The sequence below is a fragment of the Pseudomonas saxonica genome (genome assembly GCF_007858365.1).
Lineage (GTDB): Bacteria > Pseudomonadota > Gammaproteobacteria > Pseudomonadales > Pseudomonadaceae > Aquipseudomonas > Aquipseudomonas saxonica.
Genome location: NZ_VFIO01000008.1, coordinates 57,672 through 113,058 on the forward strand (window position 1 = coordinate 57,672; position 55,387 = coordinate 113,058).

The 55,387-nt window shown below is 55.5% G+C and carries 61 protein-coding genes and 1 tRNA gene (2 of these 62 only partly in view); 42 read left to right on the forward strand and 20 right to left on the reverse strand.

What is annotated here, in order from left to right; genetic code table 11:
• Positions 1–491: the 3' portion of a mechanosensitive ion channel family protein gene (locus FJD38_RS18205; protein ID WP_122783109.1), read on the forward strand. Its footprint begins 352 nt before the window's first position; 491 of the gene's 843 nt are visible here — the last part of the coding sequence; the start codon falls outside the window, past its left edge; it ends in the stop codon at positions 489–491.
• A 246-nt stretch (positions 492–737) separates the two neighbouring features.
• Here the strand turns inward: FJD38_RS18205 and FJD38_RS18210 are convergent, their stop codons facing one another.
• Entirely contained in the window at positions 738–2,012 is a 1,275-nt protein-coding gene (locus FJD38_RS18210; protein ID WP_122783110.1) for an OprD family porin, read from the reverse strand.
• Between the two features lie 755 nt (positions 2,013–2,767).
• Here FJD38_RS18210 and FJD38_RS18215 point away from each other — a divergent pair.
• Complete coding sequence (locus FJD38_RS18215; protein WP_146386745.1) at positions 2,768–3,187, forward strand: HIT domain-containing protein; 420 nt, start codon at positions 2,768–2,770, stop codon at positions 3,185–3,187.
• Positions 3,184–3,390 (forward strand): SlyX family protein, encoded by a 207-nt coding sequence (locus tag FJD38_RS18220; RefSeq protein WP_122783112.1) that lies wholly within the window; start codon positions 3,184–3,186, stop codon positions 3,388–3,390. Before FJD38_RS18215 ends, FJD38_RS18220 begins: the two co-directional genes overlap by 4 nt.
• A gap of 67 nt (positions 3,391–3,457) precedes the next feature.
• On the opposite strand, the gene FJD38_RS25020 is transcribed toward FJD38_RS18220, so the two are convergent.
• Complete coding sequence (locus FJD38_RS25020; protein WP_122783113.1) at positions 3,458–4,060, reverse strand: cold-shock protein; 603 nt, start codon at positions 4,058–4,060, stop codon at positions 3,458–3,460.
• Between the two features lie 765 nt (positions 4,061–4,825).
• On the opposite strand from FJD38_RS25020, the gene FJD38_RS18230 reads away from it, so the two are divergent.
• The 17 genes from FJD38_RS18230 (at position 4,826) to FJD38_RS18310 (ending at position 17,991) form a co-directional block, all read left to right on the forward strand.
• A complete protein-coding gene (locus tag FJD38_RS18230) occupies positions 4,826–5,188 on the forward strand; it encodes a ribbon-helix-helix domain-containing protein (RefSeq protein WP_122783114.1) in 363 nt (120 codons plus the stop codon).
• A gap of 184 nt (positions 5,189–5,372) precedes the next feature.
• The gene (locus FJD38_RS18235; protein WP_003441220.1) at positions 5,373–5,594 is read left to right on the forward strand and encodes an FmdB family zinc ribbon protein; all 222 of its coding nucleotides are present in this window, start codon (positions 5,373–5,375) and stop codon (positions 5,592–5,594) included.
• Positions 5,595–5,703: 109 nt separating this feature from the next.
• Positions 5,704–7,479 carry an aspartate--tRNA ligase gene (aspS, locus tag FJD38_RS18240; protein ID WP_146386747.1) on the forward strand — a complete coding sequence of 592 codons (1,776 nt, stop codon included), beginning with the start codon at positions 5,704–5,706 and terminating at the stop codon, positions 7,477–7,479.
• 116 nt (positions 7,480–7,595) lie between these two features.
• Entirely contained in the window at positions 7,596–8,342 is a 747-nt protein-coding gene (locus FJD38_RS18245) for a YebC/PmpR family DNA-binding transcriptional regulator (RefSeq protein ID WP_122783116.1), read from the forward strand.
• Between the two features lie 135 nt (positions 8,343–8,477).
• Entirely contained in the window at positions 8,478–9,002 is a 525-nt protein-coding gene (gene ruvC, locus FJD38_RS18250) for a crossover junction endodeoxyribonuclease RuvC (protein ID WP_003441230.1), read from the forward strand.
• 109 nt (positions 9,003–9,111) lie between these two features.
• Positions 9,112–9,720, forward strand: coding sequence for a Holliday junction branch migration protein RuvA (ruvA, locus tag FJD38_RS18255; protein WP_122783117.1), 609 nt, complete (start codon positions 9,112–9,114; stop codon positions 9,718–9,720).
• Positions 9,721–10,779 (forward strand): Holliday junction branch migration DNA helicase RuvB, encoded by a 1,059-nt coding sequence (ruvB, locus tag FJD38_RS18260; protein WP_122783118.1) that lies wholly within the window; start codon positions 9,721–9,723, stop codon positions 10,777–10,779.
• A gap of 137 nt (positions 10,780–10,916) precedes the next feature.
• The gene (ybgC, locus tag FJD38_RS18265) at positions 10,917–11,384 is read left to right on the forward strand and encodes a tol-pal system-associated acyl-CoA thioesterase (protein ID WP_122783119.1); all 468 of its coding nucleotides are present in this window, start codon (positions 10,917–10,919) and stop codon (positions 11,382–11,384) included.
• Positions 11,374–12,069 carry a protein TolQ gene (gene tolQ / locus FJD38_RS18270; RefSeq protein WP_122783120.1) on the forward strand — a complete coding sequence of 232 codons (696 nt, stop codon included), beginning with the start codon at positions 11,374–11,376 and terminating at the stop codon, positions 12,067–12,069. Before ybgC ends, tolQ begins: the two co-directional genes overlap by 11 nt.
• 23 nt (positions 12,070–12,092) lie before the next feature.
• The gene (gene tolR / locus FJD38_RS18275) at positions 12,093–12,545 is read left to right on the forward strand and encodes a protein TolR (protein WP_167654288.1); all 453 of its coding nucleotides are present in this window, start codon (positions 12,093–12,095) and stop codon (positions 12,543–12,545) included.
• Positions 12,545–13,657, forward strand: coding sequence for a cell envelope integrity protein TolA (tolA, locus tag FJD38_RS18280; RefSeq protein ID WP_146386749.1), 1,113 nt, complete (start codon positions 12,545–12,547; stop codon positions 13,655–13,657). The genes tolR and tolA overlap by 1 nt, the downstream gene beginning before the upstream one ends.
• Before the next feature lie 47 nt (positions 13,658–13,704).
• Positions 13,705–14,955, forward strand: a complete 1,251-nt coding sequence (tolB, locus tag FJD38_RS18285) for a Tol-Pal system beta propeller repeat protein TolB (RefSeq protein WP_240891870.1) — start codon at positions 13,705–13,707, stop codon at positions 14,953–14,955.
• Between the two features lie 55 nt (positions 14,956–15,010).
• Positions 15,011–15,511 carry a peptidoglycan-associated lipoprotein Pal gene (pal, locus tag FJD38_RS18290; protein ID WP_003441254.1) on the forward strand — a complete coding sequence of 167 codons (501 nt, stop codon included), beginning with the start codon at positions 15,011–15,013 and terminating at the stop codon, positions 15,509–15,511.
• A gap of 6 nt (positions 15,512–15,517) precedes the next feature.
• Positions 15,518–16,336 (forward strand): tol-pal system protein YbgF, encoded by an 819-nt coding sequence (gene ybgF, locus FJD38_RS18295; protein WP_122783124.1) that lies wholly within the window; start codon positions 15,518–15,520, stop codon positions 16,334–16,336.
• 163 nt (positions 16,337–16,499) lie between these two features.
• A complete protein-coding gene (gene queE, locus FJD38_RS18300) occupies positions 16,500–17,147 on the forward strand; it encodes a 7-carboxy-7-deazaguanine synthase QueE (protein ID WP_146386751.1) in 648 nt (215 codons plus the stop codon).
• 1 nt (position 17,148) lies between these two features.
• Positions 17,149–17,841 (forward strand): 7-cyano-7-deazaguanine synthase QueC, encoded by a 693-nt coding sequence (gene queC, locus FJD38_RS18305; RefSeq protein ID WP_122783126.1) that lies wholly within the window; start codon positions 17,149–17,151, stop codon positions 17,839–17,841.
• 74 nt (positions 17,842–17,915) lie between these two features.
• Positions 17,916–17,991: transfer RNA gene (locus FJD38_RS18310), tRNA-Lys, on the forward strand.
• A gap of 327 nt (positions 17,992–18,318) precedes the next feature.
• Here FJD38_RS18310 and FJD38_RS18315 read toward each other — a convergent pair.
• Together FJD38_RS18315 and FJD38_RS18320 are read right to left on the reverse strand one after the other, a co-directional pair.
• Complete coding sequence (locus tag FJD38_RS18315) at positions 18,319–19,011, reverse strand: RES family NAD+ phosphorylase (RefSeq protein WP_146386753.1); 693 nt, start codon at positions 19,009–19,011, stop codon at positions 18,319–18,321.
• Entirely contained in the window at positions 19,005–19,409 is a 405-nt protein-coding gene (locus tag FJD38_RS18320; protein WP_146386755.1) for an antitoxin Xre-like helix-turn-helix domain-containing protein, read from the reverse strand. The genes FJD38_RS18315 and FJD38_RS18320 overlap by 7 nt, the downstream gene beginning before the upstream one ends.
• Before the next feature lie 336 nt (positions 19,410–19,745).
• On the opposite strand from FJD38_RS18320, the gene FJD38_RS18325 reads away from it, so the two are divergent.
• Positions 19,746–20,945 carry a T3SS effector HopA1 family protein gene (locus tag FJD38_RS18325; RefSeq protein WP_146386757.1) on the forward strand — a complete coding sequence of 400 codons (1,200 nt, stop codon included), beginning with the start codon at positions 19,746–19,748 and terminating at the stop codon, positions 20,943–20,945.
• A 216-nt stretch (positions 20,946–21,161) separates the two neighbouring features.
• Here FJD38_RS18325 and FJD38_RS18330 read toward each other — a convergent pair whose 3' ends face one another.
• From FJD38_RS18330 to FJD38_RS18350, 4 genes are all read right to left on the reverse strand, one after another.
• Positions 21,162–21,434, reverse strand: coding sequence for a DUF3077 domain-containing protein (locus FJD38_RS18330; RefSeq protein WP_122783189.1), 273 nt, complete (start codon positions 21,432–21,434; stop codon positions 21,162–21,164).
• A gap of 581 nt (positions 21,435–22,015) precedes the next feature.
• The gene (locus FJD38_RS18340) at positions 22,016–22,447 is read right to left on the reverse strand and encodes a carboxymuconolactone decarboxylase family protein (protein WP_146386759.1); all 432 of its coding nucleotides are present in this window, start codon (positions 22,445–22,447) and stop codon (positions 22,016–22,018) included.
• Between the two features lie 27 nt (positions 22,448–22,474).
• On the reverse strand, positions 22,475–23,095 hold the full coding sequence (locus FJD38_RS18345; protein WP_122783131.1) for an FMN-dependent NADH-azoreductase: 621 nt from the start codon (positions 23,093–23,095) through the stop codon (positions 22,475–22,477).
• Positions 23,092–23,538 carry a GNAT family N-acetyltransferase gene (locus FJD38_RS18350; RefSeq protein WP_146386761.1) on the reverse strand — a complete coding sequence of 149 codons (447 nt, stop codon included), beginning with the start codon at positions 23,536–23,538 and terminating at the stop codon, positions 23,092–23,094. Before FJD38_RS18350 ends, FJD38_RS18345 begins: the two co-directional genes overlap by 4 nt.
• Positions 23,539–23,625: 87 nt before the next feature.
• Between FJD38_RS18350 and pdxR the strand changes: the two genes are divergently transcribed.
• Entirely contained in the window at positions 23,626–25,026 is a 1,401-nt protein-coding gene (gene pdxR / locus FJD38_RS18355; protein ID WP_122783133.1) for a MocR-like pyridoxine biosynthesis transcription factor PdxR, read from the forward strand.
• Positions 25,027–25,061: 35 nt separating this feature from the next.
• Here pdxR and FJD38_RS18360 read toward each other — a convergent pair whose 3' ends face one another.
• Positions 25,062–25,646: a hypothetical protein gene (locus FJD38_RS18360; protein WP_146386763.1), complete on the reverse strand. Its 585-nt coding sequence runs from the start codon at positions 25,644–25,646 to the stop codon at positions 25,062–25,064.
• A gap of 274 nt (positions 25,647–25,920) precedes the next feature.
• Here FJD38_RS18360 and FJD38_RS18370 point away from each other — a divergent pair, with 274 nt between their 5' ends.
• The 6 genes from FJD38_RS18370 to FJD38_RS18395 all read left to right on the forward strand — a co-directional run bounded on the left by FJD38_RS18370 (position 25,921) and on the right by FJD38_RS18395 (position 30,716).
• Positions 25,921–26,463: a DUF3833 domain-containing protein gene (locus tag FJD38_RS18370; protein WP_146386765.1), complete on the forward strand. Its 543-nt coding sequence runs from the start codon at positions 25,921–25,923 to the stop codon at positions 26,461–26,463.
• Positions 26,460–27,170 (forward strand): SDR family NAD(P)-dependent oxidoreductase, encoded by a 711-nt coding sequence (locus FJD38_RS18375; protein WP_146386767.1) that lies wholly within the window; start codon positions 26,460–26,462, stop codon positions 27,168–27,170. The genes FJD38_RS18370 and FJD38_RS18375 overlap by 4 nt, the downstream gene beginning before the upstream one ends.
• Before the next feature lie 14 nt (positions 27,171–27,184).
• Positions 27,185–27,490: a DUF6482 family protein gene (locus FJD38_RS18380; protein ID WP_146386769.1), complete on the forward strand. Its 306-nt coding sequence runs from the start codon at positions 27,185–27,187 to the stop codon at positions 27,488–27,490.
• A gap of 285 nt (positions 27,491–27,775) precedes the next feature.
• A complete protein-coding gene (locus FJD38_RS18385) occupies positions 27,776–29,308 on the forward strand; it encodes a T6SS phospholipase effector Tle1-like catalytic domain-containing protein (protein ID WP_244302758.1) in 1,533 nt (510 codons plus the stop codon).
• A gap of 5 nt (positions 29,309–29,313) precedes the next feature.
• Positions 29,314–29,976, forward strand: coding sequence for a DUF2931 family protein (locus tag FJD38_RS18390; RefSeq protein ID WP_122783190.1), 663 nt, complete (start codon positions 29,314–29,316; stop codon positions 29,974–29,976).
• Between the two features lie 77 nt (positions 29,977–30,053).
• On the forward strand, positions 30,054–30,716 hold the full coding sequence (locus FJD38_RS18395; RefSeq protein WP_122783139.1) for a DUF2931 family protein: 663 nt from the start codon (positions 30,054–30,056) through the stop codon (positions 30,714–30,716).
• Between the two features lie 34 nt (positions 30,717–30,750).
• Here the strand turns inward: FJD38_RS18395 and FJD38_RS18400 are convergent, their stop codons facing one another.
• Both FJD38_RS18400 and FJD38_RS18405 read right to left on the reverse strand, forming a co-directional pair.
• Entirely contained in the window at positions 30,751–31,377 is a 627-nt protein-coding gene (locus FJD38_RS18400) for a hypothetical protein (protein WP_122783140.1), read from the reverse strand.
• A gap of 159 nt (positions 31,378–31,536) precedes the next feature.
• Positions 31,537–31,953 (reverse strand): (R)-mandelonitrile lyase, encoded by a 417-nt coding sequence (locus tag FJD38_RS18405; RefSeq protein ID WP_122783141.1) that lies wholly within the window; start codon positions 31,951–31,953, stop codon positions 31,537–31,539.
• A gap of 50 nt (positions 31,954–32,003) precedes the next feature.
• Here FJD38_RS18405 and FJD38_RS25025 point away from each other — a divergent pair, with 50 nt between their 5' ends.
• The 4 genes from FJD38_RS25025 (at position 32,004) to ku (ending at position 36,902) form a co-directional block, all read left to right on the forward strand.
• Positions 32,004–32,138 carry a hypothetical protein gene (locus tag FJD38_RS25025; protein ID WP_280116034.1) on the forward strand — a complete coding sequence of 45 codons (135 nt, stop codon included), beginning with the start codon at positions 32,004–32,006 and terminating at the stop codon, positions 32,136–32,138.
• A gap of 67 nt (positions 32,139–32,205) precedes the next feature.
• Positions 32,206–33,417: a YeeE/YedE family protein gene (locus FJD38_RS18410; RefSeq protein WP_146386773.1), complete on the forward strand. Its 1,212-nt coding sequence runs from the start codon at positions 32,206–32,208 to the stop codon at positions 33,415–33,417.
• Between the two features lie 91 nt (positions 33,418–33,508).
• Positions 33,509–36,001: a DNA ligase D gene (ligD, locus tag FJD38_RS18415; protein WP_146386775.1), complete on the forward strand. Its 2,493-nt coding sequence runs from the start codon at positions 33,509–33,511 to the stop codon at positions 35,999–36,001.
• Between the two features lie 10 nt (positions 36,002–36,011).
• Entirely contained in the window at positions 36,012–36,902 is an 891-nt protein-coding gene (gene ku, locus FJD38_RS18420; RefSeq protein ID WP_122783144.1) for a non-homologous end joining protein Ku, read from the forward strand.
• 45 nt (positions 36,903–36,947) lie between these two features.
• Here the strand turns inward: ku and FJD38_RS18425 are convergent, their stop codons facing one another.
• From FJD38_RS18425 to FJD38_RS18435, 3 genes are all read right to left on the reverse strand, one after another.
• Complete coding sequence (locus FJD38_RS18425) at positions 36,948–38,240, reverse strand: PQQ-dependent sugar dehydrogenase (protein WP_146386777.1); 1,293 nt, start codon at positions 38,238–38,240, stop codon at positions 36,948–36,950.
• Positions 38,237–38,665, reverse strand: a complete 429-nt coding sequence (locus FJD38_RS18430) for a DUF2231 domain-containing protein (protein WP_146386779.1) — start codon at positions 38,663–38,665, stop codon at positions 38,237–38,239. The genes FJD38_RS18425 and FJD38_RS18430 overlap by 4 nt, the downstream gene beginning before the upstream one ends.
• 343 nt (positions 38,666–39,008) lie before the next feature.
• Complete coding sequence (locus tag FJD38_RS18435) at positions 39,009–39,797, reverse strand: SDR family NAD(P)-dependent oxidoreductase (protein ID WP_122783147.1); 789 nt, start codon at positions 39,795–39,797, stop codon at positions 39,009–39,011.
• A gap of 172 nt (positions 39,798–39,969) precedes the next feature.
• Here FJD38_RS18435 and FJD38_RS18440 point away from each other — a divergent pair, with 172 nt between their 5' ends.
• From FJD38_RS18440 to FJD38_RS18455, 4 genes are all read left to right on the forward strand, one after another.
• On the forward strand, positions 39,970–40,317 hold the full coding sequence (locus tag FJD38_RS18440; RefSeq protein WP_122783148.1) for a metalloregulator ArsR/SmtB family transcription factor: 348 nt from the start codon (positions 39,970–39,972) through the stop codon (positions 40,315–40,317).
• A 53-nt stretch (positions 40,318–40,370) separates the two neighbouring features.
• Positions 40,371–41,069: an arsenical resistance protein ArsH gene (arsH, locus tag FJD38_RS18445; protein ID WP_146386781.1), complete on the forward strand. Its 699-nt coding sequence runs from the start codon at positions 40,371–40,373 to the stop codon at positions 41,067–41,069.
• Positions 41,070–41,257: 188 nt separating this feature from the next.
• Positions 41,258–42,397, forward strand: coding sequence for a mandelate racemase/muconate lactonizing enzyme family protein (locus FJD38_RS18450; protein ID WP_146386783.1), 1,140 nt, complete (start codon positions 41,258–41,260; stop codon positions 42,395–42,397).
• Between the two features lie 40 nt (positions 42,398–42,437).
• Positions 42,438–43,721 (forward strand): MFS transporter, encoded by a 1,284-nt coding sequence (locus tag FJD38_RS18455; RefSeq protein WP_146386785.1) that lies wholly within the window; start codon positions 42,438–42,440, stop codon positions 43,719–43,721.
• A 97-nt stretch (positions 43,722–43,818) separates the two neighbouring features.
• Here FJD38_RS18455 and FJD38_RS18460 read toward each other — a convergent pair whose 3' ends face one another.
• The 4 genes from FJD38_RS18460 to FJD38_RS18475 all read right to left on the reverse strand — a co-directional run bounded on the left by FJD38_RS18460 (position 43,819) and on the right by FJD38_RS18475 (position 46,827).
• Entirely contained in the window at positions 43,819–43,980 is a 162-nt protein-coding gene (locus FJD38_RS18460; protein WP_122783152.1) for a DUF2986 domain-containing protein, read from the reverse strand.
• A gap of 161 nt (positions 43,981–44,141) precedes the next feature.
• Entirely contained in the window at positions 44,142–45,209 is a 1,068-nt protein-coding gene (locus FJD38_RS18465; RefSeq protein ID WP_146386787.1) for a YkvI family membrane protein, read from the reverse strand.
• A gap of 75 nt (positions 45,210–45,284) precedes the next feature.
• Positions 45,285–45,662: a Rid family detoxifying hydrolase gene (locus FJD38_RS18470; RefSeq protein WP_146386789.1), complete on the reverse strand. Its 378-nt coding sequence runs from the start codon at positions 45,660–45,662 to the stop codon at positions 45,285–45,287.
• A gap of 28 nt (positions 45,663–45,690) precedes the next feature.
• Positions 45,691–46,827 carry an NAD(P)/FAD-dependent oxidoreductase gene (locus FJD38_RS18475; protein ID WP_146386791.1) on the reverse strand — a complete coding sequence of 379 codons (1,137 nt, stop codon included), beginning with the start codon at positions 46,825–46,827 and terminating at the stop codon, positions 45,691–45,693.
• Between the two features lie 177 nt (positions 46,828–47,004).
• On the opposite strand from FJD38_RS18475, the gene FJD38_RS18480 reads away from it, so the two are divergent.
• From FJD38_RS18480 to FJD38_RS18495, 4 genes are all read left to right on the forward strand, one after another.
• Positions 47,005–47,637, forward strand: a complete 633-nt coding sequence (locus FJD38_RS18480; RefSeq protein ID WP_122783156.1) for a helix-turn-helix domain-containing protein — start codon at positions 47,005–47,007, stop codon at positions 47,635–47,637.
• A 9-nt stretch (positions 47,638–47,646) separates the two neighbouring features.
• Positions 47,647–48,342, forward strand: a complete 696-nt coding sequence (locus FJD38_RS18485; RefSeq protein WP_122783157.1) for a tRNA (adenine(22)-N(1))-methyltransferase — start codon at positions 47,647–47,649, stop codon at positions 48,340–48,342.
• A 179-nt stretch (positions 48,343–48,521) separates the two neighbouring features.
• Entirely contained in the window at positions 48,522–49,037 is a 516-nt protein-coding gene (locus FJD38_RS18490; RefSeq protein WP_122783158.1) for a cupin domain-containing protein, read from the forward strand.
• Positions 49,038–49,144: 107 nt separating this feature from the next.
• Positions 49,145–49,564 carry a hypothetical protein gene (locus tag FJD38_RS18495; protein ID WP_146386793.1) on the forward strand — a complete coding sequence of 140 codons (420 nt, stop codon included), beginning with the start codon at positions 49,145–49,147 and terminating at the stop codon, positions 49,562–49,564.
• 29 nt (positions 49,565–49,593) lie between these two features.
• Here FJD38_RS18495 and FJD38_RS18500 read toward each other — a convergent pair whose 3' ends face one another.
• Complete coding sequence (locus FJD38_RS18500; protein WP_146386795.1) at positions 49,594–51,747, reverse strand: TonB-dependent siderophore receptor; 2,154 nt, start codon at positions 51,745–51,747, stop codon at positions 49,594–49,596.
• A gap of 257 nt (positions 51,748–52,004) precedes the next feature.
• Between FJD38_RS18500 and FJD38_RS18505 the strand changes: the two genes are divergently transcribed.
• Both FJD38_RS18505 and nadA read left to right on the forward strand, forming a co-directional pair.
• Entirely contained in the window at positions 52,005–52,691 is a 687-nt protein-coding gene (locus tag FJD38_RS18505; protein WP_146386799.1) for a type 1 glutamine amidotransferase domain-containing protein, read from the forward strand.
• A gap of 227 nt (positions 52,692–52,918) precedes the next feature.
• On the forward strand, positions 52,919–53,977 hold the full coding sequence (nadA, locus tag FJD38_RS18510; RefSeq protein WP_122783174.1) for a quinolinate synthase NadA: 1,059 nt from the start codon (positions 52,919–52,921) through the stop codon (positions 53,975–53,977).
• Between the two features lie 141 nt (positions 53,978–54,118).
• Here the strand turns inward: nadA and FJD38_RS18515 are convergent, their stop codons facing one another.
• Positions 54,119–55,387: the 3' portion of a M48 family metalloprotease gene (locus tag FJD38_RS18515; RefSeq protein ID WP_146386801.1), read on the reverse strand. Its footprint extends 162 nt past the window's final position; 1,269 of the gene's 1,431 nt are visible here — the last part of the coding sequence; its start codon lies off the right edge, out of view — the gene reads right to left on this strand; the stop codon is at positions 54,119–54,121.

A 55,387-nucleotide genomic window follows, 5' to 3' on the forward strand; every position in this document is an offset into this window, starting at 1 on the left:
GGGTACTGATCCTGTTGTTTCGTCCATTCAAGATCGGTGACTGGATTGAGGCGCAGAGCGTAAGCGGTACCGTTGACAGTATTCAGATCTTCCATACCGTTTTGCGTACCGGTGATAACAAAACCGTCATCGTGCCAAACGGTAATCTGTCTAACGGCATCATTACCAACTACAACCGCCAGCCTACCCGCAAGGTCGTGTTTGATGTCGGCGTCGACTACGAAGCAGACCTGCAAAAGGTTCGTGAGGTATTGCTGGCTCTGGCCGATGACCCGCGTGTGCGCAAGGACCCAGCCCCGGTGGTGGTGGTGACCACGCTGGGTGATAGCGCTATTACCATGTCTTTGCGTGTTTGGGTCGATACCCCGAATTACTGGGATGTGCTGTTTATGTTCAACGAGCACGCCCGTGACCGTTTGAAGGCCGAGGGTGTGGATATTCCATTTCCTCAGCGTGTTGTGCGGGTTGTTCAGGAAGTGGCAGCTCAATAAACAGTGAGCAATGCTGGAACAAACATTTAAAGGGGCCGAGGCCTCTTTAATTGTTTTTGTACCTGCATAAAGGTGGTTTCAGCTTCATACACGACAGCCAAGTTGCAACGTAGAAGTCTTGTGTCTGAGTATGATAGTTAGCTTGCTATATATATAAGGGTGCAAGCAAATAAAAAAGCCACGTCCCTAAACTGGGGCGTGGCTTTCACAAAACATTGATTGCGTAGCGAATACCTAGGGCATTGCTTACAAGATGTTCAGTGGGTACTCAACGATCACACGAACATCGTTTGTGTCCGCACCATAGTTGCTGGTGGTGCGGTAGATTGCGCTACGCAGACGGAAAGACAGGTCTTTTGCCGGGCCTTCCTGCATCACGTATTTGCTCTCGAAGTCGAACTCGTGTTCTTTGCCTTCGCCAGTGTCAGTGGAGATGTTGTCGCCTTTGACGTAGCGAGCCATGAAGCTCAGACCTGGTACGCCGTAGCTAGCCATGTTCAGGTCGTAGCGACCCTGCCAGGAGCGTTCGTCTTTGCCGTTAAAGTCGGAGTACTGCACGGAGTTGGCGAGGAAAATAGTGCCGCCGCCATCTACGCCGTAGTAGTAACCGCTATCGCCGGTGGAGCGCTGGTGAGCGATGGTGAACTTGTGGGCGCCGATGCTATAGGCAGCTGCCAAGCTCCAGATTTTGTTGTCGACATCCCCTGCGCGCTCTTCACCCTGGCTCGACGTTCTGTAGCCGTTGAGGTCGAAGTTAAGCGCTTGAGATTCAGCGATTGGCAGGGTGTAGTTGAGGTTGATGTATTGCTTCTTGAAGTAATCATCAACGTCGGATGCGGCTACGCCACCCACAAGGTTGTCAGTGAACTGATAAGTCGCACCGGCAATGTTTGCAGCGGTCAGACCTGGCTCATGCGGGCCGTTGATGCTGTCGCGTGCCATGCCGGTTTGCGAACTCAGAGCCGTGAAGCGGCCTGCAGACAGCTCCAGGCCTTTGATTTCCTTGCTGGTAATCAATGTGCCGGTGGCGACTTCTGGCAGCAAGCGGCTGTCATCGGTCGAGAAAACTGGGCTTGCCACGAACTGGTTGCCGTATTTCAACACGGTATCGGAAAGGCGGAATTTAACAGCGCCACCGATTTTCGATTGAGTATCTTCCGGAGAACCATCGCTTTTGCTGCCAAACAGGCCGTTGCCCTGGCGACCAGCGCCGCCGTCCAGGCGCAGAGAACCCATGGCGAACGCATCCACACCTACACCAACGGTACCTTGGGTGAAGCCGGACTCGTAGTTAAGCAGTTCGCTCAGACCCCAATCTTCGCGATAACCACTTTTGCCGCCGTTGGTAGGGTTGCTGGCACCGTTACGGAAGTCACGGTTCATGTACAGCATGCGAGTTTTGGAAGTCAGGGTGCTGTCTTCGATAAAACCTTTGGATTCGTCCTGGGACGAGGCCATTGCGAACTGCGTAGTACCGGCTGAAACAGCCAGTGCGATCATGCTCCACTTCATCACGCGCATCGTGATTTGCTCCTTTGGTTTTAGGAAGAGTACTGCCGCTCCCACCTTAATTTTTATCTGGGGCGGCTCTTTCTTTTTGTGTCGGCGAAAACTTATATCACGCCGGCCATGTTGGCGATACTTGCTCTCATAAGCTTCCAGTTTCTTTACAGCGATGCCGCAACAGCATAGCTGTGAACAGTATTTCAGCTATTTTTCTTGTGTCATGAGTACCCGCGACACATAAAAAAATACTCTGCATCCATTTCAGAAGTATCGTGCGCCGTTGAGTGACCTGTTGCTTGTCATCTGGCCATTGCGTTTAGCGCAGGCCGTGCGGCTATATCCAGAGGTTATGCAACAAGCATGCTCAAAATAGGCAGGCCCTGTGAAAATTTTTTTTCGGGTGTTCAGATTCAGAAAAAGCTCCAGACACCGCTCGGATGGGTCGTAAATTGTGCAAGCTGGGTTCGGGTTTATTTTCCTCGGCAAGCCAAGCCTTGCGAGATGTGAGTGGGCAAAGCGTTACCGGTTAACACTTGTTGGGGTGGTCGGTGACGTTTTGGGGGCACTCAATCACTCATGCTGTTCAGTTTTGGTGCACAAATGCCTGGCCTCTGTTGATAATCCTTTTGACCTGCATTCCACTCACGGCCCCAGGCAGGTGTCGTGATATGCAAAGCAATCAAGGGTATCCTTTCGGTCCATGAACTGGCACCTCCTCACCCCAGGGTGCAAGTTCGAACACATATCCCCGATAATCAGGAGAGCACGCAGTGTTTACTTTGGATACACGTCTTGACCAAGACACTTGGCTGATTGGGGATCTACCCTTGTGCCGATTGCTCCTGTCCAAGGATTCGAATTACCCGTGGTTTATCCTGGTGCCGCGGCGTGAGGGTATTAGTGAATTGTTTCAGTTGGATGACAGTGATCAGCAGCTGATGTGGGGCGAAACCACAGACGTGGCGCGAGTGCTCAAAGAGCTGTTTGGTGCGCACAAGATGAATGTAGCAACGCTGGGCAATGTGGTGAGTCAACTGCATATGCATGTGATTGTGCGTTATCGAACCGATGCAGCGTGGCCCGACCCAGTGTGGGGCAAACGCCCGGCAGTGCCTTACGCAGAAGCTCAGGTGAACGAAATTCGCAGCAAGTTAAAACAGGCTTTCACTTTTTTGGAGGATAAGTCGTGACGCTTGAAGAGCGGGTTATGGATCTTGAGAGCCGCTTGGCTTTTCAAGATGACACCATTCAGGCATTGAATGATGTATTGGTAAAACAGCAGAACACAGTTGACCGTTTGCAGGCGCAGATGGCCGTTTTGCTTAAGCGTCAGGAAGAAATGGGCGGGCAGTTTGAGTCGTTTGAGGAAGAGGCTCCGCCCCCACATTATTGAGTGTTTGAGCAGGCAATAAAAAACCGCGATCCAGCTGGGCTGGTCGCGGTTTTTTTTCAGGCTTGAATCAGCGGCGCGGCAGGGCCGCAATCACATCTTCAGCTTGCAGGCCTTTGTCACGGTTCATGACTGAGAACTCAACACGTTGTCCTTCCACGAGTACTCGGTGGCCTTCGCCGCGAATGGCGCGAAAGTGGACAAAAATGTCATCGCCGGAATCTCGGGAAATAAAGCCGAAACCCTTGGAGGTGTTAAACCACTTCACAGTCCCGGTGTCGCGGTTGGTCATGTCATAACTTTGCGAGGATGAAGCAGGCGACGATTTATAGAGGTTAATGATCAGGTGCAGTGCAACGGCAAGCACGGCAGGAACCAGACTAAGCAAGACAGCCGGTTGTTCGCCGATCGGCAGCAGCAAGCCGAACAAAGTCAGCGTTTGCAGAACAACAGACAGCACCAGCAGGGCGCTTACCAAATTTTGCAGTTGATGACGTGGGCCTTTGTTCCAGTACGGAATGACCGGAGCCAGTGTCAGGTTGAGCAGGCCAAGAAAAGCCAGATAAAGAGCATCGTTGTGTTGCAGGTAAGGTACGGCGTCGGCTTGAAGGCCAGGAATGAAGGACAGCAGCAAGGCAGCTGCGCCCGTTATCAGGTGAACGATTTTCAACATTTCAATTAACTCGCATTAAGACGGATCGCAAGGAAGAGCTGATTGCGCACGGTTCGTTTTGAAAAAAATGGAGAGGTCAGGCACGTGCGGGTTTCAGCCTATGCACTGTCGCCAGAGACTTGGCGAGAGCGACACGCTGCCTATTTAACAGCAAAGCCAAGTCCTTCTCAAATTAAGTGCATTGGCGGGGTTGTGTTCGGGAGTGCGCGCGGGTTACAGGCAGAGTCGACACTTATTCGAGGAAGCTCCCGTTCTAGAGGGGTTTTGCTCCATTTTGCGGGTGTCTGGGTAATCCGTTGATAGCGCTTTGGTTATGAGAATGAGTGTCGGTTCGATAGGGATAATTACCGTTGGTCGTTTTTGTATCGTGTCGGCGCCAGATGAGCGTGATGGTCCTGCCTTTTAGTGCGAATAAACCCCCGCGAAATAGAGAGATATAGACAGCAGCAGGTTGGACCTGGGTTGTGATGAATAAAGTTGCCAGGGTAGTAACCAATGAAGAGCAAGGTCCAACGTTTGTCCTGTAGCGCCATGGCAGGCGTTCGTGATGATGGGCGCCTGCCATTTTCTCTATTGGAGTGTCCCTGTAGGTGGCTTTCGCTGGCTAGGTGCGGGGTGATTGTATTCTGCTGTTTGACCCAGAGCTCTCCTACAGTCTTGAGGGTGAGGTCTGCTGGATAAGAACCTTTACATAATGTTTTATGAGGTGTGTCCAATTGGAAAATATAACTAACTTTAATGGCGTAGCAATGGAGTATTTTTGGTATGGGACGATTATTGCGGCAGGAAAGTACAGGGGGCAGATTATTGCAGAGAGTTAGAATAGATCCCGTTATTCTTGATTTTGGTTTGACCTTGGCAAAGCCACTTTCAAGGTCGGTAAGGTTGAATGGTTTCGCCACCTGTTTAAGGCTTGAGGAAGTCTATTGGGATGTCTTGTCCGACATTTCGCGAAGTAACGAGTGCTCAATAAACGCGCTGCTGTCCTACATCGACAGAGAGATTCATCTGCGACATGGCGGTGTTAAGAATTTTAGCGGCCTCATTCGTGTCGTCTGCGTCATGCATCTGCTGAAGGCTGCGCGCGCTTCGCACAGTGCGACGCCTAGACAGGTATTTATGGTTTGATCCGGTGTGTCAGGTCGAGCCGGGATGTTCGATGGCTTGTATTCTTTCGAATTTCATGGTGCATTTGAAGCGCAATGGCGATTCCTGCGGCTGCAATAGCTCGATTTACCAGATATAATCTCGCGCTTTGCTGTGTGGCCCTCTGTCTATAGGGTTGCCGCTAACGGATTGTCGAGATACGCCGATGCCTATGTACGATTACCAATGCGCTTCCTGCGGTCATCAGCTGGAAGCCATTCAAAAAATCAGTGACTCGCCACTGGTTGATTGTCCTGCCTGTCAGGCTCCTGAGCTGAAGAAGATGCTGTCCATGCCAGGTTTTCGCTTAAGCGGCACCGGCTGGTATGAAACAGACTTCAAGACAGGCTCGAAAAAGAATCTGGCAGGTGGCGACAAGTCCGACTGAGGTCGGGCGAAGGCAGTCTGAACACAAGCGGGCTCTTGCAGTGTTATCAGCACCGACGGTGCGCAAGACCTCCATCGAATTTCGAATTACGAGAAGTGAAACCACTACCATGATGCGCAGCCATTATTGCGGCCAACTGAACGAAAGCCTGGACGGCCAGGAAATTACCCTTTGCGGATGGGTTCATCGTCGCCGTGACCACGGTGGGGTGATTTTCCTCGATATCCGTGATCGTGATGGTCTGGCCCAAGTGGTGTTCGACCCGGACCGCGCTGAAACCTTCGCCGCTGCCGACCGTGTGCGCAGCGAATACGTAGTTAAAGTGACGGGCAAGGTGCGCTTGCGTCCTGCCGGTGCCGGCAACACCAACATGGCATCGGGCATGATTGAAGTGCTGGGCTATGAACTTGAAGTACTGAACGAAGCGGAGACCCCACCGTTCCCGCTGAACGAATTTTCTGACGTGGGCGAAGAAACGCGTCTGCGCTACCGCTTTATCGATCTGCGTCGCCCTGAGATGCTCGAAAAGCTGCGTTTGCGTTCGCGCATGACTACCAGCATTCGTCGTTACCTCGACGAAAACGGCTTCCTGGACGTCGAAACCCCTATCCTGACCCGTGCTACTCCTGAAGGCGCGCGGGACTATCTGGTGCCGAGCCGTACCCACGCGGGTTCGTTCTTCGCACTGCCGCAATCGCCGCAGCTATTCAAACAACTGCTGATGGTGGCCGGTTTTGACCGTTACTACCAGATTGCCAAGTGCTTCCGCGACGAAGACCTGCGTGCCGATCGTCAGCCTGAGTTCACTCAGATCGACATCGAAACCAGCTTCCTCGATGAAAAAGACATCATGGGCCTGGCCGAAGGCATGATCCGCAACCTGTTCAAGGAAGTGCTGGATCTGGAATTCGGTGAATTCCCGCACATGACCTTTGAAGAAGCCATGCGCCGTTACGGTTCCGACAAGCCTGACCTGCGTAACCCGCTAGAACTGGTGGACGTTGCCGATCAGCTTAAAGATGTCGACTTCAAGGTGTTCAGCGGCCCGGCCAATGACCCTAAATGCCGTATTGCTGCACTGCGTGTTCCGGGCGCAGCGAGCATGCCGCGCAAGCAGATCGACGACTACACCAAGTTTGTTGGCATCTATGGTGCTAAAGGCCTGGCATACATCAAGGTCAACGAGCGCGCTAAAGGCGTAGAAGGCCTGCAGTCGCCTATCGTCAAGAATATTCCGGAAGCGAACCTCAACGTGATCCTTGATCGCGTCGGTGCAGTTGACGGCGATATCGTGTTCTTCGGCGCCGACAAGTCCAAAATCGTTAGCGAAGCCCTGGGCGCACTGCGTATCAAGGTCGGTAACGATTTGAACCTGCTGACCTGCGAGTGGGCACCGATGTGGGTTGTGGACTTCCCGATGTTCGAAGAGAACGACGACGGCAGTTTCAGCGCCTTGCATCACCCGTTCACTGCGCCAAAATGCTCCCCTGAAGAGCTGGCAGCCAGCCCGGCCACCGCGCTGTCCCGTGCCTACGACATGGTATTGAACGGTACTGAACTGGGTGGCGGGTCCATCCGTATCCACCGCAAGGAAATGCAGCAAGCTGTGTTCCGTCTGTTGGGTATCGATGAAGCCGAGCAGGAAGAGAAGTTCGGCTTCCTGTTGGACGCTTTGAAATACGGTGCTCCACCGCACGGTGGTTTGGCTTTCGGTCTGGATCGTCTGGTGATGCTGATGACTGGCGCTCAGTCTATTCGTGAAGTGATTGCCTTCCCGAAAACCCAAAGCGCTGCCTGTGTCATGACTCAGGCGCCTGGCGCGGTAGACGCTAAAGCGTTGCGCGAGCTGCATATCCGTTTGCGTGAACAGCCTAAGGCTGAGTAAGACTGACCCCAAGGGCGCATCTTCGGATGCGCCTTTGTCATTGGGTCGAGAATTTTTATTGCAGGTCATGGCATGTGCCGGGCCGGCAAGGTTTCATAAAGGATTCGGAGTAGGTTATGGCAGGTCATTCTAAGTGGGCGAACATCAAGCACCGCAAAGAGCGTCAGGATGCCAAAAAAGGCAAAATCTTCACCAAGTGGATTCGTGAGCTGACGGTTGCTGCCCGTCAGGGCGGTGCCGATCCTGGCTCCAACCCGCGCCTGCGTCTGGCACTGGACAAAGCCCTTGGTGCGAACATGAGCCGCGATATTATTGATCGTGCGGTCGCCCGTGGTGCGGGTGCCGCCGATACTGATGATATGGTCGAGCTGAGCTACGAAGGCTATGGTCCGGGTGGCGTTGCGGTGATGGTCGAGTGCATGACCGACAATCGCAATCGCACAGCCGCTGCTGTCCGCCATGCATTCAGCAAATGTGGCGGCAATCTGGGCACTGATGGCTCAGTGGCCTATCTGTTCGAGCGCAAGGGCCAGATCTCCTACGTGGCGGGTGTAGATGAAGATGCCTTGATTGAAGCTGCGATGGAGGCGGATGCCGACGACGTGGTGACTAATGAAGACGGTTCCATCGATGTGTTCACCTCGTTCACCAGTTTCTATGCGGTGCGTAATGCATTGGAAGCGGCAGGGTTCAAGCCGGCAGACGCCGAAATCGTGATGCTGCCGACCACCAGTGCCGAGCTGGATCTGGAGGGCGCCGAAAAAGTGCTCAAGTTGATCGATATGCTCGAAGACCTGGATGACGTGCAAAACGTGTACTCCAACGCTGAAATCCCTGACGCGGTGCTGGAACAGCTAGCCTGATACCAGGGGCTGTTCCCGATCCTGAAAGCCGGAGCTGCACCGTCGCGATGATCGCGGCGCTGTGCACCTCCGGCTTCTGCCTTTAAGCTGTCCGGGTATGTGCCGGTGGGCGTCACTTCATAAGCTGTAGGCGTTATGACTCTTATTCTTGGTATTGATCCTGGCTCCCGAATCACCGGTTATGGCGTGGTGCGCGACACCGGCCGTGGCTGTGTGTATGTGGCGTCGGGTTGTATTCGTACAGGCAGTGGTGAACTGCACGAGCGGTTACAAATTGTTTATCGCGGCGTTCGAGAGGTTATTCAGACCTACGGACCCGTGACGATGGGCATCGAAAAAGTTTTTATGGCCCGCAATGCCGACTCAGCGTTAAAACTGGGGCAGGCGAGGGGCGCAGCTATAGTGGCAGGCGCGGAAGAAAGTCTGGAAATTGCAGAGTACTCCGCCACTCAAGTCAAGCAGGCAGTGGCTGGTACGGGGGGGGCTAACAAGGAGCAGGTGATGATGATGGTCATGCATTTGCTCAAGCTGACCACCAAGCCGCAGATCGATGCGTCGGATGCTCTGGCCATCGCGCTGTGTCATGCGCATACCCGCTCCAGTCTTTTGCCTCACGGTCTTGGGGCGGCGCGCAGCCGTGGTGGTCGCCTTCGTCTTTGAAGCTGTTTTTAATGTTATTAAGCTTGCCGACAGGGTGTTTTGCGTAATGATGCAGCCTTGTCCTTCTAGGTGTCAGCCAATGTACTGGCCAGAGAAAAGGATCTGAAACGTGATTGGACGCTTGCGCGGCACCTTGGCTGAAAAACAGCCGCCGCACCTGATTCTTGATGTAAATGGCCTGGGCTACGAGCTTGAAGTGCCGATGACCACGCTCTATAGGTTGCCGTCCTTGGGTGAGCCGCTCACCCTGCATACTCACTTGGTCGTTCGCGAAGACGCACAGTTGCTTTATGGTTTTATTGGTAAGCGCGAGCGCGACTTTTTTCGTGAGCTGATCCGGCTAAATGGCGTGGGCCCCAAGTTGGCGTTGGCCTTGATGTCCAGTCTTGAAGTGGATGAGCTTGTACGCTGTGTTCAGGCTCAGGACACGTCTGCGTTGACCAAAGTGCCGGGTGTCGGCAAGAAAACGGCCGAGCGCCTTTTGGTCGAACTCAAGGATCGCTTTAAGGCGTGGGAGCAAGTGCCGAGCATGTTTGCGCTGGTGCCCAATCAGCCGGATTCGCCGGTTCAAGTGGCCAGCGCAGAAAGTGATGCAGTCAGTGCCCTGATTTCTTTGGGGTATAAGCCTCAGGAAGCCAGCAAGGCGGTGTCTGCCATCAAAGACAAGACTTTGAGCAGTGAAGACATGATTCGCCGCGCCCTTAAGGGAATGATTTAAGTGATTGAAGCTGATCGTTTGATAACCGCTTCCAGTGGACGGGACCGGGAAGAAGTCCAGGATCGTGCGATCAGGCCTTTGAGTCTGGCCGACTATATTGGCCAGCCCACCGTGCGAGAGCAAATGGAGCTGTTCATTCAAGCGGCTCGCGGGCGTTCAGAGTCATTGGACCATACCTTGATTTTCGGCCCGCCAGGGCTGGGCAAGACCACGCTGGCCAACATCATTGCTCAGGAAATGGGGGTGTCGATCAAAAGCACCTCGGGGCCAGTGCTGGAACGGCCGGGTGATCTGGCTGCATTGCTGACTAACCTTGAGCCGCACGATGTGTTGTTCATTGATGAAATTCATCGCTTGTCGCCGATTGTTGAAGAAGTCCTGTACCCGGCAATGGAAGATTTCCAGCTGGACATCATGATTGGTGAGGGGCCCGCAGCGCGATCGATCAAGCTTGATCTGCCTCCGTTCACCCTGGTAGGCGCAACAACGCGTGCGGGGATGTTGACCAACCCGTTGCGTGACCGTTTCGGGATTGTGCAGCGGCTGGAGTTTTACAGCACTGACGATCTGGCGACGATTGTCAGTCGTTCAGCGGGTATCTTCGGTTTGCCCCTGGACCCTGAAGGCGCTTATGAAATAGCGCGCCGCGCGCGTGGTACACCGCGAATCGCCAACCGTTTGTTGCGTCGGGTGCGCGATTTTGCCGAGGTACGTGCCAAGGGGCACATCACCAAGCCGGTGGCAGACCTGGCGTTGAACCTGCTGGACGTTGATGAGCATGGTTTCGATCATCAGGACAGACGCTTGCTGTTGACTATGATTGAGAAGTTCGATGGTGGCCCGGTGGGTGTGGACAGTCTGGCGGCGGCAATCAGCGAGGAGCGCCATACCATTGAAGATGTGCTTGAGCCGTATCTGATTCAGCAGGGTTACATCATGCGTACGCCGCGGGGGCGGGTGGTTACCCGGCATGCCTACTTGCACTTCGGTCTTAACATTCCGTCGCGCCTGGGGGACATGCCTGTCGCAGACGAGTTTCTAAACGTTTCTGACGATTAATAAGCATTTTAAAGTCGATTTTTTTGGGGTTTCTGCTGTCCTAAGGTCTGGCGCTTGAAATCTTCGGTCTTAAAGTCGTAATAGCGTAAAAAACAGTGGTTTGGCGGATTGGCAACCTGAGGAGTAAGCACTAGAGTATGCGCGCGCAAAACAGGCTTGAGCCGTTCGCACATCGATGTCGCGTTTATTACGAAGACACCGATGCGGGTGGCGTCGTGTATTACGTAAATTACCTAAAGTTTATGGAGCGGGCTCGAACTGAAAGGCTGCGGGAATTGGGGTTTTCCCAGTCCGAGCTGGCAGGCGAGAACCTGTTATTTGTCGTGCATTCCAGCGAGGCGCGTTACCACGCACCGGCGCGACTGGACGACGAACTGTTGATTAGCGCGCAAGTGATAGAACTCAACCGGGCCAGTCTGCGTTTCAAGCAGCAGGTGTGGCGAGCGGCGGATGCAACGCTGCTCTGTGAAGGGCAGTTTTTGGTGGCCTGTGTGCGCGCCGATAGTTTTAAGCCCCGGGCCATTCCCGAAGCTTTACGTACGGCCTTTGCCGACGTGAGCGGCACGGGTAAACATTTAGAGCAGGAGATACAGCGTGGAAGCTAACGTCGTCGACCATTCCTCCATGTGGAGCTTGGTCAGCAATGCCAGCATTGTAGTGCAGTTGGTAATGTTGACCCTGCTGGCCGCATCGGTTACCTCGTGGGTCATGATTTTTCAGCGCAGCACTATGTTGCGCGCCGGTCGACGTGCCCTGGAAAGCTTTGAGGAGCGCTTCTGGTCGGGTATCGATCTGTCAAAGCTGTATCGTCAAGCGGGTAGCAATCCGGACCCTGATTCGGGCGTTGAACAAATTTTCCGCGCCGGTTTCAAAGAGTTTTCTCGTCTGCGTCAGCAGTCGGGTGTCGACCCGGAAGCGGTAATGGAAGGAGTCGCACGGGCCATGCGCGTTGCGATTTCCCGTGAAGAAGAAAAGCTGGAGCAGAGCTTGCCGTTCCTGGCCACTGTCGGTTCCGTAAGCCCTTACATCGGTCTGTTTGGTACGGTATGGGGCATCATGAACTCCTTCCGCGGCCTGGCTACCGCACAGCAGGCCACGTTGGCGACTGTTGCTCCCGGTATTGCCGAGGCCCTGATTGCGACTGCTATCGGTCTGTTTGCTGCCATCCCGGCGGTAATCGCTTACAACCGCTTTGCCGCCCGCAGTGAAACCCTGATCAGCCGCTACTACACCTTCGCCGATGAATTCCAGGCGATCCTGCACCGTAAAGTGCACACCAGCGAAGAATAAGCAGGTAATTTCCAATGGCTTTAATCGCTCGAGCTCGCAAAAAGCGCAAGCCGGTCGCTGAAATGAACGTAGTGCCCTACATCGACGTGATGTTGGTGCTACTCGTCATTTTCATGGTGACGGCACCGATGCTCAACCAGGGTGTGAAGGTTGATCTGCCCAAGGTCTCCAGCGAGGCTTTGCCGCAGGACAACAACACTCAGGTTCTGACTATCTCGATCAAAGCTGACAAGACCTACTTTTGGAACCTTGGCAGCGAAGTTGACACCGAAAAACAGATGGACAAGGCCATGACCTTGCCGCAGATGACTGACGCCGTGACTAAAATCATTCGCGCAGGCAATGAAGGTGGCAAGCAGACTCAGGTCTTTATCCGCGGCGACAAAACCGTTGATTACGGCGCGGTGATGGGTGCCATGGGCGGCTTGCAGAAAGCCGGGGTCGGGAATGTTGGCTTGATAACCGAGGCTCCCTGATGCGCGAACAGCGGGAGCCGTCCGCCTCTGAAAATTATTTTTGGCCTACAGTCTGGGCGGTAGGTTTGCACGTTCTGATTTTTGGCATGCTGTTCGCCAGCTTTGCCATGACACCAGAGCTGCCGCCCTCCAAGCCGATTGTTCAAGCGACCCTGTACCAATTGAAGTCTAAAAGTCGGGCGACCACCCAGACCAATCAAAAGATTGCGGGTGAGGCGAAGAAATCCGCCGCGCGCCAGACTGAAGTTGAACAAATGGAACAGAAAAAGGTTGAGCAGGAAGCCGTAAAAGCCGCCGAACAAAAGAAAGAAGAGGCTGCTGAAAAAGCAGCTGAAGCCAAGAAGGCAGACGAAGCCAAAGCGAGCGAAGCTAAAAAGGCGGATGAGGCCAAGAAGGCTGATGACGCCAAAAAAGCCGATGATGCCAAAAAGGCAACAGAAGCCAAAAAAGCCGAAGAGAAAAAACTCGCGGACATAGCCAAGAAGAAGTCCGAGGAGGAGGCCAAGAAGGCCGCGGAAGAAGAAGCCAAGAAAAAGGCTGCTGAGGACGCCAAGAAGAAAGCGGCCGACGATGCGAAGAAGAAAGCCGACGATGCCAAGAAAGCAGCTGAGGATGCCAAGAAAAAGGCCGTAGCAGACGAAGCGAAAAAGAAAGCCGCCGAAGATGCGAAGAAAAAAGCGTCTGCCGATGCAGCCAAGAAAAAGGCCGTAGAAGCAGCACGCAAATCGACCGAAGAGAAAAAGGCCCAGGCCTTGGCAGATTTGCTTTCCGATACACCGCAGCGTCAGCAGGCTTTGGCCGATGAGCAGGGTGATGAGGTTGCCGGAAGTTTCGATGACCTGATTCGGGCTCGTGCAGCAGAAGGGTGGGCTCGTCCGCCATCGGCTCGCAAGAACATGACAGTTGTTCTTCAAATCGGCATGTTGCCGGATGGCACTGTAACGTCAGTCACAGTTGCCAAGTCCAGTGGTGATGGTCCGTTTGACAGTTCGGCTGTGGCAGCGGTCAAGAACATTGGCCGTTTAACGGAGATGCAGGGTATGAAGCCCAGCGATTTTAATCCTTATCGATCGTTCAAGATGACATTCACACCTGAGGATCTAGCCTTGTGATTAAACTTTTTCGAGGACTGTTGGTTGTTGTCTGCTGCTTGGCAGGGATGGCAGTGGCAGATGAAAAGAACATTCTGGTCACCAGTGGCAGCGACCGGGCGACACCCATTGCAGTAGTGCCGTTCGGCTGGCAGGGCGGTACCGTTCTGCCTGATGACATGGCTGAAATTATCGGTAATGACCTGCGTAACTCGGGTTATTACGCGCCGATTCCAAAGCAGAACATGATTGGCATGCCGACGCAGGCCAGCGAAGTCATTTTCCGTGACTGGAAAGCCTTGGGTGCCCAGTACGTCATGGTCGGTAACATTGTGCCTGCCGGCGGACGTTTGCAGGTGCAATATGCCTTGTTCAACGTGGCGACCGAACAGCCAGTATTGACCGGCAGTGTGTCGGGTACTACTGAGCAGTTGCGTGACATGGCGCACTATATTTCTGATCAGTCGTTTGAAAAGCTGACCGGTATTAAAGGTGCGTTCTCAACTCGTCTACTTTATGTAACGGCTGAGCGTTCCAGCGCAACTAACACCCGCTACACCCTGCAGCGTTCGGACTACGATGGTGCGCGTGCCGTAACATTGCTGCAATCGCGTGAGCCGATCCTGTCGCCGCGTTTTGCGCCTGATGGCAAACGTATTGCTTATGTGTCGTTCGAGCAAAAGCGTCCGCGTATCTTTATGCAAAACATTGATACCGGTAAGCGTGAGCAGATCACCAACTTCGAAGGCCTAAATGGTGCACCTGCCTGGTCGCCGGATGGTTCTCGACTGGCATTTGTATTGTCCAAAGACGGTAACGCCGAGATTTACGTCATGGAACTGGCTTCGCGCCAACTCACACGCGTAACCAATAACCCGGCAATTGATACTGAACCGTTCTGGGGTAAAGATGGCAACACCATCTATTTCACCTCTGACCGTGGCGGTAAGCCGCAAATCTACAAAACTACCGTCGGTAGCGGTAACGCGGAACGAGTGACCTTTATTGGTAACTACAACGCCAGTCCGAAGCTTTCGGCTGACGAAAAGACCCTGGTAATGATCCACCGTCAGGATGGTTTCACTAATTTCCGAGTTGCAGCGCAAGATTTGCAGCGTGGAAGTGTAAAAATCCTAACTAATACCAACCTTGACGAGTCAGCTACTGTTGCGCCCAACGGCACCATGGTAATCTACGCCACCCGTGATCAGGGCCGGGGAGTCTTGATGCTCGTGTCTATTAACGGACGCGTAAGGCTCCCTCTTCCTACCGCTCAAGGCGAAGTCAGAGAACCTTCCTGGTCCCCTTACCTGAACTGACGTGGTGATAGCTGTACGTTGCATATAACACTTGGGGTTCATTAGGAGTTTTACGATGGAAATGCTGAAGTTTGGTAAATTCGCTGCGCTGGCACTGGCCATGGCTGTAGCTGTAGGTTGCTCGTCCAAAGGCGGCGACAATGCCGGTGAAGGCGCTGCTGTTGATCCAAACGCTGGTTACGGCGCAAACACTGGCGCTGTTGATGGTTCCCTGAGCGAAGAAGCTGCTCTGCGCGCTATCACTGTTTTCTACTTCGAATACGATTCTTCGGACCTGAAACCAGAAGCAATGCGTGCTCTGGATGTTCACGCGAAAGACCTGAAAGCTAACGGCGCTCGCGTTGTTCTGGAAGGTAACACTGACGCCCGTGGTACTCGTGAGTACAACATGGCACTGGGCGAGCGTCGTGCGAAAGCCGTTCAACGCTACCTGGTTCTGCAAGGCGTTTCTCCAGCACAGCTGGAGCTGGTGTCCTACGGTAAAGAGCGTCCAATCGCTACTGGCAACGACGAACAGTCGTGGGCTCAAAACCGTCGCGTCGAACTGCGTAAGTAATTCGTCATGCGAACGTGCCGCCGTGCTGTAACTATTCTGACTCTCAGCCTCATGCCGCTAGCGGTATGGGCTGCGGTTCCTGTGGTCGATGACAACTCTGGCTATAACAATAGCGGGGGGAGTTATCCGTCAACGGGTTACGGTGCGAGCGGCGCCTATGCCGGGGGAGGGGTTTCGGCCCCTGTCTCGGCACAGGGCGAGCTGTTCAACCAGTTGCAACAAATGCAGGAGCAGATTGCGCGCCAACAGGGTGTGATCGAAGTTCTGCAGAATGATGTTTCGCGCATGAAACAAGAAAACCTGGAGCGATACCAGGAACTTGATCGTCGCATTGGATCTGGCGTTGCTCCTGCCGCCGCTCCTGATAATTCTTCTGCGGGTGGTGCTTCTACCGCCGGCAATAGTGCAGCGCCTGCGCCTCAGGTGGCTGCCAGCTCGGAACCCGGCGATCCGGCGAAAGAAAAGCTCTATTACGATGCTGCTTTCGACTTGATCAAAGCCAAGGATTTCGACAAGGCCAGTCAGGCATTTACAGCCTTTCTGCGCAAATACCCTAATAGCCAGTATGCGGGCAATGCCCAATACTGGTTGGGCGAAGTGAACCTGGCCAAAGGCGATCTTCAAGCCGCTGGCCAAGCGTTCGCCAAGGTAAGCCAGCTTTACCCGAAACATGCAAAAGTGCCTGACTCCCTTTACAAGCTGGCTGATGTCGAGCGCCGTCTTGGTCATACCGACAAGGTGAAAGGCATTTTGCAGCAAGTTGTAGCCCAGTACCCAGGTACTTCTGCTGCCCAATTGGCGCAGCGTGACTTGCAGCGCATGTAACCTGTAGTTGGCTTTCATCGAGAAACCCGCGCTTATCGCGGGTTTTTTCGTTAGAATCCACGCCCTTTTATGAAATACGCTCTTTTGAGTCCTGCGTAGGCAGATTCTTTGGAGTGCCTGACGGAGGCGGACAGCCTGTTTAGCTGTTACGCCCGTGGCGGATATGCAAGACACATTAAGAATTACCGAAGTTTTTTACTCCTTGCAGGGTGAAACGCGAACGGCTGGCCTGCCTACCGTTTTTGTACGCCTGACGGGATGCCCTCTGCGCTGTCAATATTGCGACAGTGCGTATGCGTTCAGTGGCGGCACAGTCCGCACCCTCGACAGCATTCTTGAGCAAGTGGCCGATTTCCGCCCGCGTTACGTGTGCGTAACCGGCGGCGAGCCCCTGGCGCAGCCCAATGCCATTCCTTTGCTCAAACAGCTCTGCGACGCCGGTTATGAGGTGTCCATTGAAACCAGCGGAGCATTGGACATATCGGCAGTCGACACCCGCGTGAGTCGTGTTCTCGACCTTAAGACGCCGGGTTCAAAAGAGTCCCATCGCAATCTTTACGAAAATATCGGCCTGTTGACTGCAAATGATCAGGTGAAATTCGTGATTTGCTCGCGCGAGGATTACGACTGGGCGGTTTCCAAGCTGATTGAATATGGTCTTGAGCGCCGAGCAGGTGAAGTCCTATTTTCGCCCAGTCACCATGATTTGAAAGCCAGCGATCTGGCTGATTGGATCGTGGCGGATAACTTGCCAGTGCGTTTGCAAATGCAATTGCACAAATATCTTTGGAACGACGAGCCGGGGCGCTGATATGACTGAACAAACTGCTACTACGCAAAAACGCGCTGTCATTCTGCTGTCAGGCGGCCTTGACTCGGCCACGGTTGTAGCCATGGCTCGTGCTGAAGGCTACAGCTGCTACACCATGAGCTTTGACTACGGGCAGCGCCATCGCTCCGAGCTTGAGGCTGCTGCGCGAGTTGCCCGCGACCTGGGCGTCATTGAGCACAAAGTGATAGGCCTCAACCTTGATGGTATTGGCGGCTCTGCGCTCACCGACAGCTCAATTGATGTGCCCGAAACCTTGGGTGAGGGCATTCCGGTGACCTACGTGCCGGCACGTAACACCGTGTTCCTGTCGCTGGCATTAGGCTGGGCAGAAGTCCTGCAAGCGCGAGATATCTTTATCGGTGTTAATGCGGTGGATTACTCGGGCTACCCCGATTGCCGTCCCGAGTTTGTTGAAGCGTTCGAAGTCATGGCGAATCTGGCGACCAAAGCGGGTGTAGAGGGCAATGGTTTTCGCATCCAGGCGCCGCTGCAAAACCTGAGCAAGGGGCAAATCGTCGCGGCAGGTACAAAGCTGGGAGTGGATTATTCATTGACCGTTTCTTGCTACCAGGCCGACGTGCAAGGCCGTGCATGCGGTAAATGCGATAGCTGCCGACTGCGCGCGCAAGGCTTTGCAGACGCAGGAATCGCCGATCCTACCCGTTACTTTTGAAGGTTTTCGAAATTAAATCCAACAAAGTGTTGAATTATCCTTAAAAATCAGTATTATACGCCCCACAACGAAGCGGGTCGTTAGCTCAGTTGGTAGAGCAGTTGGCTTTTAACCAATTGGTCGTAGGTTCGAATCCCACACGACCCACCATATCGCTACACCAAAACAGCCGGTCAAATCCTCAGGGTTTACCGGCTTTTTTGTGCCTGAGATTTGGCGAGACGTGCGGTTTTAAACCGTTCATTTCCTTGCAGACGTGCAGACGTCTTGGAGTTCTGGCGATTGTTCGATCAAACGAATGGGTGGCTGTGTCTCAGGCGTGGCCTATTCATGTTCAACTCAGCCTCTATTTACAGGCGAGTGAAGGTCCAGCATTAATGCATAACTGCTAAGAAGGACATTGAGTCTGTGCCAAAGGTGTTGTAGCAGGGGAGGGGGAAGGTCGCGCTGCACCTGGCTTCGTTGTTTGTAATGCGCTCAGGCTTCGCTGACTTTGTTTACGCTCGTGATTTGCCCATTCCAGATCATCTCGTAATGGGCTGATTGAACAATCGATGAGACAGTTTTTGGGGTCATGAGCGCCCAGCAGTAGCTTCCTTGCGAGCGTACAGAGTTGTATCGAAGCCCCTTGTATCCGGCGTCTTTTACGGCCTTGCCCAGAGAACGAGCATACGTGTAATCGTCAGGGTCGTAGATTGGATCGCTCATAGGGAGCGAAGTCGCGTCCTTCATTGATTCCTCAGTAAACGAACAGCGAAGTCCCCGAAAAACGAAGCGCTCGTAATTGAGGCCATGGACGTTGGACCAATATTTATCCTGGTGATAATGGACCTCCGCCAGTGCCGCTTCCATCGTGGCTGCAAGGTACAACACACCGAAGCTGCCATTGCTGAAGCGTGAACCCTGCGGGTTGACATGAGTGAACGGAGCAGTCGCATAAGAGCAGCCCGTGATACCAAACGGAATCTCTGCCCGCGGTATTAACTCGATACGACCGATCTCATTTTGCAGCCTGGGATTGGTCAACGCCTGAATCTGATAGAGGGCATCGAATTCGTCAGCACCGGCAACATCGTCGAACAGGGCAATGGGCGGGAATTTTGAGTTGACCAAACGATAGGCTTGCAACTGCTCTGTGTGAAGATTCGCCAACTCACTCAAAATCACCATTGCGAACCGCGCAGCACATCAATCCGGCGAAAGGTTTCGTACAGAGAGATCATGTCTCCCTGTGACATGATCTCCAGCGGGGTGCGGCCATTGAAAAAGTCATTATTGTTGGCCATGGCTGGAAAGCCATAGACGTTCTCGGGGTTATCGAAGACAAGGCGAAGTGCTGCATGAATATTCAGTACGAAACTGATCCGCTGCATTTGATCTGAATCCAGCCCCACAGACCACTCTGCGTCGCGCTGTTTGGCACGGGTATAGGTGCTGCGAGAGATTCGTAAAATACGGCAGGCCTGTTCACTCGATGCCTGCCATTTTTCGAGAATATTCACAGCCACTCGAAGTCCGACCACGCACTGATCTTTGGTGAAGGCTTGGGCATAGTGAGTGGTGGTCATTATTCTCTCCTGATGATGAGTCTGCAGATTCAAATATAGTTAGAGTGGATCTGCAGATCAAGGGTGAAAATATTTATCCCTCACGCTTCGACTCATTCGTTATAAGTCCCTTACCTCGTAATCAGTTTCAACGTAGCCCTGTGGCGTAGCGTCAAGTCAGTCATTGTGACTGACTGGGCAGAATACGGAATCTAGGCTAGTTTTTAATGAAAGGCGTGAGCCGATGAATTGTTCAACGCCTCCGGGAATTCAGCCGTGGTTCGATATCGTCCCTGACTTGCGGCGCGGCAGTAAACGTCGAAGCCAGGTGGTGCGACCGAACGAATGGAGGCTTACGTGAAACGAATCATATCGTCGTCAGGCTACGTGTATGAGTCACAGGATAAGCGTAAGAGGGCCAAGCATCACGAGGCATCACGAGAAGATTTCGCGGACGCGAACTCGTCGAGCGTGACGAAACTGGATCTAGGAACAGCCTATCTAAATATCACTTCATCTGCGAAACCCCCGTCACTTCTTCATAACCCAGTGATGAACTCCGGAGAATCATTGGGCGTTCCGCGACAGACAACGTACAGCACAACTGAGCTTCGGCCATCAGGATCGGCACTGCCGGAAAAACACCCCACGACGCTTAACACCCCGACGTCTAACAATAGCTATCAATCGTTGCTACTTCTTGCGCAAGGAGCATTTAAAGACATCAGCAGCCGATCTGCTGCACAGGTGCTGATCCAGGATATTAAAAGAAATTACCGGGAGAACGGTAAAAGGTGGACACCTGAGGCGCTTGGCTATCAGAAGTTGTTGGAAGATAGGGTGGAGAAATTCGCTTACATGCGTTACAGCCACGACAAGCCTGCCGATGTCAGCGGTCTGAATGAAAATGAACAGCGGGAGTTTGTGGACTACATCAAGGCGCTGGCGACTAGCGCTGAGAACGTCGACATCTTGGTGCAAGGTAGTGAGGCCGTGGCCCTGTCCTCGCAATCCGATAGCGTTTTGCAGAGAGCTGTAGCCTTTCGCGTATTGCCCAAGGACTTCGCACAACGCCACGCTGCGCGCGCCAAAGTGGGCGCGCGGTTAACCATCAATATCAATAAGGCGCACTTTAATCAGCTTGCCAAGGCGCTGACCCAGTTGTTCAGTGACGACAATCGAGGGTGGCTTCATCAGGCCAAGATCATGGGCCCGAAAAACCTCGGCAGTCGTACTGACCAGGCGGTGATCTACCTTTCCAGTGCTGGAGTGGAACATGCCCAGGAGATCGATAAAAAGCTTAGTGAGCTGCTGGCGGAACCCGCCTTTCTTGAGCATACCCCCAGTGGCATGTACCGAGTGGGCAAAGGCATTGCGTACTCTGAGACAGCTGAGGGTGATTCGAGTAGTCACGGCCAGTCCAGAGCAAAACTGATTGCGGCAGCGGTCGCTCAGTCTTTGCTCACCGATACCCCGATTGAGCGGACTTTGCCTCGAGTCTTGCAGGCGCGCGGTTACAACGTACTCAATCCAGCTCTGCTCACACAGCGCTACTAGACCTCAACCTCCAGGGAGCGCTGGCAACACTTAATGGTGGCGCTGATCCCCGTGAAGGTAGTGTCGATATCCGCCGTTTATTGCTGATCCATTACTGTCCGCCAAATCTGGTGTGATCAGTGTTTAGTAACCGGCCAAGGCTTTAGTCAGCCGCAGGGCGCCACCCCACCTTGTAGCGATAGGGTTGCCCACGTGGTTTGAGCTCAACCCGCACCGCTAGGGAATGTCTTGCAGCCCCAGGGTCACGTCATCAATGATCGCCTTCGCCATCTCGCTGAGGTAGTGCGACGCCCAACGCATGGTTTCGTGGCCATCGTCCATGGCGCCCAGGTACGAGAGTCTGTTGACGCAGTTCAACAGCAAAGAGGCGTGTTGCAGGGCTTCCTCGCCCGAGACACCGGCAATGACGCTGAACAGGCGCTGGTTCTCTGCGTTGCAGGTGCCAAAGGTGGCGCCGCCAACGGTTTTGATCAACGGTGAGATGTTCATAGCGCACCTCGTTTTGCGTCGAGGGGTTGGACGTTGAGCAGGGCGACAGTAGGCGTCGGGCATTTTTTGAACGGATTGAGAGCGTGCATCTGGCATTACTCCTATTGTTGAGGAGCTACCACTAACCGCCGTCAAACGATTTAGGGTGGCAGCTGTGCGCAGGTTGACGGACCGGGACAATAGGAAACCCGGCAGACCCGAAGGTCTCCCACGCACAGCCGCCATTGACGAAGATGCAGACGCAAAAAAAAGCGCCTGCAATCGTAATGGGGGCGCCTGTGCGCCTATTGTTGATCGGGCCGTCAAACCCGTTCGCTGATGTGCAGCGAAGTCGAAAGGTTAACGCTGGGGTACTTAAAGTGCAACCGCGTGTTGTTGTACTGTTCCACCCCAACGGTTCACCTACGGCTTATTACCCAGAATCTTCTGTTCCATGGCAACCAATGCCTCTTTACGAGGGCGATAGCCCGGTCTTCAGATTGGTTAATAAGTGCCAGGAAGTGAACGGGGTCAAATAGGGAGTGGAGTAAGGGCAACATTCATACGACTCATAATCGTATTCAGCCAGCCCTCTCTTTCTCTTAGAGATTCATCCCCACCGCCAGCCGGTTAAAGGCATTCATCAAGGCCGCTGCTAAAGTCAGATCGGAAATCTCGGCGTCGGAGAAGTGCGTTTTCAAAGGATCGTATAACTCATCTGGCGCGCCTTTCTCGCTGATGTAGGTGAGTGTCTCGACCCAGGCCAGCGCAGCGCGTTCGCGTTCGTTAAAGTGTTCGCTGATTCGCCAGCCTGCAAGACAATCCAGCTTCTCTTGCGGCACCTCACATTCGCGCAGGGTCTGCGAATGTGTGCCCAGGCAAAAAGCGCAGCCGTTGATCTGCGAGATGCGCAAATACACCAGTTCAAGCAGCGGCAAGCCTAACGGACTCGTGGCCAGCGCCGTATTGGTGGCGAGCAGGCCTTGGTAGGCTGCAGGCGACAGGGAAGGAAATGGCAGCCTCAGTTGGCTCATGGTGAAAATCCTGTGTAGAAAAAGTGATTAGACGTCAACGAGGTTGTCGAACAGCGGATCCAGTGACAGTTGGGTTCGGGCATCTTTTACTGTTGCCTGGACCGCCTCTTCACCAAACACCAACCCTTGGAGATACGTGAATTTCAGGTTGAGCAAGCCGAGGGTGTTGAGGGCCTGGCTGAGGTAAGGCGTTAGAAAATCCGGTTGGCTTGCCCGCTCGCCCTGGTGAAAGCCACCGGAACCAACCAATACGTACACAGCGCGGTCCTTCAACAGACCGGTCTTGCCCTCTGAATGTGTACTGAATGTCCGGTGTATGCGCAGAACGTAATCAATCCAGAGCTTGAGCGCGGCGGGGAGCGTGAAGTTGTGCATCGGGGTGGCAATGAGCAGGATATCGCAGCGTTCCAACTCGCCGATCAGCACTTCGGAACACTCAAACACCGGCGAGTCGAAAGGCGTGACCGTGGTCAGAGCCTGGGCGTAGTCCATACCAAGCGGTGGCAACGGATCCGCCCCCAGGTCGCGCTCAACCAGTTCAAGTTTCGGATGCCGGTACCGCAAGGATGTCACCAGCTCCAGTGCCAACTGGTTCGCATGGGAATCCTGCCCAAACGGGCTGGCGTTGATCAGCAGGACATTGTTCATGCCAGGCTCCCTGCCCGTAGGCTCTCGGTGAAATGCATGCCACGCGCCAGCAGCCCCTGGCGAAAATAGAAGCGCTGGGCCAACGGCATATGCAATCCGGTATCCAGTACAAAGTGATCACAGTCGCGTTGCACGGCTTCATCGCGAACAGCGGTCAACAGCCGCTCTCCCAGGCCTCTGCCCTGAAAGTCGGGACTCACCACTAGATCATCGACGTAGATGAACCGCCCGTAGAGCAGGTTTTCCAGCTCGCGGTAACCGATCAGGCCGACGATGTGCTCACCGCCCCATGCTGCTAGCAGACGGTAGCCCTGCTCAGTCTGCCGAGCCAATTGCGCCACATAGGTAGCCGGTTTGGCGACATGGGGCCGCAAGACGCGCATTAGGTCGAAACTGGCCTGAAAGGCTTCCTCGCTCTCGAGATGTTGAAGCGTGTAAGGCATATCCGTCGTCCGTTGAAGAGAGATGGGCCACTTTAGGGGCGTAATGGCCTAAACTACAGGGCCAAAAAATGCATAAATGACTAGGCCATGATCGTTTCCTTTCAGTTGGACCATAGCCAGCCTGCGCCGATTTATCGCCAGCTTTATCAGCGATTTCGTGAATCCATCGCTGACGGCCGCCTGCGCCCAGGGGATCGGGTACCTGCAGTTCGCGCGCTGGCGGCGGAGCTGAATCTGGCGCGCGGTACTGTAGAAGCGGCCTATCAGTTACTGATTGGCGAGGGCTACCTGATTGCTCGCGGCGCAGCCGGGACGTTTGTCACACCACAACTGGCGCCTGTTCCATCGACAACACTTCGCGCCCCGGTTGCTTCGCCGACGTACCAGGCCACTCATTCCGGGACGCTTCCGCTTGCACTGCAGATGGGTCTTCCCGCGCTTGATGCTTTTCCCCGCAAGCTCTGGACACGATTAGCGGGTCGTCAGCTGCGCCAGACTGGGCTCGAAGGCCTCGTCTACCCGGACCCTCAAGGCTATGCACCGTTGCGCTCAGCCATCGCGTCTTATCTGGGGATTTCGAGGGGTATCACCTGCCACCCGGATCAAGTTTTTGTGTGCGCCGGCTATCGCGCCTGCCTCGACCTGATTAGCCACACGTTAATGCGCCAGGGCGATACATGCTGGTTTGAAGAGCCCGGCTATTTCATGGCCAGGAACGCCCTACTGGAAGCTGGCGCACAGTTGGTGCCGGTTCCTGTAGACGACCAGGGCCTGGATGTCGCGCAAGGTATAGCCCGTGCTCCGCATGCCCGCTTCGCAGTGGTTACTCCTACCCACCAAAGCCCTTTGGGCGTATCGCTATCACTGCCGCGCCGGTTGGCGTTGCTGGACTGGGCCAACTGCGAGGGTAGCTGGATTATTGAGGACGATTACGACAGTGAATACCGCTATCAAGGCAAGCCCTTGCCAGCCCTCAAGAGCCTCGACCAGCAGGGCCGCGTGCTTTATACCGGCACTTTCAGCAAGGTACTGTTTCCAGGCTTGCGTTTGGCCTACCTGGTTGTGCCAGCCGAACAGAGCCAAGCATTCGCCCGTCAGGCGGATCGTCTGCACAACCACTGCCCACACCTGCTTCAGGCGACTGTCAGCGCTTTTCTCAACGAGGGGCATTTCGGTCGGCATTTAAAGAAAATGCGAACCCTCTACGCGCGCCGCCGTCAATGGCTGGTCGATGCACTGCATCAACAATTCGGCGACCGCTTGAAGATCAACCCTCAATTGGGCGGCATGCATCTGGTCGCAGGCCTTTGCGAAGGTGATGATAGTGAGCTCGCTCAGCGTGCCCATGCCATTGGCATCGCTGTTGAACCGCTTTCACAGTGGTACTTGGAAGGCAAGCCCAGGCATGGGCTGGTACTCGGCTTCACGAATATTATCAGCGCCGAGCAGGCGGTGGTTGTGGCACTTCGATTGGCTCAAATCATGTAGGTATGTTTGGGCCGTGTCGATCAATGTGCTGGTCTTTACTTATTCAAATAAGCACTCAGACGCTCGATAGCAAAACCCTCGAAACCTTGCAGCGCATCGCTGGCCATCAGTTGCTCCTTGCCGTTGTACTCCACCACGGGCAAGTAAAAGCAGGCATGTTGACTGATCTGGTCAACAGGGATCTTTTGTTGGCCCACAAAAGGAAAGCCACAGCCCATGCCCAAGAGCTGCAAACGAACCACCTTGAGTTTTTGGCCAACCACCGAGGCGTCACACATCTCCCAATCGATGTTGCGTTTTTCCAGCACGGCGGCCACCGGCTTGTTACCCATTCGAATGAAATGCTCAGCTTCCATCGCGAAATTGATCGGGGTATCTGGATCGGCGCAGACGCTTGCAATACGCGTGACCTCGAACTCGCCGCTGCCTTCAAGTTGCGCCGGAAACTTGCTTTTCTGACTTTCAAATCCGGGGTAAGTCGATGGGAAGGGTTCGCTGGGCATGAGCTCTTTGACCGTCATTCCCTTGGGCATTTCAGGTGTGGCAGCCATGATCACAGGGGCCAAGGCAGCAGAGAGAAGGGCGAGGAGGGTGTTGCGTTTCAGGGCTTTGTTCAACATCTATTCCACCTTGGAAAGTCAGAAGTTACATCCTTGTGCGTAATCTGAGTCGTGCCAGCCTTGAAGGCAACCCCACCGTACTGTCTCAGGTTAAAGGGAACAGAATCCGGTCATGACATCCTCCGCCATGCTGGGCGCTTTGCGTGATAGTTCCAGGGCTCTGCATGAATTCCTTCAGCTCATCAGGCGTCGATAACCTATACATATTATGCAGGCTGTATAACTTCATGGGTCGACACTCAACCCATCGTCTGGGTTCTTGGGGAGTATGGCAATGACACGATTTCTGCTGTTAGTGGCACTGGTATTCGGCGTGGCGAGCTGCGCCAGTGTGGATGTCGCCCGATATGCGGATCAGCAACCGGCATTGAATCTGGAGCATTTTTTCAGCCAGCCCGTCAAAGCCTGGGGGATGTTTCAGAAGCGTAACGGTGAGGTGGCCAAGCGTTTCGAGGTCAATATTGTTAGCCGCCACGAAGGCAACAACCTGATTCTCGACGAGCGCTTTGTGTACAGCGACGGTACCCGCCAGCGCCGCGTCTGGACCCTCACGCCCGAGGGGCAGGGGCGCTGGAGCGGTCGCGCGGATGATGTGGTGGGTGTCGCCGAAGGCCAAGTCGCTGGAAACACGTTGCACTGGCGCTATCGCCTGAACCTGCCGGTCGACGATTCTACCTATGAAATGAGCATGGACGACTGGATGTATTTGATGGACGAGGACACGTTGATCAACCGCACCAGCATGTCCAAGTTTGGGGTAGAGGTCGGCCAGGTGACGTTGTTCTTCCAGCGCCAGGGCGTCGGAGAGAGCCAATGAACCGCGCATGGACCATGGCTTCGCTGGGCGACGGTTATCGTGCGCTGGTGATCGGCGCCAGTGGCGCCCTCGGCACGGCATTTTGCCAACAACTCAAACAGGATCCGCGCTGCGCCGGTGTTCGCGAGCTGGGGCGTCATACCCTTCCCGAGCTGGACCTTGAACGACCCGAAACGATTGCCAGCGCCGCCACCGAACTGGCAACCGAAGCGCCGTATCAACTGATCGTACACGCTGCCGGCCTGCTGCATCGCGACCGGATCAAACCGGAAAAAAGCTTCAGTGCGATCGAGCAGGAGGCGCTGCAGGCCGTGTTTCAAGTAAACACACTGGGGCCCGCATTGGTGTTGCGCCATTTTCTGCCGCTGCTCGATTCCAAGGGAGCGATGGCGATGCTGTCGGCTAAGGTCGGGAGCATTGGCGACAACCGTTTGGGTGGCTGGTACGCCTATCGCGCCTCCAAGGCTGCGCTGAACATGTTGATCAAGACCGCCGCCATCGAACTGGCGCGCACTTGCCCGCAGAGCCGCTTGCTCAGTCTGCACCCCGGCACGGTTGTGTCCGGGTTGTCGCAACCTTTCCGCGGCGCCTCCAATGCCCGCCCGGCAGACGTTGCCGCTGACCAATTACTGACCTTGATTGACCAGTTGACGCCGGCCGACAGCGGCCATTTCTTTGCCTACGATGGAGAACGCCTACCCTGGTAGGTAAGGAGTGAAGCATGAACCTGAAGGCCCTTATGGAGCGTGCGACTAATAGCGAAATTCAGGAACTGGAGTTGCTGTCTCTCGAAGGTGGTTTTTATGTGGCACGGATCCGATTGGATAACGGCCTGTTCACCTTGCTTGACGATACGGCCAAGCCGATGCACTTGCGTTCGATCACCCAACTGCGTGATTTGCTGCAGACCGTGCCGGTATTTCCTTGCGTGTTGGTGCAGCACTGCGTGCACGACGAAATGTGCGGCCGGGATACAGGTCCTGTGGAAGACATGCGTATCCCTTTTTCGCTCACTACACCCTTATGAATCGGACGAAGCCGAGCGTCGGTAGCGGTGCTCGATGATTAGCACAGGTGCGATCAAGCACCGCACCCGGGTGGCGTTAAAAGCTTACAGCCTGCGGTATGTCCTACGACAAAAAAGTCTTCATCTTTCGTAATCTATTAGTTCGCTCCTACATAAGTTTTCGCGTCACTTACCTAGAGTTCAGGCTTTTACGGCGGCTAAAGGACGCGCATGGCTAATAAAAATGCACCCCGCAAAATTTGGCGCCATGTAGGGGGGGAGGGGGGCTATAAATACCTCGACGACATGACCGCCAAAGAAATGGCTGATCAAGAGGTTATAAACCGCAGCTATGACCCTGTCATGGCGGCCGATGCGGCCAGCCACCAAAAGTGCTTTGACTATTACGAGCAAAAACAGCGCGAAGAGCGCGCCAAAAAGTTCGATCTGCGCTTGCGCATCGGTGTGTTCTTTGACGGCACCGGCAACAACGCCAGTAATACCTTCGACGGCAAACGCTGCGGGGCCCATTACCCTGTGCGGGCGGAGGATCTGGACGGTAGCTGCAAAGCGTATATGGCTGATCCCGAGAGCAGTTATGGGAATGATCTAAGTAATGTGGCGCGGTTATGGGACTTGTATAAATCAGATGAAGTGTTGAAAGGCAGCGGTAAGAGCAGAAGTCTGCAACGCAGATTTTACGTGGACGGTATTGGCACTGTGCGGGGTGAAGAGGACAGCTGGATCGGTTCGGGTACGGGGCGTGGCGAGACCGGAGTCGAGGAGCGCGTGGGGAAAATGTTTCAGCAGCTTCTCAGATGGATGCAAAGCCTTAGTGGTTTACATCTGGACGCCGAGATCAGCGCTGTGACCTTTGATGTGTTTGGTTTTAGCCGGGGTGCAGCCGCTGCTCGTCACTTTGTTAACCAAGTTACCAGTGGTACTCAGGGGTATTGGCGTGAACTCATGGATCGCTCCCAGCTTAAATTCAGTGCTTGTTATGCGCCTTATACCGATGTTCAGCTGGGGTTTGTCGGCCTGTTTGATACTGTCGCCTCCATTGTGGGGTGGGACAACCTGGGCAATTTAAGCAGCAAGCATATTCCTCTTCTGCAACTGTACTTAAGGCCGAACCGGATCAATAACGTGGTGCAATTGGTCGCCCGTGATGAAAAGCGCTTTAACTTCGCATTAAGTGAAGTTGGCCCCGACCATCTCGATATAAAGTTGCCGGGCGTGCACTCGGACATCGGCGGGGGCTATCGAGCACTGTTGGAAGAAGAGCTGATGGTCACGCCTCTGCAAGCGCTTGAGGTAACGCTGGATCAGGACGTCACCGACACATCGATTTATCGTGATGCCGTGGAAGCTAAAGCACGTTGGATAGCTGAGGGCTGGCCCGCGGATGCGCTGCATATAGTGACACCCAAGGCAGAGCGACTCCCCCCAGACAGTGAGGACCGTATGGCCCCGCTACGAAAACGGGTTTATGCGGGCTTGCAAATAAGAAGGGAAGTGCGAGGTGAATTATCTCTGGTGTATTTTCGAGTAATGCATGCGTTGGCCAAGGCCAAGCAAGTACCGTTAAAAGATATCGAAGATAAACCTGAATATTTGATACCCGAGGAGCTTGAGCCACTGTGTGAACGGTTTGTTGCGGGTGATTACTCCGTTACACCGACAGAAGAAAGGCTGTTGCGACGCCGCTATATTCACACCTCAGCCCATTGGAACCATCCCTTGGCCAAAGCCAGAGGCAAAGCCATCACGCTGCTTTATATCAACTCCCCCATGGAGAACGGAATACGCGTTCGCCATCCCCATGTGCGAACAACGTGAGCATTATGAAACCACTTAAAACAGTATTTTTACTGCTCAGTCTGTTAGCCCTGACAGCCTGCAAAAACGACTCCTTTCTCAGTAATAGCTCTGTGCCGAGTAAAGACTGGAGTCTTATTGTGTTCAGTCCGCCTTATATGCAGGGTTGGGTTGAGCTGGTCGTTGCTGAGGATGTTGAAGGCAGGCGATCTGTTGGCCCAAGGGGCTTGCTCGGAACGGGCGATGAACACATTGAAAAAGAAGTTGCAAGAGGCTGGTACAGGGATGGTGGGTGGGATGTTTATACGATGAGTGGCGCTGATTTGCCAAAACGTATTTACGTGCGCTGGCAGTCCATCATTGAACAAAAGACCTATAAGAGCTGGATCGAAATTCCCGAGGAAGCTCGCAGCATGATGTACAACTCTGTGCGACGTAAATGCACTAAATTTCCTGGTCGCCCACTGAATACACTGGCCTCGATCAATGTGGGGGTTGCTCCCGGAGGTGTTATTGGAGTGTGGGTAGAGGATCACTGCATTCTTCCTCATAAGATCGCACGCGCACAGGCCGAGGTTGAACCTTTAGGCCCGTATCAAGGGAAAAATCAAGGACGTTACGCTCACCCCATTGATGAAAACGCAAAACGCTACGTCGAGCGCTGGGGCATTCCTTATGGCAGTTGGTGATGTGCCCATCAGGGCATCTGCTCACTGCTTTATACCTTGGCCCCCATCATTTCCTATGTGCGAACAAAGGTAGCGTGATGAAACGACTCCAAACAGCTCTCGTGTTGGTAAGCCTATTAATGGTGTCTGCCTGCAAAAACGACCCGCTGTCCGGGGCTGACGACCCTAAAAGCGATACCTGGAGCATTGACTACAGAAGTCCGTCTTTCATGCAAGGCTGGATTGAGCAAATCACCGTTGCAGACATCAAAGGACGATTAATCAGGGGGCCGAGTGGTGGTGGACTCGGTTCTAATAATCTGGGGCTGGACGAGGAATACGCACGGGGATGGCGCACAAATATAGGTAATGTCTACACCATGACCGGAGCAGATCTACCCAAAATTGTTTACGTACGATGGCAGTCCATCATTGAACAAACTACCTACAGCGGTTGGGTCAATATCTCTGAAAACGCTCGCAGCATCATGCGTGGCTCTACAGCCCGCCGATGCCCTGCCTGGCCTGAGCAACAAGCCAGTTATTACGCATCACTGACTTTAGGCTTGGCGCCAGGCGGGGTGATTCGGGTCTGGGTGCAGGATAATTGCTCGAACTTTGTTTTGGTCGACCAGGGTCAGGCTCAAGTGGAGCCGTTAGGTCCTGATCAAGGGCGAAATCAAGGACGTTACGCTTACCCCATCGACGAAAACTCCAAACGCTACGTCGAGCGCTGGGGCATTCCCTATGGCAGTTGGTGACGTGCCCATCAGGTAGACCCCGCACCCGGAAGGTTTAAGCTGCGTCTTCAAACTCAAGCGACGCGGACACTCGGGCCCCATCTTCAATGGCAGAAATGCATTCATCGCGTTTCTGTTTATTTGAAAAGCTCATGCCGCGCGAGCCAAATCGGCCATGGATAAACAGCTGTTTACCACCTTGTCGGGTGATCTTTCTTATTTGGTCCAGAGGCACTTGTTCCAGAGTGCCCAAGTCAGTGATGAATTTCAGGTTGAAGTAATCACTGATTGAGTAGTTGGCCATGTCTTTGGGTAACAGTACGCGATTGTTGAAGGCGTCCACGAAGACACCGAAATAGGTGGCGGCGATGGATTGGGCAATTTTTACGCAGATCAGCCCGGTGCCGATCAAGGCAATAGGGCCAAGTACATAGCCTATGGGTGAGCCGAATGAATATGCACACACGATATAGGCCAGCAACAGAAATGATCCGGCGGTAATGAAGGCTGGGGCCAAGTTGCCAATATCGAAAATGCGTTGCGAGTATTCATTCTCGGTGTAGGTGGTTTTAAATGTTTGATACCGGAAAAACGAAACAATCATCAAGGGGATAAATACAACAAATCCCACCAGTAAACATATCGCGCGAGCGTTATCTTGCTTTTCCTTGGCGGTGGCCATCTATACCTTCCATTGTTAAGGGTGAGTTACTTGGAAGGCACTATCGGCGCTGAAGGCTATTTCTTTAAGTTTTGTTCTGCTGGCTGACACACAAGGTTACTGCGACTCCGGGGGCGTTACCTGCATCCGCTCCCCGGAGTTCGCACTCACAATCCGCTATTACGAACGGTCTTGAGACACGTCAGCCAGGTACTCGTCATCACTGACGGGCTCCAGCCAGTCGACATTCTTGCCGTCGAGGTACTCGGTAATGGCGATATGCGTCATGGCGGTGGTTGCTGTGGCGCCGTGCCAATGACGTCGCTGGCAGGGGCACCAAATGATGTCACCCGCCGCAATTTCCACTTTTGGGCCCCCCTCACATTGGGTCCATCCTTTGCCTTGAGTCACAATCAGCGTCTGCCCCAGAGGGTGCGTGTGCCAGTTGGTACGTGCGCCCGGCTCGAACGTGACGATAGCGCCGGCAATACGTGCCGGTTCTTCGCCCTGAAAAGGACTGTCGATGCGCACGTGGCCGGTGAACCAGTCGGCGGGGCCTTTTTGCGAAGGGGTCGAACCGACACGAGTGATTTTCATAAGCGTGCTCCTAAGGGAAAGTGCAGCAGAGTAAAGCTGAAATTTCAGGTATGACCCGCGTGAACGTCGCTGGGTTCTGTGAGGTCGACCTGGGTGAGTACTACGTCAGCACCGCCGATGTTTTCTTCCTGGGCGCTGCAGCCTATGTTGCACTGCCGTACCGCAAAGCTCTGCAAGCGCTCTGATTGCTTCGCTCATCGGTATACTGCGCACCTTCGCTATTACACCCAATCAACCGTACCGGGATTCTTCATGAGCCGTTCTCTTACTCTGTCACCTGAGCGCAAATCCTTCGCGCCCTGGCTGGCTTTTGTTCTTCTGTTGCTGGGCGCTGTATTTCTGCAAAACAGCGTCGGCTCGCGCCAAGTTCTGTTGTTGATCGTCGGCGCTGCGCTGGGCTTGACGCTGTATCACGCCGCCTTTGGTTTTACCTCGGCCTGGCGGGTGTTTATCAATGATCGCCGGGGCGCCGGTTTGCGTGCGCAAATGGTGATGCTGGCGGTGGCGGTGGTCCTGTTTTTCCCCGCACTGGGGGCGGGGACGCTGTTTGGCCAACCCGTTGTCGGGCTGGTGGCGCCAATCGGGGTGTCGGTGGTGTTCGGTGCGTTTATTTTCGGCATTGGCATGCAACTCGGCGGCGGGTGTGCATCCGGCACGCTGTTCACCGTGGGCGGGGGCAATGCGCGCATGCTGGTGACGCTGTTCTTTTTTATCTGTGGGTCGTTGATTGCCACTCACCACGTCGACTGGTGGTTCGCGTTGCCCTCGTTCCCGGCAACGTCCATTGTCCAGACGCTGGGTGTCGTGCCAGCCTTGCTGATGAGCCTGGCCGTGTTTGCGATCATCGCGGCGGTGACCGTACGGCTGGAGAAAGCGCGTCATGGCACGCTTGAAGCGGGTGTGACCAGTGACTATCAGGGTGTGCGCCGTTTCTTGCGCGGGCCGTGGCCGCTGGTGTGGGGGGCGATCGGTCTGGCGTTGCTCAACTACGCCACGCTGGCGCTGGCGGGGCGGCCGTGGGGCATTACCTCGGCGTTTGCACTGTGGGGCGCCAAGGCGGCAAGTGGTCTGGGCGTCGATGTCGCCAGTTGGGGTTTCTGGCAGATGCCGGGCAATGCCAAGGCCCTGGCGGCACCTGTTTGGGAAGACATCACCAGCGTCATGGATATCGGTATCGTGCTGGGCGCGCTATTGGCCGCAGGGCTGGCCGGACGTTTCGCCCCCAGCCTGAAGATCCCCACCCGCTCGCTGGTCGCAGCGGTGATGGGTGGGCTGCTACTGGGCTATGGCTCTCGCTTGGCCTACGGCTGCAACATCGGCGCGTATTTCAGTGGCATCGCTTCAGGCAGCCTGCATGGTTGGGTGTGGTTGGTGGCTGCATTTATCGGCAACAGCGTGGGCGTGCGTCTGCGGCCATTCTTCTTTGGGCCCGAACGGAAGAAGCTGGTATTGGGGGGTTGCTGAGTACAGCTGATCACCGTTTATAACGGTGGTGAAATAGAAGGAACTCCTGCCCCATTGCGACCCTCACACGCTTACAACGTGAGGATTGCGTATGACTGACGCACTGGACGACTACCAAAAGAAGCGCAATTTTTCGGCGACTCCTGAGCCGTCCGGCGCGATCAAGAAAACATCATCTGGGCATGCCCTGCAGTTCTGTATCCAGAAGCATGATGCGAGCCATCTGCACTATGACTTTCGCCTCGAACTGCAAGGCACCCTCAAAAGCTGGGCGGTGCCTAAAGGACCGAGCCTTGACCCTCACGTCAAACGTCTGGCAGTGGAAGTTGAAGACCATCCGCTGGATTACGCCTCTTTCGAGGGGCATATTCCCGAGGGGCATTATGGCGCGGGCGATGTCATCGTCTGGGATCGTGGTGTGTGGAAGCCTGTCGGTGATCCGGTGGCGCTGCTTAAAAAAGGCAGGCTCAAGTTTGAGCTGGAGGGCGAGAAACTTCAGGGCATCTGGAATCTTGTGCGCTCTAATCAGGAGGGCAAAAAGCAACTGTGGTTTTTGATCAAGCATCAGGACGATGCGGCCAGGCCGGCGTCTGAGTTTGACGTGACCCAAGCAATGCCAGATTCAGTGCTCAGCGACCGTACCCTTGGTGAGAAAAAGCCCAAGGCGGCTGCTACTCAGAGCAAAAAAAAGGCCAGCAAACCTGCGTCCAAACCTGCCAAGCCCATCGCAACTGGGCAACTGACTGGCGCCACAGCCGGCCCGCAGCCTGACAGCATGAAACCTGAGCTGGCGACGCTGGTTGAACACCCGCCCGCTGGCGACTGGCTATACGAAATCAAATTCGACGGTTATCGCATGTTGGCCCGGGTCGATAAAGGTGAGGTCAAGCTATTCACCCGCAATGGCCATGACTGGACTGCAAAGTTGCCCGAGCTGGCCAAGGCCATCGCGACGTTGAAACTGGAGTCAGCCTGGCTTGACGGTGAAGTGGTCGTACTCGACAGTCAGGGCGTCCCCAATTTCCAGCAGCTTCAAAATGCCTTCGACGCTGATAAAAGCAGCGACATCATCTTTTATCTCTTCGACATGCCCTATCTCAATGGAGCAGACCTGCGCAACGTGGCGCTGGAAGCGCGTCGGTCAGCGCTGCAAAAAGTGCTCAAAAGCAATAAAAATACCGCCCTGCGTTATTCCGACGATTTCTGCGAAGATGCCCCAAGCCTGCTGCGCAGTGCCTGCCAAATGAATATGGAGGGTTTGATCGGCAAGCGCGCGGGCAGCCCTTATGTGTCCAAGCGTTCGGACGACTGGATCAAGCTCAAATGCAAGCAAGGGCAGGAGTTCGTCGTGGTGGGCTTCACCGAGCCCAAAGGCAGTCGCCAGTATTTTGGGGCTTTACTGCTGGGGCTGCATGACCAGGACAGTGGTGAGCTGCGCTATGCCGGCAAAGTGGGGACGGGATTTGATGGCAAGACCCTGCAATCGGTGCATGCACAACTCAAGCCGCTGGAAATTAAAAAACCCAGTGTTGTGAACCCGCCGACCGGGTTTGAGGCAAAGGGGGTTCACTGGTTAAAACCGCAACAACTGGCACAAATCGCCTACGCAGGAATCACTCAGGATGGCGCTGTTCGCCATGCGGTATTTCAAGGGCTGCGCCATGACAAGCCGGTCAAAAACATCACCCGCGATGTCGCCAAACCCACACCTTCGGGCAATCACCCCAAGCTCACTCATCCAGAGCGGGTCATCGATGCCAGCAGTGGCGCGACCAAGCGCCAGTTGGCGGAGTACTACGTCAGTGTGGCGGACTGGATCCTGCCCACGTTAAAAGATCGCCCGGTGGCGTTGGTGCGCGCGCCGGAGGGCATCGCAGGAGAATTATTCTTTCAGAAAAACGCCCACGGTTTGCCTCTGTCCAGTGTCGACGCTCCCCAGGGCGAGTCTGTGATGGTCATCAACAACGCTGATGCGCTTCTTGAGGCGGTGCAGATGAACACGGTGGAGTTCCATAGTTGGAATGCGAAAGTGCCTGAGCTTGAGCGTCCCGATCGCTTTGTGCTCGACCTGGATCCTGACCCGGCTTTGCCGTGGAAAAGCATGGTCGAAGCGACTCAACTGATCCTGACCCTGCTCGATGAACTGGGTTTGACTTCGTTTATTAAAACCAGCGGCGGCAAAGGCGTGCATATCGTGGTGCCGCTGACGCGCAGAGACCCTTGGGAGAGGGTTAAAACCTTCACCCATGAGCTGGTGAAGTACATGACTCAGCTGATGCCGGGGCGCTTTTCGGCGGTGGCCGGGCCCAAAAACCGGGTGGGCAAGATTTTTATCGATTACCTGCGCAACGGCAAAGGGGCAACCACTGTTAATGCTTATTCCGTTCGGGCACGGGAGGGCTTGCCCGTGTCGGTGCCCATTGCCAAAGACGAACTGAGCGACATCAAGGGCGCCAATGCGTGGACGATTCAAACGTTGCCCAAACGGCTGGCATCGCTTTCAAAGGACCCCTGGGCCGATTACGCAAAGACCCGGCAGATGATCACCAAAAACATGCGTAAAACCATCGGTCTGGACGAATAAGGGAGTCGTGATGATGAGAACTCTGTGGAAGGGCGCTATCAGCTTTGGACTGGTTCACATCCCCGTGGGGCTGGTGTCTGCCACCTCCCAACAAGGTGTGGACTTCGACTGGCTGGACAAGCGCAGCATGGACCCGGTCGGTTACAAACGCATCAACAAAGCGACCGGTAAGGAAGTCACCAAGGAAAATATCGTTAAAGGTGTGGCCTTTGAAAAAGGTCGTTACGTGGTCATCAGCGAAGAAGAGATACGCGCTGCGCACCCCGATTCAACACAGACCATTGATATTTTTGCCTTTGTCGACAGTGCTCAAATCCCTTTGGTGAACATCGATACGCCTTATTACCTGGCGCCGCAGAAGCGAGGTGAGAAGGTGTATGCGTTGTTGCGACAAACCTTGGTAGACACTGGCAAAGTCGCTTTGGCTCATGTCGTCATTCGTACCACGCAACATCTCGCAGCGGTGATGCCGGTTGAATCGGCGCTGGTATTGGTTCTGCTGCGTTGGCCAGCAGAGGTGCGCAGTCTGGACACGCTCGAGCTGACCGAGGCTGTTACCGAGGTCACACTCAACAAAAGTGAACGTGATATGGCCAAGCGACTGGTCAAGGACATGTCGGCTGATTGGCAGCCAGAGGAATACGTCGATACGTTTCAAGACCAGATCATGCAACTCGTTGAAACCAAAGCGCGGGATGGCAAGATCGAGAATGTCGAGACGCCGGGGGATGCAGATGAGCAGAAATCGGCCGATGTGATTGACTTGACCGAGCTGCTGAAAAGAAGTTTGAACAGTAAAAAATCGCCTGCCCGTGAGGCCGGGAAAACCTCGGCACCCAGCAAGAAAAAACCGGTGGCCGCCACCAATCGGCGCAGCCCGGCCCGTAAAAAAGCCACCTGAGTTCACCAGAGCAGGGCGGCCCAGTCCGCCCTGCCGGTGCATCAATTATTTATCAGGCGTAACGCGCCACACCGTATTGGCCAGGTCGTCGGCGATGATTAAGGCGCCTTTTGGATCAACCGTCACGCCGACTGGTCGCCCGCGGGTTTTGCCGTCAGCGTCACGAAAGCCCGTGGCAAAGTCGACGGGATCACCCGCCGGGCTGCCATTTTTGAAGGGTACAAAAATCACCTTATAGCCCACTGGGTTATCGCGGTTCCAACTGCCGTGTTCACCCACAAAGGCGCCTTCAGCGAATTGCGTGCCCAGTTGCGGGATGGAAAAATCCACGCCCAGTGCAGCCACGTGTGAACCCAGGCTGTAATCAGGCTTGATGGCAGCGGCCACTTTTTGCGGATTTTGCGGCTGCACGCGCGGATCTGCGTGCTGCCCCCAATAGCTATACGGCCAGCCGTAGAAACCGCCTTGCTGCACCGAGGTCAGGTAGTCCGGCACCAGGTCGGGGCCCAACTCATCGCGCTCGTTAACCACAACCCAGAGCTTGCCGGTATTGGGCTCGATGGTCAGCGCGGTAGGGTTGCGCAGCCCCGTGGCATAAGGTTTGTGGGCGCCGGTTTGGGCGTCGATCTGCCACACCTGCGCGCGGTCGGCTTCGACCTCCAGACCGCGTTCGGTGATGTTGCTGTTGGAACCGATACCCACGTACAACGAGCGGCCATCCGGGCTGATGGTCAGTGACTTGGTCCAGTGGTGGTTGATGGCCGAGGGCAGGTCAGTCAGCTTGATGGCGGGGCCACTGGCCTTGGTTTGACCGTCTTCATAATCGAAACGCACCAGTGCGTCCTGATTGGCAACGTAGATTTTGCCATCGGCGTAGGCCAGTCCGTAGGGCGCATTGAGGTTTTCAGCGAAGACCGACTTGACCTCGTAGACACCATCGCCGTCTGCATCACGCAGCAAGGTCAAGCGATTGCCGCCTTTGACCTGCGTGTTGCCTTGCGCCTTAATGTAACTGGCAATCACATCCTTGGGCTTGAGTTTGGCCGCATTACCGCCACGCCCCTCAGCCACGAGAATGTCGCCATTGGGCAAGACCAGGGTTTGACGCGGGATTTTCAGATCAGTGGCAATCGCCGTGACCGAATAGCCCTTGGGCACGGTGGGCTTTTGCTCGGCCCATTGCACCGGCTCGGCAATTTTCATGCTGGGCAACAGGCCACGTTGTGGCTCGGGCAAATTAGGATTCGGGCCCACCGCCAGCTTACTGTCGGCTTCACCGCCACAGGCGCTTAACAACACCGCCATGGCGATCACTGTGAGTGCATTTTCAGGCTTCATTTCGCTTCTCCCGAACGCAGACCGGTCAGGCCGACCCACGTGGTCACACAGGCCAGCACGGTGACAATGACTGAAAGAAGCAAGCCATACGGCATGGTCGCCATGGCGTCCTTGGCATGTTCAAACGCGTTCACTAACCCGAGCACCCAGGTGCACAGCAGCAACAGAAAATAGATCACCGGACGGCCGCTTTTGGGCTGCGCCCTGACCAGATTGACCAAGGAAAACAGCAGGGCCAGGCCGGCAAACAACAATCCTCCCGCGATCAGCCAAGCGGCGAAATTACTCCATTGAATTTGAAAGGAATTGAAGTAGGCAATGTCGCTGAACATTGCACCCATAAACAGCGGCACGGTCCCGGCCAGCAGAGTGGCGTGCAGCGGCGAGGGCGTACAGCGGAAGGTAAGGGGGGTAGAAACGGTCACGACGGCTCCTTGTTGTTGTACGACCCGCCGGTTTCAGTGCGTATGCACTGGCCTTAAGGTCGCGCTAACGTGCTAAGGAACGGATCGTGGTGAGTTGGCGAAAGTTCAATGAAACAGGTATCTATTTGTGTCGGTAGCCACGTCAGGATGTGCTAAGTCCGTGTAGCAGCTGACGAGCTCCGCGAGGCTGCGATCGGCGGCGTAGCCGTCGCAAATTCATTCAATTCGGTACATCAGGCATGCTCGCATTGACGGGGTTTAGCTTTTGCGACGATTGCATCGTCGATCGCAGCCTTCGTTCCTCGTCAGCGGCTACGCGGCAGGTGAATCTCGACCGCCTGTATCACGCCAGCTTTGGCGCCCACTGAACCCCATTGATATGCGCGCCGCCATCGACAAACAACGTATTGCCGGTGAGGTAGCGGCTGTCGTCACTGGCGAGGAAAACCGCCACCGGAGCAATGTCGGTCAGCGGATCACCTATTCGCCCCATGGGGTTAGCCTTGGCCATCTCGGCTGCATTCTCAGGATGGTGACGGGCAAAGCGTTGATAGGCGTCGCTGGCTGCACCTGGGCAGATAACGTTGCAACACACCTGATACTGCGCCCACTCACGCGCAGCGGTACGGGTCAGCGTACGCAGTGCCTCTTTGGCGGCGTTGTAATCGGCGCTGTACAGGTGTGCATTCACACCGTTGAGCGAGCACAGGTTAATCACTCGCCCTGCACCCGCCTGCTTGAAATGCGGGAGAGCGGCTTGCATGGCCCAGAAGGCCGCCATCACAGCCATGTCAAAAGCACCGCGCAGTTGTTCGTCGGTCTGCTCTTCAAGGCGAGCAAACCCCGAGCCGCGCCATGCATTGTTGACCAGAATATCCAGGCGCCCAAAACGACTGACCGCTTGAGCCACCATCGCCTGTACCTGCGTTTTATCGCAGACATCCACCTGCATGAAACTGACCCGCTTGCGCAGCTCGGCAGGCAAGTTGCTCAGGCACTCATCGCCCGCCGCCACATTAATATCAGCCATCAGCACATACGCACCTGCGCGAGCGTAGGCTTGTGTCATGCCGCGGCCAATGCCCGCGGCGCCGCCGGTCACAATAGCCACTCGGTCTTCAAGCGTTCCCATGCTGTCTCCGTCATCAGTCGTTCGCTGCAAGGGCAGGCGAATAGATGAAGAAACTGTGCTGGGCGATGCTATGGGCTACATCGTCTGTTCGAACTAGGGGTTTGAATCGCAGGGGTTGCCAGATATATATGGATATCCGTATATTCGGTTATCCGCATGTAAAGAGCCTCTGATGATCACACCCTGCGATGTATTCAAGAGCTTGTCCGATGAAACCCGCGCCCGCGCCACCTTGCTGATAGCTCATCAAGGTGAGTTGTGTGTGTGCGAACTGATGTGCGCGCTTGACGACAGCCAACCCAAAATAAGCCGTCACCTCGCACAGCTGCGCAGCAGCGGCCTTTTGTTGGATCGCCGTCAAGGTCAGTGGGTTTATTACCGTCTCAATCCGGATCTTCCCGAGTGGGTTCGCGAGGTGCTGCACGTAACGTTTGAAGCCAATACGCAATGGCTTGAGGACAACACTTCGCGGCTGCAACACATGAAAGGCCGCCCGGTTCGTGAAGCATCCCGCTGCTGACGAGCCCACCCATTCGCCGCCTGTTTAATGCTTGACGCTCTTCAGGAGGAGCCATGTCAGAACACCTGCCCAACCTCGATGTATCCCTTTTCGAAGGCCGGCCGACTTCGGCCGGGCCTGAGCACCCGCCACGCATTCTGTTGTTGTACGGCTCAACCCGCGAACGCTCTTTCAGTCGTCTGATGGTGGAGGAGGCCGCCCGTTTGCTTGAGCATTTCGGTGCCCAGGTGCGCATCTTCAATCCTTCGGGCTTGCCGTTGCCCGACGATGCCCCGGTTGAGCACCCGAAAGTACAAGAGCTGCGCGAGCTGGTGCTGTGGTCGGAGGGTCAGGTTTGGTGCTCGCCGGAGCGGCATGGCGCAATGTCGGCCGTTTTCAAGGCACAGATTGACTGGATACCGCTTGAGATGGGTGCCGTTCGTCCCACACAGGGCAAAACCCTGGCGGTGATGCAAGTCTGTGGTGGCTCGCAGTCCTTCAATGTGGTCAACCAACTGCGTGTATTGGGCCGCTGGATGCGTATGTTCACTATTCCCAATCAGTCTTCGGTACCCAAAGCCTATATGGAGTTCGACGACAGCGGCCGGATGAAGCCATCACCGTTTTACGACCGGCTCGTGGATGTGATGGAAGAGCTGGTTAAATTTACCCTGTTGTTGCGTGATCAGCAGGCAACGTTGGTGGACCGTTACTCAGAGCGCAAGGAAACGGCTGAGCAACTGATGGCCCGTGTCAATCAGCGGTCGATCTGAAGGGCAACCCTATACGGTCAGCCGGCCCCGGTGGGCTGACCTGCAACCCCCGTTAAAACCAGCCGGTGCAGCAGGTTGTGAACGCAACTTGTTATAAATTGTTTCACCCTGGATTTTTGATGTTGTACGATAACGTACCTGTGTTTTCGGCAGACCCGCACATCCAATAATAATGGGGGGACCGACCTGTGAATATTCGCAGTATCGAAATCTTACGCCTTAGTATCCCGTTCACGGCTGGCTCTGAGCGGCCACAGCAGCCCAATCAGGCAAAGGACGATGACGCCTTCAATGCGGCGTCGCCAAGTCATCGCACGATGCAAAGCCTGATGCTGAAAGTCACCACCGACACAGGAAAGGTGGGATGGGGTGAAGCGTTCGGGCATGGTAGCAATGGGGTGACATTTGAGGCGTTGAAGAGCGTCGTCGCGCCTCTGTTTATCGGCACGCGGCTTGAAGACCGTGAGCTCACCCTGGAAAAGGCGCGTCGTGCCGTCCATGGTTTTGGCTCCACTGGAGCGATGGTCTATGCACTCTCGGGCATTGATATTGCTTTGTGGGATCTGGCGGCTCAGAGCGCCGATATGCCGCTTTATCAACTGCTCGGCGGTACCCGGCGAACGCTTGAGGTTTACGCCAGCCTGGTCAGTTACGGCAACGATCCTGACGAAGTTCGCCGTCAGGTTGCCCGCGCCCGCGCGCAGGGCTTTCGCAAAATCAAACTCCACGAAACCCGCGTTGAAGCCATTGAGGCGGCCCGTGAGGCGCTGCCTGTGTCTGCGGGTGAGTTAATGGTGGATGTGAACTGTCCGTGGTCTGTGGCCCAAGCGCAGAGCATCGCAGAACGCTTGCTTAACCTTGAGTTGACCTGGCTGGAGGAGCCCGTCTGGCCGCCTGATGACGTGGCCGGGCTGGCTGAAGTTCGACGCGTGGGCGTGCCTGTCTCCGCCGGTGAAAATGCGGCGGGGGTAGAAGGCATCAAGGCGTTGCTTGAGCAACAAGCGATCGACATCGTACAACCTAGCGTGGCGAAAATCGGCGGCATCGGCGCCATGCTCCAGGTATTTGCCTTGGCTAAACACCATCGGGTGAAGGTTGTGCCGCATTGTTTTTACTTTGGCCCGGGGCTGTTGGCGGTGGCGCACCTGTGCACATTACTCACCCCTGACGTGGCTCTGGAAGTGCCCTTTATTGAGTTCGAGCGGCTGCTATACCCGGCACTGGCTTTTAAACCGAGCATGGAGCTGCCCCGTGGTGCCGGGTTGGGTTTCAGTCCGGATGTGCAGGTGATTGAAGATTATTGCGTAGACCGCGCGTTGATCGAGTAAGCCCTCAGTTGTACCCACTCATAAAAAAGGCCATATAAAAATGAAAGGCAAATACCGTTGGAGCATTGCAGGCTTGTTGTTCTTTGCCGGCATGCTTAATTATCTGGATCGTGCAGCGCTCTCGGTGGTCGCACCGCTGCTCAAAACCGAGTTGCATATTGATGACGCTCAAATGGGCTTTATCTTCAGCTCCTTTTTTATTGGTTACTGCGCGCTGTGCTTTATTGGCGGTTGGGCGGCGGACAAATACGGCCCCAAAAGGGTGTTTGCCTGGGCAGCAGGAAGCTGGTCGTTGTTCTGCGGTTTAACCGCAGTCATCACCGGTTACGTTCAGTTGTTGGTGTTTCGGGTGTTGTTCGGCATGGGCGAAGGGCCGATGGGCACCACGACCAACAAGGCGATTACCAACTGGTTTCCCCGAGAAGAAGCGGGCCGTGCATTGGGCTTTACCAATTGCGGTCAACCCTTGGGTGCGGCATTGGCGGGGCCGGTCGTGGGGTTGGTGGCCTTCAATTTTGGCTGGCGAGTCTCGTTTTTGGTCATCGCTGCGCTGGGAGCATTGTGGCTGGTGGCCTGGTTGATGATCTTCAAGGACACCCCCGAGCAACACCCTAAAGTCAGCGAGGCTGAGCGTGAATTGATTCGCTCCAGCCGTCAGGAGGTGCTGGTTGAGCATGTTGAGGAAGGTCGCAGCCTGGTCAGTTATATTTTCAGCGCCCCGGTGCTGGCCGTCGCGACGGCATTTTTCTGCTTTAACTACGTGCTGTATTTTTTCCTCACCTGGTTGCCAAGCTATTTGATGGACTACCAGCACCTGGATATCAAAAGCATGAGCATCGTCGGGATGGTGCCTTGGTTGGGCGCTGCGGTGGGATTTCTTGGGGGAGGTTTCCTGACTGACGCCTTGGCGAAAAAGCTCAATAACGTGATTCTGGCCCGCAAGATCATGCTCACAGTGGGGCTGGGGGTGGCGGCGATCTGTGTGCTGATCACCACCCAAGTGGCCTCATTGGGCATGGCCGTTGCCTGTATCACGGTGTCGAGCGTTTTCCTGTTTGTGACCCCGCAAATCTGCTGGGCTCTGATTCAGGACATCGTGCCCAAGAATCGGGTCGGCGGCACTGGGGGCTTTGTTCATCTGTTGGCGAATCTGGCGGGCATCATCGCGCCCTCGCTGACGGGGCTGGTTGTGCAGTATGGCGGTGGTTACAACGTGGCCTTTGTCATCTCGGCTGCTGTATGCGGCCTTGGCATGCTGGTGGTGGTACTGGCTGTGAGGGGAGCAAACCCACAAGGTCAGGTTTCAGCGATCATGACGGGCTAATCGCGCAGCGGTGCTGGCGCCTGGGCGCCCGCATCCGCGGTGTATTGCTGTAAGCCACTGCGACGTACCCCCGGGGCTGATCCCCCAGCAGTAACGATCAGCTCTGGGTGGGTGTCGTTTGTTCTGGCTCAGCTTCAACGGCCAGTTTTAAGCGGTCTGCTTTGCTGATGTATTTCACTTTGTTTTTTGGCGCCAGTTTGGCGCTGGCCTTTTTGGCGTGAGCTTTTAGAAGCTGAGTGATTTTTTTACGGCGATTCATGTGTGCTGTCCGGCATTGCTAAGGCTCAAATCATAACAGTTTGAAACATTGCCCCGTATTTGTATCGAGAGAAGGCAATGATCGTTAACCGCTCATTGCCTTCTCCTTGGTATTCACGCGCCAGCGGGCTGGTGATTTTGGCGAGCCAATACCTGCAGTGGTCAGGTGCAGGATACTTTTTCAGCCAAGCGTCCTGCGCGCAGCCACCCCACGACGACTGCGGCAATCAGAAAAAATCCCAGGTAACCGAACAACGGGTACACCTGCCCGACCAAACTGATAAAGCCCACCAGACTGCCAACAAACGCCAGAACCCCTGCGACTGCTGTGCCGATGCGAAATTGCCGGGTGCCAGCCGGTAGCAGTCTGGCCGAGAAGGAATATAGGGTGCCGACCGCCGTGTTCAAAATCATCAATAAGATGATCACAGCCATGATCAGGCCAAGGATCGGGGAGACTTCAGTGGCGATTGAAAGCATCGGCATCGGCAAGTCTGCCACGCTGTCCAGGCGCGATAATAATCCCAGGCTCATGACAAGCATTAGCAGCCCCAGTAGCCCCCCGCCTAGTAGTCCGCCCCAGACGGCCTGTTTCTCGGATTTAGCCGCGCCGCCCATGATCGCCAGAATAGGCACCCCGGCCACGATGTTATAAGACACGTACAGTAACGCCCCCAGCAACCAATGACTTGCGCCTGCTTCTTGTTGGCTTGCCAGCTGATTCAGGGCGCTCAGGCTCAGGTCGCGAGTAGCCACGCCATATAGCGCTACAGCCACTGCCGTGAGAATCAAGAACGGTGTCACCGCGCCGATCAGGCCAATGACCTTGTGCACATCCAGGCACACGATAGTGACCACGATCACTGTGACCGCCACGCTGCCGTAGAGGGCGGGAATGGCGAATTGCTGCTCCAGCAAGGCGCCGCCACCAGCCAGCATGACCACCGTCACCGCAAACATGAAGAAGGTGATCATGATGTCGACGCCGGCGCCCAGGTGGCGTCCACACAATGCATACACGACATCTTTATGTGACTGGGCTCGCAGCCGGCTGCCCATACCCGCCAGCGCCATGCCGAGGAACGTGAACAGCGCAGCGCTGACCACTGCGCCGAGCAATCCCCAAACACCGAAGTTAGCGAACATCAACAGCAACTCGCGGCCGGATGCAAACCCGGCGCCGACGATTACACCGACGAATGCGCCGGCTATTTTCACGCTGTCTTTCATGCGATTGCCCTTGAGTTGTTTTTGTGGGGACTTGCAGCGCCACGGGCCATCGCAATGGCAAATGGGCAAAGAGGATTAGCGCGTGCCGACCCACGCCTGGACTTCGATTTCCACATCGACCCCCAGCGCCAGTTGCGCACCGACGGTGGAGCGCACCGGGAAGCCATTCTGGAAGTGACGCTTGTAAACTTCGTTGAAACCAGCGAAATGCTTCATGTCCGATAGCCATACCGTGGTCTTGACCACTTGATCAAACCCCGCGCCGCACTCGACCAGGGTTTCTCCGATACGCGCCATTGCCGCTTCGGTTTGCTCACCGATGTCGCCATGCACGACCTCGCCCTGGGGGTTCATGGGGATTTGGCCGGACAGAAAGAGGAAATCACCCACCCGGATCGCTTTGGAAAACGGGTAAGGCAGGTGGCTAGGGAATCGCTGAAGATGGTCAGACATGGTGATGAGCCTCGGTTAGAAAGAATGGTTAACGCAGTCGGGCAGGGGCCATGCGCTGCGGGTCGACCCCGTGTTCGCGCAGGGTTTGCGGCAGGGGTTGATTGAGCAGTTGGGCGCACGCCAGTTGCGAAACCCCAGCCGCAGACTGGATGCCGTAGCCGCCTTGTGCGGCCAGCCAGAAGAAACCTTCGCAGTGATTGTCCCAACCCACTACCAGATCGCCGTCGGAAACGAATGAGCGCAGCCCCGCCCATGTGTGTCGAGGCCGGCGGATAGATAAGGTGGTGGCGGCTTCGATGTGGAAAATTCCGGTGGCAATGTCCAGCTCTTCGGGCATTACATCGTGTGGCACCACGGGGTCGGCATTGGCGGGGGAACCCAGGAGCTGACCGGCATCGGGCTTAAAGTAGAAGCTCTCGTCGATCCCTATGACGGCCGGCCAGCGCGAGAAATCCACTCCTTCAGGCCCGTCGAAAGTAAAAGCACTTCGCCGACAAGGCAGTAAGCCCACGGGTTTGACGCCACACAGCACGGCCACTTGGTCGGCCCAGGCACCTGCGGCATTGACCAGATTACGCGCCCGTATTTGACGGCCATCGTCCAGGGTCAATTGCCAGTGATCGTTGGCCCGGATAGCGCCAGTCAGTTGTGCATTGCACTGCAACACACCGCCGCTACGGCTCATGCCCCGCAAAAAGCCTTGATGCAGCGCATCTACATCCAGGTCTCGGGCCTCGGTTTCCAGCATCGCGCCGACGACGGCTTCCGGGCGCAGGCACGGAACCCACTCCAATGCTTGGGCGGTATCAATCAATGACACCTTGCCTGCTCGGGCTTTGCTGGCTTGGTAAGCCTTGTCCAATAAGTCGCGTTGTTCTGCGCCGGCAATATATAAACAGCCGCGTGGCTCCAGCAGGGCGTGCTCAGTAAAGGCGGCCGGTGGCTGTTCATAAAAACCCCGGCTGGCGCGGGTCAATGCCTGGACTTGCGGCGTTCCGTAATTTTCCATAAACATCGCAGCGGAACGACCGGTGGAGTGATAACCCGGCTGGCTTTCGCGCTCCAACACCACAACACGGGCATGGGCTGCCAGGCGATACGCCACTGAGGCTCCCGCGATACCGGCGCCGATTACGGCGAAATCGAAACACTCGCTGTCATGCATGCCAACTATTTCCTTCGGGTAGGGGGGCAAGAAGAAGATTACGGGTAGGCGCTTAAATTCTCATATGAGAGAAATGTAAGATATGAGAATTATCCAGTCAACCCTTATCCCTAGGTCATGCGGCCCGCGCCGGTTCGGCTATATACTGTGCGGCTATTTTTACCCTGGAGAGTTCGTATGAGTTCTGATCGAAACTCGTCCGCTTCGGGCCATCAGGCCCAGCCACCGATAGATCGCACGCAAGTCGGTGCGCGATTGCGCGATATCCGTAAACATCAGAAATTAACGCTCAAGCAATTGTCCGAGCGCTGCGGCGTAGCGTTGTCGACCTTATCGAAAATGGAACTGGCGCAAGTGTCGGTCAGTTACGAAAAGCTCGCCGCAGCGGCACGTGCCCTGGGTGTTGATATTGCTCAGCTCTTCAGCCCGATTCAGCTGGCGCCAGGGGCCGCACAGCCGACAGTGGTCTGCTCGACCATCGACAGCGCGGCGGGTTACAGCACGGGGACTTACGACTATTACCCGATGGCGGGGGATTTTCCGGCTCGCACGATGACGCCCATGTATGCGCGGATCAGTGCCCGGGATATGACGCAATTCGAGGACTTCATCCGTCATCCCGGGCAAGAGTTTGCCGTTGTCCTTGCCGGGCGAGTGCGCATTCAATTCGAAACCGGAGAGTCAGTCAGCATCGGTAACCGTGAAACGGCTTATTTCAACAGCGCCATTGGCCATATTTACCTGTCAGAAAGTGACGACGGGGCTGACGCTGAAGTGATGGTGGTGATGTCAGACATTCGTGAACATTAAGGATTTGCTGTGAATCAACACACCTTGTCCATGCGCCTTGAGCGGGTGGCGGCACATATGCCAGCCGGTGCGCGGTTAGCAGATATCGGCTCGGATCACGGCTATTTGCCGGTGGCCTTAATGCGCCGGGGACTGATTGCGGCGGCGGTGGCAGGGGAGGTGGCTTTGACGCCGTTTCACGCAGCGCAGCGCACCGTGCGCGACAACGGTCTCGAAAAGCAGATCACTGTGCGCAGGGCCAACGGTCTTGAGGCGATTGAGCCGCAAGACGACATTACGGCGATCAGTCTGTGCGGCATGGGCGGTGAAACTATCCGCGACATCCTTGAAAACGGCAAAGCGCGTCTGAGCGGCCAAGAGCGTTTGATCCTGCAGCCCAACGGCGGCGAGCAGCCTTTGCGCCAATGGTTGATGGAAAACAGTTACCGCATCGTTAGCGAAGAACTGCTCAGTGAGAACAGCTTCTACTACGAAATCATCGTCGCCGAGCGTGCCGGGCCGGTGGTGTATAGCGCCGAGGAGTTGTACTTCGGGCCCTTGCAGATGCAGGCGCGTAGCCCTGTGTTTCTGAGCAAGTGGCAGCGCATATTGCGCCATAAACAGCAGACCCTGGCGCAGTTCGCCAAGGCGCGGCAGGCCGTGCCAGACGTGAAAGTGCACGAGGTTGCTCAACAGGCCCGGTGGATTACTGAACTGTTGGGCTGAAATCGATGCCGGGTGCGCAACCGACCGTGCCCTGGTCAGCGATTCAAGCTTGGGGTCTGTGCGCGCCCATGCCGGCGCTCGCGGAACACTTCGTTTAATGAATTATTTGTTAGTTGTCCCGATACTGGCCCGAGACGACGATAGCGAATATTCATCCACACACGAGGCAACCCCGTCCCATGCAGCCACTAAGACACTCGCCCCGGCATTTCTCCATTCAGCGGTTAGGCCTGAGCACGGCGGGGGTTATCGCACTCACCTTTGCCGCCTTGAGTGGTGCTCAAGCGGCCCCCTCCGGGACCGACACCATCAAGGCGTTCAAACTCTGTACGGGGGCTGATAAAGCCTCGCATGTGGTGGAGGGCACCATTGACCAGAACATGCGCAATGACGTGACCTCGATTCACTTCAAGCAGACCCCGGCGCATGCGGCCTATGACTGGCACAACGACCCCGAGCCGCAATACGTCATCACATTATCGGGCACGTTGGCATTCGAGACGCGCGGCGGTGAGACATTCACCTTGCACCCGGGTGAGGTGCTGGTGGCCGAAGACAATACCGGCTCAGGCCATCGCTGGAAGATGGTCGACGACCAGCCATGGCGTCGTGGCTATGTGGTGCTGAAACCGGGCGCGCAGGACTCGTTTGTGCCGAAAGACCCCGCGGCCGCAAAAGTCTGCATAGCGCCTTGAACACAGGGGGCAATGGTTTGGGATTTTACGATTGGTAAAAACTTCCAGCGCGACGACAGTCGCGTTGGCTCATAGGCTGCTTCTTTTCAAGCCGTGGGGATTTTCCAATGCTAACTCGCCTTATTACCTGCTCACTCCTGGTTTCACTCGCTTCACAGGCAGCGGCCAACTGCGACGTGCCGGCTTCACTGGTGGGTAAAACCATGATCAATGTGGCCGACCCTCACTACTCCCCCAGTAACCCTAACGCCGGTAATTTGCTGCGGTTGAAGCTGGATGAGGGGCGTTACCAGCTCGAAGTGCTGGGCACGGAGGTGATGTCCAGCGGTGACTATGTGTATCGCAAATATGCCCATGACCTGGGGCAGTTGGTCATGCAGGAGGTCTATCAAGGCGAGCCTGTGCATTACACCCTGACACTGGTGTGTGAGACCGGCCGGCGAGGCACCTTTGTGTTCAGTCAGCAATCGGGGCCGATCAAGCCCGATATTCGACAAAATACCGGGCGCTATAACCTGTCGCACTGAGTGCCGGACGATTCAGGCGTTTGATCCGTTTATAGCGTCCACTTGAGCGAAAACATCACGTTACGCGGATCACCATAGGTCCCGCTGCCACTGGCTGTGGGGATGCCTTGCCAGTATTTTTGGTCAAGCACGTTATTGAGGTTAACCCGTGCATCCCAGTGCTCATCCAGTCGATACCCTGCCATGAGGCCAACCACCCCGTAGGCACCTTGCTCTGCATGGCCATTGCCGACCCGACCATAGGTCTTGCTTTGAGCCAGTACGTCCGCACCGATGCGGGCTTTGTGCAAGTTGCCTTGCAAGTGGTAAGTGGTCGCGGCCTTGAACAGATGCTTGGGTTGGTTGGGAGCGAACAGGTTACCTTTGTCAAACGCCTTGTCTTTGACGTACTGGCTCAGTACCAGTGTGTAAGCGGCTGAAGCTTGCCAGTCCGGGGTGAGGGCGCCACTGATCTCTGCATCCAGGCCCCGGCTTCGCACTTCGCCTGCGGCCTCGTAGCAGGTGCGGTTGGTTGCAAGGCAGTTGGCGGGCTGGGTATCAAGCGCATAAGCGCGGTTTTCCTGAGTCATGTCGAACAGCGCCAGCGAGGCATTTAGCTCGCCGTCGAAGTATTCGCCCTTGATGCCCACTTCATAGCTTTCACCGGTCATGGGTTGGAGCACGGAACCCGCGACATCCTGTTGCGTTTGTGGTTTGAATATTTCGGTGTAGCTGGCGTAGACCGAGTAAGTCTCGTTAAGGTCGTAGATAACCCCTGCGTAAGGCGTGACTTGCTGGGTGACTTTATAGTCCCCTGCGCCTGAACGGTTGTCGTAGTCGTACCAGCTCAGCCGGGTGCCGATAATCACGTGCAGCGGGTCAAAGGGGTTGAAACGTGCTGCCGCATAAATGCCTTCTTCGGTCGCCGTATTCTGGCTTTGATACGGGGTGCGATCGGCAATGTCCGGCTTGGGAATGACGCCGGGATCGAAGTTGTAGATGTCTATGGGAATGGCCTTGGACCAGAACCCCCCTTTTTGATCGAACTTTTCCTGACGACGGCTCGCGCCTACCGTCAACTCATGTTCGCGCCCAAACAATTGGAAGGGGCCGGAAAGAGAACCGTCCAGGTTGGTCTGTACATCGGTGGTGTCATATTGCCCCGATGATTGGGCAAACCCGCCGCCTTTGACCGCACTCAAGTAGCTGGAAAAGGTATTGGATTCGGCCCACACCTTGGCGAAGGCCAGTCTTGAGGTCCAGCCGTTGTCGAAGCGCGTGGTGAGGTCGGTGAACAGGGTTACGTTGTCGCGGTCCCAGTACGCCCAGTCATTGCTCAAGAAGGTTGAACGCGGCAGGTGCAGGTATTCGCCATTCGGGCCTGCGGGCAGGCTCCCCCAGTCCGAGGTGGCATCGTCTCGCTGCTTGGAGGCGCCAAGGGTCCAGGTTGTGGCGTCGCTCAGGTCGGCCTCGACAACACCATAAAAAGTCTGCCGCTGTTTCGCGCGCACATCGATATAACTTTTATCGTCCTCATAAGCCGCCACGATTCGACCGCGCAGGGTGCCTGACTCGTTGAGCCTGTTAGACGCATCGACCTGCGTGCGATAACGGTCCCAACTGCCTGCGCTGGTGGTGATGCTGACCTGCGGCGTGGCGGTAGGGCGTTTGCGCACCAGATTAAGCGTTGCAGAGGGGCTGCCAGCGCCGGTCATCAGTCCAGTGGCACCGCGCACGACCTCCACACGGTCGTACATCGCCAGATCTGCCCCGGCGACCGTATCGAGCGTGAAGGAACTGAGTGTGGTGGGCAGCCCGTCGTACATAAGGTTGTCGATGCTGAAACCGCGCGCCAAAAACTGTTGGCGGTCGCCGCCGAACTTGCGCAGGGTGATACCGGGCGCGTACTTGACCACATCGTTAAGGTCATTCATGCCCTGATCATCCATGCGTTGGCGGGTGATCACACTGACCGATTGTGGGGTTTCGCGGATTGACAGCGGCAGGCCGACCGCTGTGCTCATGGCCCCCGTGGTGAATGAACCACTGCCCTCGGTGGTGGCTGTTCCCGCAACGCCGCTTTCGGCGTTGATCTTCACCTCACCGAGTGTCAATGGGCTTGGCGTGTCTTGGGCCGCCAGAGCGGCCGCAGAGAAACTCAGTGCCAGAGCACCTGTCAACGAAGAGGTAAAGGGAAAGAGCATCGCGCAGGCCTGCAAAGGGAAACGAGGGAAGGGCGATACTAGAGACTTATTCGCGCATGTAAATAGTAATTGTTGCCATTTGCGCAAGATTTGCATTTGCGCTGGAAGGGCTTTCGTTCTTCTTCTATGGGCGTCTGTGTGGGCAGGCAGGGGGAACGCCAATATCCGAGTGGGGTCTACCGGTGGTCTATGCTCCAGAGCCACACCTGCCGGTGGGCTCTTCGGCGGGATCAGACCCGAAACTCAGGAGGCTAACGATGAGCAAGAAGATACTCGTGGTACTGACCAGTGTTGAAAAATACCCCGACCTTAAGCGGCCCACGGGCTTGTGGCTGGGCGAAGCGGTGCATTTTGTGCAGAAGGTCGAAGCGGCCGGGTATGAGGTCGATTACGTCAGTCCGCAAGGTGGCTACACGCCCATCGATCCGCACAGCCTGGCCGAAGACATGACGTCTGAAATGGATTGGGAGTGGTATCACAACAAAGCCTTCATGAATCGCCTGGGCGCGACGCTGCGGCCTGATCAGGTCAAGCCGGACGACTACGTGGCGATCTATTACGCTGGCGGTCATGGCGTGATCTGGGATTTCCCGGATAACGAACCGTTGCAGGCGCTGAGTCGACATATTTACGAAAAGGGCGGTGTGGTTTCGTCGGTGTGCCATGGCGCTGTCGGTTTGCTCAATATCACACTCTCCGACGGCCAATTGCTGATCAAGGACAAGCGGGTAACCGGGTTCTCCAACGAAGAGGAAGCGTTGGTGGGGCTGGATAAAGTGGTGCCCTATTTGACCGAAACAGAGTTGGTCAAACGCGGCGCTCACTATCAAAAAGCCGATAAGCCGTGGGCCCCGTTTGCCCTTGAAGACCAGTGCTTGGTGACGGGCCAGAATCCTGCTTCGGGTGGCGCCGTGGCTGACCTCGTATTGGCAACCCTTTCATAAATCTGCATTCCCTTTGTCTGATGCCGACGACGTCTGTCGGCATCAGCGACCCTCAAGCCTTCGTCCACACCACATTAAACTTTTGAATCGCCTGCATATTCTGTAGCCTTGCGCGCGCAATAGATCATCCGTGCCTGATAACACACACTCTCCCGGCCGGACTCGAAAGGTCCAGAGCCGGTGGTACACTCGACTTTCGCGCACTAGCGCTTGCAGGTCTTGCGAACATGACGCAAATTTCTGAACGACTTCTGGTTCAAGCCCATCTGGATGCCAAGCAACCCAAACCGTTGACTGAGGCTCAAGAGGCCACACTGCGCGCTGCGATTGCGGCTGAACTTAAAGCCCGCGACGCGGTGCTGGTGGCCCACTTTTACTGTGACCCGGTGATTCAGGCCCTGGCCGAAGAGACGGGCGGTTGTGTGTCCGATTCCCTTGAGATGGCGCGTTTCGGTGCGGCGCATTCGGCCAAGACGATTCTGGTGGCCGGTGTGCGTTTTATGGGTGAGACGGCGAAGATCCTGACCCCTGAAAAACGCATTCTGATGCCGACCCTCGAAGCTACGTGCTCGCTGGATCTGGGGTGCCCGGTCAAAGAGTTTTCGGCTTTTTGCGACCAGCACCCTGAGCGCACGGTGGTGGTGTATGCCAATACGTCGGCGGCGGTTAAAGCGCGTGCTGATTGGGTAGTGACTTCAAGCTGTGCACTGGAAATCGTCGAAAGCCTGATGGACAACGGTGAAACCATCATCTGGGGCCCGGACAAGCATTTGGGCCGTTACATCCAGCGTCAGACGGGCGCCGACATGCTGCTGTGGGATGGCGCGTGCATCGTCCATGAAGAGTTCAAGTCCAAGCAGCTTGAAGACATGAAGGCGTTGTACCCTGATGCTGCGATTCTGGTGCACCCGGAGTCACCGGAGGCGGTCATTGATCTGGCTGATGCGGTGGGTTCGACCAGTCAGTTGATCGCAGCGGCGCAAAACCTGCCGAACAAGACGTTTATCGTGGCCACGGATCGCGGCATTTTTTACAAAATGCAGCAGCTGTGCCCGGACAAGGTGTTTATTGAAGCGCCCACGGCCGGTAATGGCGCAGCGTGCCGCAGTTGCGCGCATTGCCCGTGGATGGCCATGAATACCCTTGAGCGCACGCTTGAGTGTCTGCAGCAGGGGACAAACGAGATATTTGTCGATCCGGCCTTGGTGCCGAATGCTGTGCGACCCCTTAAACGGATGTTGGACTTTACCCAGGCTGCTCGTTTGAAACTGGCGGGGAATGCCTGAGCCCCAACCCTCTCCCAAAGGGAGAGGGGGCTTAAGATCGACACTAATCAGTTCCCTCTCCCAAAGGTAGAGGGGGCTTAAGATCAACACTAATCGGTTCCCTCTCCCTTTGGGAGAGGGCTAGGGTGAGGGGCTTTCCAGTCAGTTCATCATTTCTTTGAGCGCCCGCTCCTGATCCATCAGCTCGCGCTTGCGCGCATCCAGCCTTGCTGACAGCTGGAAGTTGTTCGTCAGCTTCTGGGCATAATCCAGTTGTTGAATGGCCTGTCGGTAATCCCCTACCAACGCAAAATATTCTGCCCGCGCCTGATGCAAGCCAATAATGTTGCCCGACAAACCTCGTGTTTCAGCCACCGAGTACCAGACATCCGGGTCGTCGGGACGGCTTTTGAGCAGGGCTTCCAGCGCCTTGTCCGCTTCCTTCGGTTTGTTTTGCTTGAGCAACAGATCTACGCGCATCTGGTTGAGCGGGTAATTGCCCGGATACAACGTACGCATGCGATCAACCCGTTGCTGAGCTTCATCCAGTCGGTTGTTGGCCATGTCCAGCTCGATTTGCGCCAGGTTGTAGGTGATGTCGTTGGGCGACTTGTCCAACAGCACCTTTAGATTGGCGCGCGCATCGTTGAACTGGCTGCCTTTTATTTGGGCGATCGCCAGACCATAACGGGCAACATCGTTCTTCGGATTTTCGTCCAGCTGCTGGCGAAAGCGCTTGGCCGCAATGCCGGGTGTTTCTTCGTAATTGAGCTGCACGCGTGCGCGAATCAACTGGTAACGCAGGCTGTCTTCCGTACCGCCGGGCCGGGCTTGCTCAGCACGGTTGCGGGTGTCGGCGATACGCGATTCGGTTACCGGGTGAGTCAGCAGGAACTCGGGCGGCCTTGAATCAAAACGATATTGACGCATCAAGCGCTCAAACATGGTGGGCATGGAACGCGGGTCGTAGCCGGCTTTTTCCAGATTGAGCAGGCCGATGCGGTCGGCCTCTTGTTCATTTTGTCGCGAGAAACGCCGTTGCTCTTGCAGGGCTGCGGCCTGAGTGCTGGCAATAGCGGCAATGCCGGCGTCACCTGCACCTGCAGCGGCGGCCACGATCCCGGCCAGCAGGGCGGCCATCATCGGCAGCTGCATGCGTTGTTGGGCTTCCACGCCGCGCGCGAAGTGACGTTGTGATAAGTGAGCCAATTCGTGAGCCAGTACCGAGGCGTATTCACCTTCGGTTTGAGCATTGAGAAACAACCCGCCGTTGACCCCGATGATTCCGCCCGGTGCGGCAAAGGCGTTGAGCTGCGGGCTGTTGATCAGAATGAACTCAAGACGGCGGTCTTGTACTTGACTGGTTTCAACCAGCTTATAAACGCTGGTTTCAACGTAATCCTTGAGCTGCGGATCGTTGAGTTGTGACAC

Bases quoted from the DNA above. Each gene is read 5' to 3' on its own strand.
- FJD38_RS18210 (WP_122783110.1), bottom strand. From the start codon at position 2,012: ATGCGCGTGATGAAGTGGAGCATGATCGCACTGGCTGTTTCAGCCGGT.
- FJD38_RS25020 (WP_122783113.1), bottom strand. From the start codon at position 4,060: ATGTTGAAAATCGTTCACCTGATAACGGGCGCAGCTGCCTTGCTGCTG.
- FJD38_RS18230 (WP_122783114.1), top strand. From the start codon at position 4,826: ATGGGACGATTATTGCGGCAGGAAAGTACAGGGGGCAGATTATTGCAG.
- FJD38_RS18235 (WP_003441220.1), top strand. From the start codon at position 5,373: ATGCCTATGTACGATTACCAATGCGCTTCCTGCGGTCATCAGCTGGAA.
- aspS (WP_146386747.1), top strand. From the start codon at position 5,704: ATGATGCGCAGCCATTATTGCGGCCAACTGAACGAAAGCCTGGACGGC.
- FJD38_RS18245 (WP_122783116.1), top strand. From the start codon at position 7,596: ATGGCAGGTCATTCTAAGTGGGCGAACATCAAGCACCGCAAAGAGCGT.
- ruvC (WP_003441230.1), top strand. From the start codon at position 8,478: ATGACTCTTATTCTTGGTATTGATCCTGGCTCCCGAATCACCGGTTAT.
- ybgC (WP_122783119.1), top strand. From the start codon at position 10,917: ATGCGCGCGCAAAACAGGCTTGAGCCGTTCGCACATCGATGTCGCGTT.
- tolA (WP_146386749.1), top strand. From the start codon at position 12,545: ATGCGCGAACAGCGGGAGCCGTCCGCCTCTGAAAATTATTTTTGGCCT.
- tolB (WP_240891870.1), top strand. From the start codon at position 13,705: ATGGCAGTGGCAGATGAAAAGAACATTCTGGTCACCAGTGGCAGCGAC.
- pal (WP_003441254.1), top strand. From the start codon at position 15,011: ATGGAAATGCTGAAGTTTGGTAAATTCGCTGCGCTGGCACTGGCCATG.
- ybgF (WP_122783124.1), top strand. From the start codon at position 15,518: ATGCGAACGTGCCGCCGTGCTGTAACTATTCTGACTCTCAGCCTCATG.
- queE (WP_146386751.1), top strand. From the start codon at position 16,500: ATGCAAGACACATTAAGAATTACCGAAGTTTTTTACTCCTTGCAGGGT.
- queC (WP_122783126.1), top strand. From the start codon at position 17,149: ATGACTGAACAAACTGCTACTACGCAAAAACGCGCTGTCATTCTGCTG.
- FJD38_RS18315 (WP_146386753.1), bottom strand. From the start codon at position 19,011: ATGGTGATTTTGAGTGAGTTGGCGAATCTTCACACAGAGCAGTTGCAA.
- FJD38_RS18320 (WP_146386755.1), bottom strand. From the start codon at position 19,409: ATGACCACCACTCACTATGCCCAAGCCTTCACCAAAGATCAGTGCGTG.
- FJD38_RS18330 (WP_122783189.1), bottom strand. From the start codon at position 21,434: ATGAACATCTCACCGTTGATCAAAACCGTTGGCGGCGCCACCTTTGGC.
- FJD38_RS18340 (WP_146386759.1), bottom strand. From the start codon at position 22,447: ATGAGCCAACTGAGGCTGCCATTTCCTTCCCTGTCGCCTGCAGCCTAC.
- FJD38_RS18345 (WP_122783131.1), bottom strand. From the start codon at position 23,095: ATGAACAATGTCCTGCTGATCAACGCCAGCCCGTTTGGGCAGGATTCC.
- FJD38_RS18350 (WP_146386761.1), bottom strand. From the start codon at position 23,538: ATGCCTTACACGCTTCAACATCTCGAGAGCGAGGAAGCCTTTCAGGCC.
- pdxR (WP_122783133.1), top strand. From the start codon at position 23,626: ATGATCGTTTCCTTTCAGTTGGACCATAGCCAGCCTGCGCCGATTTAT.
- FJD38_RS18360 (WP_146386763.1), bottom strand. From the start codon at position 25,646: ATGTTGAACAAAGCCCTGAAACGCAACACCCTCCTCGCCCTTCTCTCT.
- FJD38_RS18370 (WP_146386765.1), top strand. From the start codon at position 25,921: ATGACACGATTTCTGCTGTTAGTGGCACTGGTATTCGGCGTGGCGAGC.
- FJD38_RS18375 (WP_146386767.1), top strand. From the start codon at position 26,460: ATGAACCGCGCATGGACCATGGCTTCGCTGGGCGACGGTTATCGTGCG.
- FJD38_RS18380 (WP_146386769.1), top strand. From the start codon at position 27,185: ATGAACCTGAAGGCCCTTATGGAGCGTGCGACTAATAGCGAAATTCAG.
- FJD38_RS18385 (WP_244302758.1), top strand. From the start codon at position 27,776: ATGACCGCCAAAGAAATGGCTGATCAAGAGGTTATAAACCGCAGCTAT.
- FJD38_RS18390 (WP_122783190.1), top strand. From the start codon at position 29,314: ATGAAACCACTTAAAACAGTATTTTTACTGCTCAGTCTGTTAGCCCTG.
- FJD38_RS18395 (WP_122783139.1), top strand. From the start codon at position 30,054: ATGAAACGACTCCAAACAGCTCTCGTGTTGGTAAGCCTATTAATGGTG.
- FJD38_RS18400 (WP_122783140.1), bottom strand. From the start codon at position 31,377: ATGGCCACCGCCAAGGAAAAGCAAGATAACGCTCGCGCGATATGTTTA.
- FJD38_RS18405 (WP_122783141.1), bottom strand. From the start codon at position 31,953: ATGAAAATCACTCGTGTCGGTTCGACCCCTTCGCAAAAAGGCCCCGCC.
- FJD38_RS25025 (WP_280116034.1), top strand. From the start codon at position 32,004: ATGACCCGCGTGAACGTCGCTGGGTTCTGTGAGGTCGACCTGGGTGAG.
- FJD38_RS18410 (WP_146386773.1), top strand. From the start codon at position 32,206: ATGAGCCGTTCTCTTACTCTGTCACCTGAGCGCAAATCCTTCGCGCCC.
- ligD (WP_146386775.1), top strand. From the start codon at position 33,509: ATGACTGACGCACTGGACGACTACCAAAAGAAGCGCAATTTTTCGGCG.
- ku (WP_122783144.1), top strand. From the start codon at position 36,012: ATGATGAGAACTCTGTGGAAGGGCGCTATCAGCTTTGGACTGGTTCAC.
- FJD38_RS18425 (WP_146386777.1), bottom strand. From the start codon at position 38,240: ATGAAGCCTGAAAATGCACTCACAGTGATCGCCATGGCGGTGTTGTTA.
- FJD38_RS18435 (WP_122783147.1), bottom strand. From the start codon at position 39,797: ATGGGAACGCTTGAAGACCGAGTGGCTATTGTGACCGGCGGCGCCGCG.
- FJD38_RS18440 (WP_122783148.1), top strand. From the start codon at position 39,970: ATGATCACACCCTGCGATGTATTCAAGAGCTTGTCCGATGAAACCCGC.
- arsH (WP_146386781.1), top strand. From the start codon at position 40,371: ATGTCAGAACACCTGCCCAACCTCGATGTATCCCTTTTCGAAGGCCGG.
- FJD38_RS18455 (WP_146386785.1), top strand. From the start codon at position 42,438: ATGAAAGGCAAATACCGTTGGAGCATTGCAGGCTTGTTGTTCTTTGCC.
- FJD38_RS18460 (WP_122783152.1), bottom strand. From the start codon at position 43,980: ATGAATCGCCGTAAAAAAATCACTCAGCTTCTAAAAGCTCACGCCAAA.
- FJD38_RS18465 (WP_146386787.1), bottom strand. From the start codon at position 45,209: ATGAAAGACAGCGTGAAAATAGCCGGCGCATTCGTCGGTGTAATCGTC.
- FJD38_RS18470 (WP_146386789.1), bottom strand. From the start codon at position 45,662: ATGTCTGACCATCTTCAGCGATTCCCTAGCCACCTGCCTTACCCGTTT.
- FJD38_RS18475 (WP_146386791.1), bottom strand. From the start codon at position 46,827: ATGCATGACAGCGAGTGTTTCGATTTCGCCGTAATCGGCGCCGGTATC.
- FJD38_RS18480 (WP_122783156.1), top strand. From the start codon at position 47,005: ATGAGTTCTGATCGAAACTCGTCCGCTTCGGGCCATCAGGCCCAGCCA.
- FJD38_RS18490 (WP_122783158.1), top strand. From the start codon at position 48,522: ATGCAGCCACTAAGACACTCGCCCCGGCATTTCTCCATTCAGCGGTTA.
- FJD38_RS18495 (WP_146386793.1), top strand. From the start codon at position 49,145: ATGCTAACTCGCCTTATTACCTGCTCACTCCTGGTTTCACTCGCTTCA.
- FJD38_RS18500 (WP_146386795.1), bottom strand. From the start codon at position 51,747: ATGCTCTTTCCCTTTACCTCTTCGTTGACAGGTGCTCTGGCACTGAGT.
- FJD38_RS18505 (WP_146386799.1), top strand. From the start codon at position 52,005: ATGAGCAAGAAGATACTCGTGGTACTGACCAGTGTTGAAAAATACCCC.
- nadA (WP_122783174.1), top strand. From the start codon at position 52,919: ATGACGCAAATTTCTGAACGACTTCTGGTTCAAGCCCATCTGGATGCC.